Origin of the sequence: Xylophilus sp. (assembly GCA_009914555.1) — a bacterium.
Lineage (GTDB): Bacteria > Pseudomonadota > Gammaproteobacteria > Burkholderiales > Burkholderiaceae_C > WNDY01.
Genome location: WNDY01000027.1, coordinates 1 through 54,364, shown reverse-complemented (window position 1 = coordinate 54,364; position 54,364 = coordinate 1). Strand labels below are relative to the sequence as shown.

Genomic DNA, 54,364 nt, shown 5'->3' with positions numbered 1-54,364 from the left:
CCCGCTCGCGGCGGCGTTGCTGCTGCTACCGATGAGTCTGTTCCAGGCAGTGTCTCCGGTCATCGACGGCATCAGCGCCGCGCTTGTCGTGCTGGCAGTGGCGCTGTTTCTGCGCGGTTCGGACCGTGCACAGGCGCCACCGCCGCGCTGGCATCTCTGGACACTGGCAGCAACACTGCTGCTGCTGTGCACCAGCCGCAACCAGCTTCTGCCCATGCTGGGGCTGCCGCTGTTCCTTGCATGGCGGCGGCGCTCTTGGCGCGCAGCGGGCCTCGGTCTGGTCGTGATCCTGCTGGTCGCCGCATGGACGGTGTATGCGCTAAAGACGACGGTAGACACCCGTGTGCCACGCGACCAAGGCACCGGAGAGCTTTTGCAGCACTACGCGGCCCATCCGCTGGAGTTCCTGCGCATCACCGAAGCGACCGTCAGCAACCCTGCGGTCTGGAAGAGCTATACTGACACGTTCATCGGCGTACTAGGCTGGCTGGACACTGCGCTGTCGCCCGAGTGGTACGTCTGGCTCACCTATGGCCTCGGTGCCTGCGCCATGGCGTCGCTTTCCTGGAAGACATTGCGCAGGGATGCGCCCGAGCGACTCTGGCTGCTGCTGACCGCAGCCGGCTCCATTCTGCTCGTATTCCTGGCGATGCTCGTGACTTGGACGCCGCATCCGACTGACCACGTGGCTGGCGTGCAGGGCCGCTACTTCGTTGCACCGCTGCTTGTCGCCGCGGCCGCGCTCAGCGGCACACATGACAATTGGCGGCCCTGGTGGCGTGCCGCTCCCCTCGTCCTGCTGTTCGCCGCAGCCTCGCTCTCCGCCTTGCTGCCTGCGCTGAACGCCCGCTATCATTGATTTCCCTGCCGGGACGCACTGGCAGCCTCGTCCCGAGACCAACCTTACTTCTCATCGCGCCGCAGCCGGAAAGTGACGCGACGCGCGGCGCCGCACGCCAGAAGTCGCAAGATGCACCGTGCCGCTCGGCAGGCGAGCCGGGCTTACCATCCCGATCTCAGAAGGTGTGAACGAATCCGGCGTCGTCCGATGGCCCGCCAGAACGCGGGCGATCAAACACAAAGCGCAGATGTGGCCCAGGCCACGGCGGGTATTTGCAACGCAGAGCGCACGTGTCATGGCGAGACCGGCGGGCATGACGGGCTCGTTCACACCTTCTCAGTCCTCGACCACTTCGCTCAGCGACTTACCCAGTTCACCATGAGTACATCTGCCTCGACCTACCTCCGAAAGGCCCGCACGGCTTGGCGCCTGTGGCGCACGGAAGGCTGGTACAGCGTCGCCCGCGTGATCCGCCTCAAGACGAACACCACGCGCTCCGCGGCCAGCAACGACCGCGATTACACCGCTTGGATCGCCCGCTACGACAGCCTTGACGTGAAACGTTTGCGGACGCTGACTTCCCGTGCATACGGCCTCGCCTGGCGACCGCGCTTCTCGGTCCTCGTGCCCGTCTACAACCCGCCGCTGGCCCTGCTGGACGAGGCCGTTTCCTCCGTGCGCATGCAGGTCTATCCGGACTGGCAGCTCATCCTGGTGGACGATGCTTCCACCGATCCACAGGTATGGCCTCGCCTGCAGACGCTGGCTACCGGCGACAGCCGTATCCGCGTGGGCCGCAACGCTGTCAACGGCCACATCTCGGCCACGTCGAACGCGGCGCTCGCGCTGGCCGACGGCGACTTCGTCGCCCTGCTGGACCAGGACGACTTGCTCACTCCGGATGCGCTGCTGCGCGTGGCCGAAGCGCTGCAGACGCATCCCGACGCACAGATCCTCTACAGCGACGAGGACAAACTCGATGCGAAGGGCCGCCGTTTCGACCCGTATTTCAAGAGCGATTGGAACCTGGAGCTGTTCTTGTCGCAGAACTTCGTCAGCCACCTCGGCGTGTATCGGCGCGAACTCGTGCAACAGGTCGGGGGCTTCCGCCTGGGCTATGAGGGCTCACAAGACTATGACCTTGCGCTGCGGTGCATAGCGTGCATCGGCGCGCAGCAGATCGTGCATATCCCGTATGTGCTCTACCACTGGCGCGTCCTGCCCGGCAGCACGGCCCTGGCCCCCGGCGAGAAGCCTTACGCACAGATCGCCGGCCAACGGGCGCTGTCCGACTTCGTGGCCTCGCAAGGCTGGGCCGGTACCGTGGAGGCACTGTCCAACGGCTATTACCGGTTCCATGCGCATCTGCCTTCGGACCCGCCGCTTGTGAGCCTGGTCATTCCGACACGCAATCAAGCCCAGTTCGTCACTCAGTGCATCGACAGCATTCTCGGCAAGACGACCTACCGCAACTTCGAGATTCTGCTCGTCGATAACGGCTCCGATGAGCCCGAGGCACTGGCGAAGTTCGCCGAGTACGCACGGCACCCACAGATCCGCGTACTACGCGATGATCGGCCGTTCAATTACTCTGCGCTCAACAACGCCGCCGTGCGGCAAGCGAACGGCGAATTGGTAGGCCTGATCAACAACGACATCGAAGTGATCGAGCCCGGCTGGCTCGGCGAACTGGTGTCGCTGGCGCTGCGCGAAGGTGTCGGCGCCGTAGGCGCCAAACTGCTTTATCCCGACGGGCTGGTGCAGCATGCCGGCGTCGTCACCGGCCTCGGCGGCGTAGCCGGGCATCTGCACTGGAAGCGCGAGCGGGACGCGCCGGGTTACTTCGGCCGTGCGGTGCTTACGCAGGCGCTGTCAGCAGTCACCGCCGCCTGCCTCGTGGTGCGCAAGGCAATCTATGAGGAAGTTGGTGGTCTCGACGAGGAGCACCTGACCGTGGCCTTCAACGACGTGGACTTCTGCCTTCGCGTGCGCGAGGCCGGCTACCGCAATGTCTGGACGCCCTGGGCCTTGCTCTACCACCACGAATCGGCTTCACGGGGCGCCGACACCAGCGGCCCGAAGGCCGAACGTTTCGCCCGCGAAGTGGCCTACATGCACCGTGCCTGGGGCAGGAAGCTGGCACACGATCCGTTCTACAACCCCAACCTCTGCCTGGAACACGAGACCTCTTGGCTCGCCTGGCCTCCGCGGCTGCCCGAACATGCACCGGCGGTGCAAGGCTGACCCCGTGATCTCCGAAGCGGCATCTCTGGGCGCTCCTCGGCGCGCCTCTTACAGGGTACCTGCCCGGCCGCGCAGTCCATGCCATAACCCGCGCAGCATTATGCTGAAATGCTGGCGCCGCGGCGGCGTGATGAGCGAATAGAAGCCGAACTTCAGCAGCAGCCGCCAGCCATCGACGAGCTTCCAGTTCAGCGGCACCCAGGGCTCGCGGTAGATCAGAACCGCGTTGCGCACGTGGTAGTAGTGCCGCAGCGGCGAGTGCACCGGGATTGCACGGCCCGCGAAGCGCAGCGGCGCCTCGCCGAGGGTATGGGCCATCGCGGCCTCGCAGGCACCGTAGCTTTGCAGACCGGCAGCCTTGGCGCGCAGCCCCCATTCGATGTCCACATAGTCGATGAACAGGTCTTCGCGCATGGTGCCGGCTGCGTCGAGCACGGCCATCGGGATCAGGCAGCCTGAGGCGATCAGGTAGTCGACCGGCACCACGGGCCGGCCCGGCACGCAGGCGTGGCGGTGCAGGCGCAGACCTTCGACGCGAATGAAGGGCGGCGGATTGTCCTGGCGACTGTCGAGGTAACGCGGCCCGACAGCCGCCGCGTCGGGCCGCGACGCGGCTGTGGCCAGCAGCACGGCGACCATACCGGGGGCCGGAACGCTGTCCTGGTCCATGAGCAGCACATGGCTCGCACCATGCGTACGGGCCCAGGCGATGCCGGCGTTCTGTGCAGCGGCGATGCCGCGGTTGGCGCCCAGCGGCAGCACCGCATGCCGTGCACCCACGGCAGACGGTTGCTGAGCAAGCCAGCCGGCCACATCCTCGCGCGACCCGTTATCGACGATGGCGACGGCCGCGACCTGTGGGACCAGTGCCTCGAACTGGCGACGCAGCGCCTCCAGATCGGGCTCATAGGTAACGACGATGGCTACCACCATCTGCACGTCCGTGGCCTGGCTGCTTGGATGCATCACAGCTTCCCCGCCAGGCAGGCCAGCCAGAGCGCCGCGGTCTGCAGGGCGCGCTGGCGATAAACGCCGCTGCGCGCCAGCGCCGCGAGGCGCTGCCAGGGCCAGCGTGCCGAGCGGGCCCGCACGAAAGCATCGAACCGGCCGGCATTTTCCGGCGTCAGGACGCTGCGGATCGACTGCAGCGTGGCGATGTTACGGCCGTTCCACTCCCGATAATCTCCAGCGGCCAGGCTGCGCAGCCGCAACGCCTTGGCACGCCAGCCGCGGTTGGAGCCGACCGCGTTGTCGCCGTGCTGACGGTAGCGCAGGCAGGGTTCCGGGTCATAGACGAAGCGCCCGCCTGCGCCGGTGATGAGTTGGTAGGCGAGCCAATCGTGCGCGATGACGCCGCTGTCGGCAAACCCGCCGCGCGCGAGCAGCGCGGCCGCTGCCGCGTTGAAGACCAGCGTGTTGCCGCCCATAAAACACTGCACCAGTGCGTTCGCAAAGCCGGTCGGCCGCTGCGCGAGGAACGACGGGCCCAGCGGCCGGTCTCCGGCGTCGACCGCGAGCGTGCGCGCGCCATAGGCCGCAGGCAATTCCGACGGCAGGCCGCGCAGCGCAGCCACGGCCCGGGCGAGTTTGTCCGCATGCCAGATGTCGTCCTGGTCGCAGAGCGACAGCCATTCGTCGGGTCCCATGGCTGGCGCCACCTGGCATATGAGGTTCAGAAAGTTTGCGCTCGCGCCGCCGCGAGGATGGCGCGCATGCCAGACTACCGGCCAGGCATCGAATGCGCGCACGATGGCGACGGAGGCGTCGCTGGAGCCGTCGTCGGCCACGTGCAGTCGCACGCGAACGCCGGTCTGCGCCGCCAGCGAGGCGAGCTGGGCGGGCAGATGCCGTTCGCCGTTGTAGACGGCGAGCAGCACGTGCACCAGCGGAAGATCTGCCTGCACTGGGTCATTCATGGTCCGAACGTGCGCTGCCACCAAGCGTGCAGCCGCCCCGCGAATGATCGACGGAATGCTGCTACGGCCGCCTGCGCCTGGAAAAGCTCCTCCCTCGTCCGGGCCAACGCTTCCTGGGCCTGCGCCCGCTGCGCCTCCAGCGCCCGCTGCTGCTGTTGCAGCGGCAGCCACGCTTCTTCGGGTGCCTGCGGCAGATTGGACCAAGGGTTGTCCTCCTGGCTCGGCGCGACAAGTGCCGAGCCTTCCAGCGCATGGTGCCCCTGTGCGACGGACTCTTGCTGGCCACGGACGATGCGCGGCCCGAGCACGTTGTCGACTGCCGCAGTCTTGCGCACGACGCAGATCGAGTTGACGAACTCCACCGAATGGATGGAAGCCAGCACCTCCTCATCGATCGCCACACCGTATGCCTGCAGCAAGCCCTCCAGCACGGCGGACTTCTCACGAGCCACTCCCCAGTGCTCGTGGTTGATCACATCGACCAGGCGCTTGAAGAACGCGATGGCCGAATGCGGGTCGTACAGGCCGCCCTCGTAGTCCTGCCAATAGGAGCAATGCAGATCCTCCGCCACGAAAACGCCACCCTCGGCCAGCCGGGGGAAATAGCGGCAGAACGACTCCACGATGTCCGAAGACCGGTGCGAACCGTCGTCGATCACAATGTCGAACACCGGCGACAGCGCCAGGATGCGGGACTGCGCCTCGTCGGTATTGACGTCGGCGACCACCAGTTGCACACGTGGCGAGTCGAAGGTCAGCGCAGCGCAGCCCGGCTCGATATCGGAACCCACGAGGATCTGCGCCTGGGCGAAGTAGCGGCTCCAAATTTCCAAGGATCCGCCGTTCTGCACTCCGATCTCGAGCAGCCGTACAGGCCGGTCACGGTACGGCGCGAAGAGGCGGTCGTATTCACATACGTACCGGGTCCAGCGGTCGGATACCTTGCCGATATGGTCTGCGTGCAATTCGACAAGCGAGGTCATTCGGCCACCTCCAGAGAGACTTCGCGACACTGCACACCCACCAGGCCCCAGCGAACCGTGCTGGAGTTGACGTGGAGAAGCACCGCATCATGCAGCCAGTGGTGCTGGACGTTGTTGTAGAGATCGCCGTCGGCCAGTGACGTCATGACCGAATAGGTACCGTTGGGGAGCATAGGAAGTCGGAATACGAATTGGGCCGCAAGCAATTGCCCCGCTTCCGCGGAACATGGCCTGCGAGCCGACGCCGGCAGGGTGTTCTCGCCGAACAGGTCCTGCCCGAGACGGTCGCGCACGAGGAAGCCGATGATGGGGTTGGCCATGGGCTGGTGCAGCCGGGCCTGCACCGTCATGCGCACGGTCTCGCCGCCCTGCAGCACGGAGGGTACCTGCCCATCTGCATCGGAGAGGGTCACCGAGACGATCTCGCCGCCGCCGGTGCGCCAGCCGTTGGCTTCGGCCAGATGGTCCTGCACGGACACCTGGCTGTGGTAATCGATAGCGGCGGCCGAAGCAGGGCCGGGTGCGGCCGGCAGGTCCGTCGGCGCAGATGTGTCGGCCTCCAGTTCCTCCAGCCGCGCGCTGTCACCATAGACCTCCTGCAGCGTGTACTGGAGATACTTCTCGGCCACGGACTTCGACGGCCCGATGTCGCGCACCTGACCTTGGTGCAGCCACACGGCGCGCTCGCAGAGCGCGAGCACCGAGCCCATGTCGTGGCTGACGAAGATCAGTGTGCCGCGCTTCTTGAACTCGCGCAGGAACCGCATGCACTTCTGCGTAAAGACCGCGTCGCCGACCGCCAGGGCCTCGTCGATGATGAGGATGTCAGCATCCACGTGCGCGATGACGGCGAAGGCCAGGCGCACGTACATGCCGCTGGAATAGGTCTTGACCGGCTGGTCCAGGAAGTCGCCAATGTCGGCGAACGCGGCGATGGCATCGAAGCGGGCCTCGACCTCCTGGGTCGCAAGCCCCAGGATCGCCGCATTCATGAGGATGTTCTCGCGTCCGGTGAACTCGGGGTTGAAGCCCGATCCCAGCTCCAGCAGCGCTGCGATGCGCCCGCGCGTCTCGACCTCTCCTTCCGTGGCATGCAAGGTGCCGCAGATCGTTTGCAGCAGGGTCGACTTGCCGCTGCCGTTGCGGCCGATGATAGCCACCGTCTCGCCACGCTGTACGCTGAAGCTGACGTCCTGCAATGCCCAGAATTCCGTGAAATAGTGACGCACCGGCAGGCCCAACAGGCGCTGTATCCTCGGAAAGACGAACTGCTGCAGGCGGTGTCGCGGGGTCTCGTAGATCTCGTAGCGTTTCCTGAGACCGCGCACCGCGACGCTGGTATCAGAGGACATCAGCAAACCCCTTGCGCGTCCGCTGGAACCAGAAGAAGCCGGCCAGCGCGCAGACGATCGACAGCGCGAGCGTTCTGACATACAGCCAGGCATCAGGCAGCCGCCCCCAGTACAGCACGTCCCGCGCCTGCTCGATGATCGGCGTCAGCGGGCTCAGGTAGATCACGTCGCGGAACTCCTGAGGCAGCGCGCTGACCGGGTAGAAGATGGGCGACAAAAAGGTGAGCACGGTGATGAGCAGGCCGATGAACTGTCCCACGTCGCGCAGGTACACGCCGAGCGAAGCCAAAAACCAGCTCACGCCCATCACGAACAGCACCAGCGGCAGCAGCACGAGCGGGAACCAGAAAACGGTGAGATGCGGCGGCCCGATCAGGACGGCGTAGGCCAGCAGCCAGACCACCACGCTGATGAGCATGTGGAACAGCGCCGCGCCCATGTTGACCCATGGAAGGATCTCGATCGGGAACACCACCTTCTTCACATAGTTGGCATTTCCGATGACCAGGGTGGGGGCTCGGGCCACGCATTCCGAAAACACGTTGAAGACGATCAGCCCGGCAAAGAGCACCAATGCGAATTCGGTGCGCGAATCGCTGCCTGCGCTCCAGCGCGCCTTGAACACCGTGCTGAAGACGAAGGTGTAGACGCTGAGCATCAGCAGCGGGTTGAAGAACGACCACAGCAGCCCCAGCACCGAGCCGCGGTAGCGGCCGAGAATCTCCCGCCGGATGGACGCCCGCAGCAGGGCACGGTTGCGCCACAGGCTGCCCGCGATGGCTGCAGGCCCTCCCAGGAAGCGCTGGGTCATGCGAACACGTCGGCCTCGCCGAGTGCCTGGCCCAGCTGGTCCTTGCCCGAGAGCACCGGAGGCACGCCCGCGTCGGGCCAGCGGACCGCGAGCGTCGGGTCGTTCCAGGCAATGCTGCGCTCGAACTGCGGCGCATAGTAATCGGTCGTCTTGTAGAGGAAATCCGCACTGTCCGAGAGCACGAGAAAACCATGCGCGAACCCCGGCGGTACCCAGAGCTGGCGCTGGTTGTCCTCGCTGAGCTCCACGCCGACCCATCGGCCGAACGTCGGCGAACTCCTGCGGATGTCGACGGCCACGTCGAACACCGCGCCGCGGGCCACGCGCACGAGCTTGCCCTGCGGCTGCTGGATCTGGTAGTGCAGGCCGCGCAGCACGCCACGCGCGGAGCGGCTGTGGTTGTCCTGCACGAACTGGTAGGACGTGCCGGTGGCCTCGTCGAACGCCTTCTGGTTGAAGCTCTCGAAGAAGAAGCCGCGAGCGTCGCCGAAGACCTTGGGCTCGACGATGACGACTTCGGGGATCGCGGTGGGAACGATCTTCATGGGTGGGGGATTCCGTCGGTCAGCAGTCGCGTGAGGTACTTGCCGTAGCCGCTCTTGGCCAGCGGCGCGGCCAGCGTTTCGAGCTGGGCGTCGGTAATGAAGCCGCCGCGCCAAGCGATCTCCTCGGGGCAGGCGATCTTCAGGCCCTGGCGGTGCTCCAGCGTCGCGATGAACTGGCCGGCTTCGAGCAGGCTCTCGTGCGTGCCGGTGTCGAGCCAGGCATAGCCGCGCTTGAGGATCTGCACGTTGAGGCCGCCCTGGTCGAGATACGCCTGGTTGACCGCGGTGATCTCCAGCTCGCCGCGCGCGCTCGGCTTGACGGCCCTGGCGATTCCCACAACCTGGTGGTCGTAGAAATACAGGCCGGTAACGGCGTAGCTGCTCTTCGGATCCCTGGGCTTCTCCTCGATGCTGCTGGCGCGGCCGTTGGCATCGCAGGCCACTACGCCGTAGCGCTCGGGGTCGTGCACGTGGTAAGCGAACACAGTCGCACCGCTGCTCTGGCGGTCGGCGGCCTGGAGCATGTGCTGGAGGTCATGGCCGTAGAAGATGTTGTCGCCGAGCACGAGCGCGCTCGGCGCGCCGGCGAGGAACTGCTCGCCGATCAGGAAGGCCTGGGCCAGCCCGTCGGGGCGGGGCTGCACGGCGTACTGCAGGTTCAGGCCCCACTGGCTGCCGTCGCCCAGCAGTTGCTGGAAGCGCGGCGTATCCTGCGGCGTGCTGATGATGAGGACGTCGCGGATGCCGGCCAGCATGAGCGTGCACAGCGGGTAGTAGATCATCGGCTTGTCGTAGACCGGCAGCAGCTGCTTGCTGATCGCGAGCGTGGCCGGGTGCAGGCGCGTGCCCGATCCGCCGGCCAGGATGATGCCTTTGCGCTGCGTGGCGCAGGGCTGGATGGTCGTCATAGGATTTCCGTGAGCATGCGGGCCACGCCGTGCTGCCAGGGCGGCGGCACGAGGCCGAAGGCGGCCTGGAGCTTGGCGGTGTCGAGCCGCGAGTTGTGCGGCCGCTTCGCGGGCGTGGGGAAGGCGCTGGTGGGCACGGGCTCCACGGCTGCGTCGTCGGACACCGCGAGTGCGACGCCTGCCGCGCGCGCCTGGGCCAGGACGAAGCGGGCATAGCCGTTCCACGTGGTGTGGCCGCCGGCGACCAGGTGGTAGAGGCCGGCCAGGTTCGGATGGGACTGGACTGCGCGGATCGCGTGCGCGGTCACGTCGGCCAGCAGGTCGGCGCCAGTGGGCGCGCCGACCTGGTCGTCGATGACGGTGAGCTTGTCGCGCTCCCTGGCCAGGCGCAGCATCGTTTTGGCGAAGTTGCCGCCCCGCGCCGCATAGACCCAGCTGGTGCGGAAGATCAGGTGCCGCGCGCCGCTGGCCTGCACCAGCTGCTCGCCTTCGAGCTTGGTGGCGCCGTAGACCGACAGCGGCGCGGGCGTGTCGGCCTCGGTCCACGGACGGTCGCCGCTGCCGTCGAAGACATAGTCGGTGGAGTAGTGCACCAGCAGCGCGCCGAGCGCCGCGGCCTCGCGCGCCAGCACGCCGGGCGCCGTCGCGTTGAGCGTGCGGGCGAAGTCGGGCTCGCCCTCGGCCTTGTCCACCGCGGTGTGGGCGGCGGCATTGACGATCACGTCGGGCCGTACGGCCTGGACCGTTTCGGCCAAGCGCTCGGGCTCGGCGAAGTTGCCGTGGTGGTCGGCGGAATCGTGGTCCAGCGCCACCAGCGTGCCCAGGGCGCTGAGGCTGCGCTGCAGCTCCCAGCCGACCTGGCCGCCCTTGCCAAACAGCAGGATGGTCGGATGCTTGTGCGTCACGGTCATGCGGCGGCGTACTGCTTGGCGACCCAGTCGCGGTAGGAGCCGCTCTGCACGCGAGCGACCCATTCGGGATGGGCCAGGTACCACTGCACGGTCTTGCGGATGCCGGTGTCGAAGGTCTCGGCGGGCTTCCAGCCGAGTTCGCGCTCGATCTTGCGGGCGTCGATCGCGTAGCGGCGGTCGTGGCCCGGGCGGTCCTTCACGTAGGTGATCTGCGTGGTGTAGCTGCGGCCGTCGGCGCGCGGGCGCAGTTCGTCGAGCAGGGCGCAGACGGTCTGCACGATCTCGATGTTGGGCTTCTCGTTCCATCCACCGACGTTGTAGGTCTCGCCGGGCGTGCCGGCTTCGAGCACGCGGCGGATGGCGCTGGTGTGGTCCTTCACGTAGAGCCAATCGCGCACCTGCTGCCCGTCGCCGTAGACCGGCAGCGGCTTGCCGGCGAGGGCGTTGACGATCATCAGCGGGATCAGCTTCTCGGGGAAATGGTAGGGGCCGTAGTTGTTGGAGCAGTTGGTGGTCAGCACCGGCAGGCCGTAGGTGTGGTGCCAGGCGCGCACGAGGTGGTCGCTGGCGGCCTTGCTGGCCGAGTACGGGCTGTTGGGCTCGTACTTGTTCTGCTCGGTGAAGGCCGGGGCGGTGGAGCTGAGCGTGCCGTAGACCTCGTCGGTGGAGACGTGCAGGAAGCGGAAGGCAGCCTTCTCGCCTGCGGGCAGCGCGTTCCAGTGGTGGCGCACGGCTTCGAGCAGCCGCAGCGTGCCGACCACGTTGGTCTGGATGAAGTCCTCGGGGCCGTGGATGGAGCGGTCGACATGGCTCTCGGCGGCGAAGTTGACGACTGCGCGCGGGCGGTGCTCGGCCAGCAGGCGCTCGACCAGGGCGGTGTCGCCGATGTCGCCGTGCACGAAGACGTGGCGGGCGTCGCCGGCGAGCGATGCCAGGTTCTCGGCATTGCCGGCGTAGGTGAGCTTGTCGAGGTTGACTGCCGGCTCCTGGGACTGCGCCAGCCAGTCCAGGACGAAGTTCGCGCCGATGAAGCCGGCGCCGCCTGTTACGAGGATCATGGGTATGCCGGGGGTGCGTGTGTGTGTTTGTGTTTGTGTAGCAGTGGATTATGACACCCGGGTTTTGGAGGATCGAGGAGACTGGCGCGGCCGTGGTTACAGCCGGTATCGCCGCTGCGGGTCGTTGCGCGCGTAATCTGCAGGACAGCAACGGCGACCCGCCGATCGAGGAGGAAACAGCATGTCCAGCGCCGACAACCGCGCCGGCGGCGATACCGGCGGCCACAACGACGAACGCACCGGCCGCGCCGGCGGTCCCCGCGGCTTCGGGGACGCGGCCCAGCAAATCTGGCTGGCCGGCCTGGGTGCCCTGGCCAAGGCGCAGCAGGAAGGCGGCAAGCTGTTCGAGGCGCTGGTGCGCCAGGGCCTCGAAAGCCAGCGCCGCACGCAGGACGCCGCCGGGCAGGCCCAGGCCGGCGCCGACGAGGCTGCGGCCCGCTTTGCCGGCTTCGCCAGCGAGTTCGGCAGCCGCGCGGCCGGCCAGTGGGACAAGGTCGAGGAACTCTTCGACGCGCGGCTCCAGCGCTCGCTCGACCGGCTGCGCGTGCCCACAGCCCAGGACTTGGCGGCGCTGGAGGAGCGCATCGTGGCCCTGGAAGAGCAGTTGCTCGCGCGCCACCGCCCCGGCATCGACTGATCCCCGCAGCCCGCGCTCGGGGCGATCCCCGATGCGGCGCGGCGCAGCGGCCGCTAGAGTGACCCGCATGGTCCCGCCCAGGGACGTGGAGTGGCACCGCCGATGTCGTCCAAGAAGGCGCCGCGCCGCACGGCGCAACGCATCCAGGAAGCCGCGCTGGAGCTGTTCAACCGCTTCGGCGAGCCGGGTGTGTCCACGACGCTGCTGGCCTCCGAACTGCGCATCAGCCCCGGCAATCTCTATTACCACTACCCGGCCAAGGACGCACTGATCAACGCGCTGTTCGACCGCCACGCAGCCGCGCTGGCGCCGCTGCTGGCCGGTGCGGCCGCGGTCCGCTGCGCCGACGACGCCTGGGCGCACCTGCAGGGCATCGCGCGCGCGATCTGGGCCTGCCGCTTCCTCTACCGCAACCTCGGCGACCTCGTGGCCCGCAACCGCTACCTGGAAACCGGCATCCAGGCGCTGCTGGCCCGCCAGGACCAGTCGGCGCAGGCCCTGGTCGCGGCGCTGGCGCAGGCCGGTGCGCTGCGCATCGATCCAGCCGCGGCCCGCGCCGTGGCGGCCAACCTGGTGGTGCTGCAGACCTCCTGGCTCTGCCTGGCCTACGTGCGCGATCCGCGCCACGCGCTCGAACCCGAGGCCGGCCCGGCCGCCGTCCACGACGGCGCCCTCCGGGCGCTGGCGCTGCTGGCGCCGTGGTTCGCCGCGGCCGAACAGCCGCGGCTGGGGGCGCTGCTGGCGTCGCCGGACCGCGACGGAGTGGGACACCGCCCCGAATATCCCCGGAGTATAGCTCTGCCGCGCGCGTATTCTGCGCACTGAGAGCATATCCTGCCTGGGGTATCAGGCCACCGCGGCGCGGCGCGGCGCGATCTCCAGCAGTCCGTCGAAGATCAGGTTTTCCACGAGTTCGAACGGCCGCGTCATCGACGGCGCCATCTTCCAGCCGGCCCCGCCAGTCATGATGCAGGCGGGCTCTTCGCCGCTGTCCTCTGCCAGGTGCCGGGCCAGCCGCTCGACCGCGCCGGCGATGGCATAGGTGCCGCCGCTGGTCAGCGCGTCGCTGGTGTTGGTCGGAAAGCGCCGCACCTCGCCCGTGGGCACGTGCAGCCCGGCGGTGCCCGATTCGAGCGCGCGCAGCATGATGCCGTGGCCCGGCAGGATCAGCCCGCCGAGGAAGCGGCCGCCGGCGTCGATCGCCTCCACCGTCACCGCGGTGCCGACCATGACGACGATGACCGGCCGCGCCGGCCCGCGCGCCAGCACCCGCGCGCGCGCGCCGATCATCGCGACCCAGCGGTCGGTGCCCAGGCGCCCCGGATGGTCGTAGCCGTTGACGAGGCCGGCCTCCGCCGGCGACGAGGCGACCCAGCTCGGCGCCACGTCCCACAGCTCCATCTGCTCCTCCACGCGCTTCCTCACCGCGTCGCCGGCCACGGCGCAGCCCAGCATGCGCGCAGGCGGCGGCAGCGCGGCCCAGGGCCCCTCGGCCAGGCGGTCGATGTTCTCCAGGAATTCCGCGCCCTGCGCCAGCAGCCGCGCGCCGGGGCGGCCCCCGTCGTACTGGGCCCACTTGAGGCGGGTGTTGCCGATGTCGATGGCCAGGAAGGTCATGGGGGCGGATTATCGGTGCCCGGCCCTGCCGCGTCGGGCACGACCTGTCACCGGCGCGGCCGCGCGCTGCGCGCTGCGCTACAGTGTCCCGGCCTTCTTTTCTTCCACCTTCGACAGGAGTGTCATTCATGGGTCTCATCAGCTTCATCAAGGACGCCGGCGAAAAGCTCTTCGGCACCAAGGAGGTCGAGCACGCCGCCACCCAGGCCGCCAGCGATCCGGCCGCCCACAAGGCATCCCTCGACGAACTCAACGCCAAGGCCAGCGAGGCGATCCGCACGTATGTCGAGGCGCAGAAGCTCGGCCTGACGGGCCTCGCCGTCGCCTTCGACGGCGCCAGCGGCAAGGTCACGCTGCGCGGCCAGGCGCCGACGCAGGAGGCGTTCGAGAAGGCCGCGCTCGCGGCCGGCAACGTCAGCCGCGTCAAGGAGGTGAAAAACCTGCTGACCGTGGCCGCGCCGGCCGACGCGTCGCAGTACCACGACGTGCAGTCCGGCGACACGCTGTCGGCCATCGCCAAGAAGTACTACGGCGACGCCAACAAGTACAACGTGATCTTCGAAGCCAACAAGCCGCTGCTGTCGAGCCCGGACAAGATCTACCCGGGCCAGAAGCTGCGCATCCCCAAGCTCTGAGCCCCGCCGCTCAGCCGGCCGCGCCCTGCGCATCGGCGCCACCGGCGAACTGCGCGGCATAGAGCGCCGCATAGGCCCCGCCGGCGGCGAGCAGTTCCGCGTGCCGGCCCTGTTCCACGATCGCGCCCGACTCCATCACGAGAATGCGGTCGGCGTCGCGGATCGTGGACAGGCGGTGGGCGATGATGAAGCTGGTGCGGTCGGCACGCAGCGCGGCCATCGCCTTTTGCAGCAGCAGCTCGGTGCGCGTGTCCACCGAGCTCGTGGCTTTGTCGAGGATCAGCACGCTCGGCCGCGTGAGGAAGGCCCGTGCGATCGTGATCAGCTGGCGCTGGCCGGCCGACAGGCCCGACGCCTCGTCGTCGAGCACCGTGCGGTAGCCGTCGGGCAGGCGGCGCACGAAGGCATCGACATATGTGGCCTGCGCGGCCGCCACGACCTCCTCGTCGGTCGCGTCGGGGCGGCCGTAGGCGATGTTGTCGCGGATCGTGCCGGCGAACAGCCAGGTGTCCTGCAGCACCATCGCCGTGCGCCGGCGCAGCTGGTCGCGGCGCATGGCGCGGATGTCCACGCCGTCGAGCGTGATCGCGCCGCCGTCGATCTCGTAGAAGCGCAGGATCAGGTTGACCAGCGTGGTCTTGCCCGAGCCGCTGGGCCCGACGATGGCGACCGACTGGCCGGGCTCGACCGTGAGCGACAGGTGCTCGATCAGCGGCTTGTCGCTGCGGTAGCGGAACGAGACGTCGTCGAACACCAGCCTCCCGCGCGCCTCGGCCGGCAGCTGCGGCTGCGCTGGCTCGCTCGCCTGCTCGGCCGCGTCGAGCAGCTCGAACACCCGCTCGGCGCTGGCCACGCCCGACTGCACGAGGTTGGCCAGCGAGCCGAGCTGGCCGAGCGGCTGGGTGAACTGGCGCGAATACTGGATGAACGCCTGCACGCCGCCCAGCGTGACCGTGCCCGCGGCCATCATCAGCCCGCCGGCCACGGCGATCGCCACATAGACCAGGTTGCCGACGAACATCATCGCCGGCATGACGATGCCGCTCCAGAACTGCGCGCCGAAGCTCGCCTCGTAGAGCGCGCGGTTCTCCTGCGCGAAGCGTTCGGCCGCCTCGCGCCGCCGCCCGAACACGCGCACCAGCGCATGGCCGCTGTAGCCCTCCTCGACCTCGGCGTTGAGGCTGCCGGTGCGCGCCCACTGCGCGGTGAACAGCTGCCGCGAGCGCCGCGCCACGAGCGCGGTCGCCGCGTAGGTCAGCGGGATCGCCAGCAGCGTGAGCAGCGCCAGCGGCGGCGAGACGACGAACATCATCGCGCCCACGCCGAGCAGCGTGAGCGCCGCGTTGAGCAGCTGGTGGAAGCTCTGCTGCAGCGTCTGCGCGACGTTGTCGATGTCGTTGGTCACGCGGCTGAGCAGCTCGCCGCGCGGCAGCGTGTCGAAATAGGCCAGCGGCAGCCGGTGCAGCTTGTCCTCCACGCGCGCGCGCAGCTGCCGGACGGTGCGCTGGATGACGCGGCTGACCAGCCAGGCCTGCGCCCAGCCGAACAGCGCCGACAGCAGGTAGAGCGCCACGGCGCCGCCCAGCACGCGCCAGCCGCGCAAACACGATGCCGTTGCCGGCGGCGCCGGCACCGGCGACCACGAGGTCGGTGGCCTGGCCGAGGATCAGCGGCCCGAGCGCCGACAGCGCGACGCCTGCGGCCGCCAGCGCCACCGCGACCGCAAGGGCGGTCCACTGCGGCCGCAGCAGGCCGGCCAGGCGCCGCAGCGAGGCGCCGAAGTCGCGCGAACGCTCGACCGGCACGGCCGCATGCATGCCCGGGCCGGGCATCGGCCGGCCGGCGCGGGGGGTGGCGCTCACGGCGGAGCCTCCGGCTGCATCTGGCTGCGCGCGATCTCCGCATAGGCCGGCGAGGACGCAAGCAGCTGCGCATGGGTGCCGCGCGCGGTGATGCGGCCGTCCTCCAGCAGCAGGATCTGGTCGGCTTCGGCGATCGAGCCGATCCGCTGCGCCACCACGATGCGCGCCGCGCCGCCGGCCTGCGCGGCCAGCGCGGCGCGCAGGCGCGCGTCGGTCGCGGTGTCGAGCGCCGAGAACGCATCGTCGAACAGGTAGATGCGCGGGCGCTTGACCACGGCGCGCGCGATCGACAGGCGCTGGCGCTGGCCGCCCGAGACGTTGGTACCGCCCTGCGCAATCGGCGCGGCCAGCCCCTCGGGCAGCCGCTCGACGAAGTCGCGCGCCTGGGCGACGTCGAGCGCCCGCCAGAGCGCCGCGTCGTCCGCGCCGGGATCGCCGTAGCGCAGGTTCGATGCGACCGTGCCCGAGAACAGGTAGGGCCGCTGCGGCACCAGCGCGACCTCGGCGTAGAGCGTGTCCTCGGCCAGGTCGCGTACGTCCACGCCGCCCACGCGCACGCTGCCCGCGGTCGCGTCGAACAGGCGCGCGGCCAGGTGTACCAGCGTCGTCTTGCCGGCGCCGGTGGCGCCGACGACCGCGGTCACGGTGCCGGGCGCGGCGGTGAAGCTGATGCCCTGGAGCACCGGCTTTTCTGCGCCGGGGTAGGAGAAATCGACGTCGCGGAACTCCAGCGTGCCCGGCGCCGGCAGCACGGCCACCGGCGCGGCCGCGGGCGGCACGCTCGGCCGGGTTGCGAGCACCGCGCCGATGCGCCCGGCCGACACCGCCGCGCGCGGCGCGACAAAGGCCAGCATGGTCGCGATCAGGATCGACATCAGCAGCTGCGCGAGGTAGCTCAGAAAGGCGACCAGCGCGCCGACCTCCATGCCGGCCTGCACCCGCGAGGCGCCGAACCAGACCACGGCCACGCTCGTGAGGTTGAGGATCAGCATCGACACCGGGAACATCAGCGCGAACAGCCGGCCGACGCCGAGCGCGGTGGCGGTGATGGCGTCGTTGGCGCGGCCGAAGCGCGCGGCCTCGGCCTGCTCAGTGACGAAGGCGCGGATCACCCGGATGCCGGCGAGCTGCTCGCGCAGCACGCGGTTGAGGTCGTCGGTCTGCACCTGCATGCGCGCAAACAGCGGCAGCATGCGCGAGATGACGAGGCCGAGCACCGCCAGCAGCACCGGCACGGCCACCAGCATGGCCCACGACAGCGCGACGTCCAGGTGCAGCGCCATGCCCACGCCGCCGACCGCGAGGAACAGCGAGGTGAACAGCAGCGAGCAGGTCATGAGCACCAGCATCTGCCCCTGCTGCACGTCGTTGGTGGTGCGGGTCACGAGGCTCGGCGCGCCGAACTGCTGCACCTCCTGCTCCGAGAAGGCGCTCACCTGCGCGAACACCGCCGCGCGCAGGTCGCGGCCCAGGCGCATCGCCACGCGGGCGCCGAACCAGACCGCCGCGATCGCCGCACCAATCTGCAGCAGCGACATGCCGAGCATCACCGCGCCGAGCGAGAGGATGCGGCCGCTGTCGCCGGCCAGCACGCCGTGGTCGATGATGTCCGCGTTGAGCCGCGGCAGGTACAGCGAGGCCAGCGACTGCGCCAGCTGCAGCGCCGCCACCGCGGCGAGCAGGTGCCGGTAGGGCCGCAGGAACCGCCTCAGCAGCGGGATCAGCATCCCGCGCCCGGCAGCACGACGGCCGCCGCCGCTACTTCTGCTGCCACGGCAGGCCGCGCCAGCGCCAGCCGCCCCGGGTGTTGCGGTGGGCCTGCGCGTCGGCGTCGCCCTCGAAGCCTTCGAGGATGTTGTAGGCCTCCACGCCGAGTTCGGCGGCGCGCCGCGCGGCGGCCACCGAGCGCACGCCGCTTCGGCACAGCAGCACGGCCTTGGTGCCGGCCGGCACGGCGGCGGCGATGCCGGCGTCGAAGTCCGGATTGAGGTCCATCGCCGGATACCGCTTCCAGGCCAGCGGTACCGCACCGGGCACGAAGCCGACCCAGTCGCGCTCGGCGTCGGTGCGCACGTCCACCAGCACCGCGGCGCCGGACTGCACCCACTGCCAGGCGGTCTCGGGCGTCACGTCGCCCGCATAGCCTTCTGCGGGGCGGACGTCGGCAGGGCTGTTCGGTGTTTCACTCATGGCGTGTCTCCGGGAGGGCGTCGCCGTCAATGGTACGCGGCCGGGCCAGCAGCCCGGCGGAGCCGGCTTTGCCGGGCCGCTGGAGGTGCCCTCTTCCTAGAGCGCGAAGCGCGGGTCGCCCCCTATGCAAACTTGGCCAGCAGCGCGGCGACCTGCTCGGGCGTGAGCTCGCCCTGCTCGATCGCGTCGCCCACCAGCGAGAAGAAGGCACGGTCCAGCGCCTTGCGGGCGGCGGCCAGCTGCTGGGACACGCGTTCGTAGTCCGCATCCTCGCGCACGAGCTTGAGCACACCGCGGACCTGGCCTTCGGCACGCGAAAGGCGGGCCTGCAGCGCTTTCTTCTTGGTGGCGTCGGTCAAAGCTGCCATAGGGTACTCCTGCACAGTGGCTGTATGGTGGCGACTGCGCGACTATACATGCATGGGTATACGTCGTGCAACGCTGCGGTACGCCGTTGTTTCATCGCCACGCCGGCAGGGCTTCGTCGCGCAGGCGGCTGCGCAGCGCCGCGTGGTCCGGGCAGACGGTGGCCACCGTGTCCCAGAAGCGCGGGCTGTGGTCCATGACGCGCAGGTGCGCCAGTTCGTGTGCGACGACGTAGTCGATCACCGGCAGGCCGAAGTGCATGAGCCGCCAGTTGAGGCGGATCGAGCCGTCGCTGCGCGCGCTGCCCCAGCGGGTCTGCGCGCTGCTGAGCGCCAGCCGCTTCCACTGCACGCCGAGCTGCGGCGCGAAGTGGTCGAGCCGCTGCACGAAGAGCGCGCGGGCCTCGCGCATGATCCAGGCCTGCACCGCGTCGCGCACCTGCTGGGCCGTGGCGGCGGCCGGCAGCGCCAGGCGCAGCTGCCGCTCGCCGTCGGGCGCGGTGCACAGCAGCGCGCGGCCGCCGCGCTGGGCGCCGTCGAGCACCACGCGCAGCGGCGCGCCCAGGTAGGGCAGCAGCGCGCCGTCGCCCCAGGCGATGGCGGCCTGCGCCACGCGAGCCTGGCGGTCGCGGAACTCGGCGAGCTTGCGCACGACCCAGGCGGCCTTGGCCCGCAGGGCCGCGTCGATCTCGCCCTGGCCCACCCAGGTGGGCGCGGCCACGGCCAGGCCGTCCGGCCCCACGGTGAAGCCGATGGTGCGCCGCCGCGCACGCCGCAGCGCATAGGCCACGACCGCATCGCCCAGGTGGATGCGCCGGTTGGCCTGCGGATGGCTGTAGGCGCCCGGGTGCAGCACGTCGCGGATCGGCACGGCCGGCGGCGCGGGCGCGGCCGGCGGTGCCGGCGGCGGCGCCGCGTCGAACAGGTCCAGCGTCAACTGCAGCAGGCGGCGCATCGGCGGGCGCTCAGCGATAGGCTTCCGGATCCAGCCGGCGCATCTCCGTTTCGATCCACTGCTGCACCTCGCGCATCAGCTCCTCCGGCGCGCGGCCCGCGCTCGGGATCGCCGGGCCGATGGAGATGTCGACGATGCCCGGGCGCTTGACGAAAGCCTTGCGCGGCCAGCAGCGCGCCGAGGTCACGGCGATCGGGATCACCGGCACGCCGGTCTCCACCGCGAGCCGCGTGCCGCCCGACTTGTACGGTCCGGCCTGGCCGCGCGCGGTGCGCGTGCCTTCGGGGAACATGATGACCCCGGTGCCCTGCGCCAGCAGCCGGCGGCCCTGCCTGACCACCTTGGCGAACGCCTGGGCGCGGCGGCCGCGGTCGATGTGGATCATGTCGAGCCGGCCCATGGCCCAGCCGAAGAACGGCACGAACAGCAGCTCGCGCTTGAACACGTAGGCCAGCGGGTGCGGCATCAGCGTGGGCAGCGCGAAGGTCTCCCAGGTGGACTGGTGCTTGACCAGCAGGATGGCCGGGTCGCGCGCGCCCTGCGGCAGGTTCTCCCGGCCGGTCACCCGGTTGCGGATGCCGAGGATGACGCGCCCGCCGGCCACGGCCATGCGCAGCCAGCCGACGCACAGCCAATAGAGCCGCGTGGAGCTGACGAACAGCGAGGCCACAAGCACGAACAGCGCCCAGGGCACGACCGTGGCGGCCATCCAGAGCTGGTGCAGGATCGATCGGAGCAGGTTCATGGGGCAGGGAAAGGCGGTGCGCTGCTTCGGCGCGCCATCGGAGTGGTCTGGGGTATAGCCTCAGTGCGCTTGTCTTCTGCCCACCACGGCCACATTACCCCGGGGGTATATGGTCAGACAGCCAGTGCGATCGACTGGGCGTCGCGCGCGATGATCGCGTCGGCGAAGGCGCGCAGGTCGGCATGCACTTGCGTGCCCGCGGGAAAGCCCGACGGCGCCGCGCCGTCGGGGCAGACCTGGGCGCCGCGGCCGGTCTGCACCAGGTGCGGCTCGCAGCCCGCGGCGGCGGCGGCCTGCAGGTCGCGCAACTCGTCGCCGGCCACGGGCACGCCGGCCAGCGGGATGCCGTAGCGCTCGCCGATCTGCAGGACCAGGCCCGGCTTGGGTTTGTGGCAGTCGCAGCCTTCGTCCGGCGTGTGCGGGCAGAAGAAGATCGCGTCGATGCGCCCGCCCGCGGCGGCCAGCAGCTTGTGCATGCGGGAATGCATGGCGTTGAGCGCGCCGGCGTCGAACAGCCCGCGGCCCAGGCCGGGCTGGTTGGACGCGACGACGACGGTGTAGCCGGCCTGGTTGAGCCGCGCGATCGCCTCCAGCGCGCCCGGCAGCGGCTGCCATTCGTCCACCGAGGTGACGAAGGCGCCGCTGGTTTCGTTGATCGTGCCGTCGCGGCCGAGGATGACGAGTTTCATGGTTCAGACCTCCTGCTGGCGGCGCCGCGCCCACGCGGCAATCGCATCCACCGGCGCCACGGCTGCGTCCAGCTGCCGGATGCGGGCGACAAGCATCTCGATGTCCACCTACCCTTGCTGCTGCAGCACGCGTACGAAGTCCCATCCTTGTCGCGGCCAGCCACGCACTTGGACACGGCCAGGTCGTGGATCTCCGGGCAGACCGCAGCCTCCTCGCCGACATAGTGGAGCTGCGCCCTGTCCTGCCAGTCCGCCGACATGATGGCCGTTTCCCGCCCGACGCCATCGGCGTGGTAGCCGGAGGTTTCGTGGAAGCTCGACATGGCGCCGGCGCCGTCGATCAGATCGGCCTTCTCGGGATGCAGCGCCGGATACAGGTCGAGCTCGCGCGAAACGAGCAGTTCGTCGGGAGCATGGGGATGGCTCAGCAACACGGCCTGGCTGCCGACCACCACGAACGACTGCTCCTGGGCAATCGCCGCCGCCGCGCGCAGGGCATGCTCGGCTTCAGAGCGTTTCATGCTTTCTCGCGCGCCTCGCGCAGCAGCGACCGGCGCTCGTGCTGGGAGAGCAGCACCGACAGCGGCGAGACGCTGCGCAGCAGCGCCTGCCATTCGTCCCAGTAGGCGTCCGAGCGGATGGCGCTGGCCTGTGCGCGCCATTGCCTCAGCAGCCGGGACGCATCGGCGAGCCGGCCAAGTTCGGCCCGCAGCCGCGCCAACGCGAGCCGGTGGGCCGCGAAGAGGAAGCGGTCGATCTGCTGCTGCCGGTTCATGGCCGGATTATCGGCACTCAGGCCGCCAGGCGCGACAGGTCGGCCACGCGGTTCATCGCCCGGTGCAGCTCGGCCAGCAGGCCCTGGCGGTTCAGGCGCACGTCCTCCTCGTCGGCATTGACCAGCACACCGTCGAAGAACGCATCGACCGGCGCGCGCAGCGCGGCCAGCGTCTGGAGCGAGGCGGTGTAGTCGCCGGCGCCGAACTGCGCCTCGGCGCGCGGCAGCACGTCGAGGAGGGCGGCGTAGAGCGCCTTTTCGGCCGGCTCGCGCAGCAGCAGCTCGCTCACATGGGCATCGACGTCGAGGGCGGCGGCCTTCTTCAGGATGTTGCCGATGCGCTTGTTGGCCGCCGCCAGCGCCGCGGCTTCGGGCAGCGCGGCGAAGGCGCGCACCGCCTCCAGGCGGCGTCCCACGTCAGCCAGGCGCTGCGGGCGCTGGCCGACGACGGCATCGACCTCCTGCGCGCTGTAGCCCTGCTCGCGCAGGCTGCCGGCCAGCCGGTCGTAGACGAAGTCGGCTAGCGCGGCGCGCGCGTCCTGCTGCACGATGGCGAGATGGCCGAAAGCGGCGAAGGCGGCGTCGAGCAGCGCATCGAGCGCCAGCGGCGCGCCGGTCTCCGACAGGATGCGGATCACGCCGAGCGCATGGCGGCGCAGCGCGAACGGGTCGCGGTCGCCGGTCGGCAGGTTGCCGATACCGAACATGCCGGCCAGCGTCTCCAGCTTGTCGGCCAGCGCCACGACGGCGCCGGTGCGGCCGCGCGGCAGCACGTCGCCGGCGAAGCGGGGCTTGTAGTGGTCCTCGATCGCGTCGGCCACTTCGGGCGCCAGACCGTCGTTGCGCGCGTAGTAGCGGCCCATCGTGCCCTGCAGCTCGGGAAACTCGCCGACCATGTCGGTCACGAGATCCGTCTTGGCCAGCAGCGCGGCGGCGTCGGCCTGCTGCGCCAGGGTGGCGTCACCGCCCCATTGCGCCACGATGGCGCGGGCGATGGCGCGCACACGCTCCACGCGCTCGCCCTGGGTGCCGAGCTTGTTGTGGTAGACGACCTTGCCGAGCGATTCGACGCGGTCCTCCAGGCGCTTCCTGCGGTCCTGGTCGAAAAAGAACTTGGCGTCGGCCAGGCGCGGGCGCACCACGCGCTCGTTGCCGCCGACCACCGCGCTGGCATCGTCGGGGGTGATGTTGCTGACGACCAGGAAGCGGTGGGTCAGCCGGCCTTCGGCATCGAGCAGCGGGAAGTACTTCTGATTGGCCTTCATCGTGAGGATCAGGCACTCCTGCGGCACGTCGAGGAATTCGGGCTCGAATTCGCAGACCAGCACGTTGGGCCGCTCGACCAGCGCGGTCACTTCGTCGAGCAGCGCCGCATCGTCGATCGGCCGCAGGCCGCCGCCGATGCGTTCGGCCGCGGCCTGCAGCTGGCGCGCGATCTCGGCGCGGCGCTCGGCGAAGCCCGCGATCACCGCGCCCTCGTCGCGCAGCTGCTGCGCATAGCTGTCGGCATCGCGCAGCACGACCGGGTCGGCCTTCGCCTCGAAGCGGTGACCGTGGGTGGCGTTGCCGGCCGCGAGGCCCAGCGCCGTGACCGGCACCACGTCGCTGCCGTGCAGCGCGACCAGACCATGCGCCGGGCGCACGAACTGCACGCTGTCCCAGCCCGGCAGCGCTGTGCCGGATTCGAGCTGGTAGGTCATGACCTTGGGGATCGGCAGCCTGGCAATCGCTTCGCCCAGCGCCTTCTGCAGGCCCTCGGCCAGCGTGGCGCCGGCGGCGGTGCTTTCGAAGAACAGCACGTCGGCCTTGCCGTCGTTCTGGCGCTTCAAGCCTGGCACGGCCGACGCATCGGCGCCGAGCGCGGCCAGCTTCTTGAGCAGCGCCGGCGTGGCGTTGCCGGCGGCGTCCAGGCCGACGGTGGCCGGCATCAGCTTCTGCGAGACGGCGCGGTCGGCCGCGCGCGCGGCCACGCCGGTGACGTGGACCGCGAGGCGGCGCGGCGAGGCATAGGCGGTCAGCATGGAGCCGGCCGCGGCCAGGCCCTGGGCCTGGAGCTGGTCGAACAGCTCGCCCGCGAAGGCGTTGCCGAGCCTGTCGAGCGCCTTGGGCGGGAGTTCTTCGACGAAGAGTTCGACGAGGAGGTTCTGGATGGTGGTGGTCATGTCGTTCAGGCCGCGGCTTTTTCTTTCTTCGGCGGGATCTGCGCGACCCACTCGCGCGGCGCCATCGGGAAGCCCAGGCGCTCGCGGCTGTCGTAGTAGCTCTGCGCCACCGACCGAGCGAGGTTGCGGATGCGGCCGATGTAGGCGGCGCGCTCGGTCACGCTGATGGCGCCGCGGGCGTCGAGCAGGTTGAAGCTGTGCGCGGCCTTGAGCACCTGCTCGTAGGCCGGCAGCGCCAGCTGCGCGCCGATCAGGTGCAGGGCCTGCTTCTCGTGCGCCGCGAAGGCGGTGAAGAGGAAGCCGGCGTCCGAATGCTCGAAGTTGTAGGTGGACTGCTCCACCTCGTTTTGCTTGTAGACGTCGCCGTAGCTGATGGCGTCGGTCCACTTGAGGTCGTAGACGTTGTCCACGCCCTGCAGGTACATGGCGAGGCGCTCCAGGCCGTAGGTGATCTCGCCGGTGGCGGGCCGGCAGTCGATGCCGCCGACCTGTTGGAAGTAGGTGAACTGCGTGACTTCCATGCCGTTGAGCCACACCTCCCAGCCCAGGCCCCAAGCGCCGAGCGTGGGGTTCTCCCAGTCGTCCTCGACGAAGCGGATGTCGTTCTTCTTCAGGTCGAAGCCCAGCGCTTCGAGCGAGCCCAGGTACAGCTCCAGGATGTCGGCCGGCGCGGGCTTGAGCACGACCTGGAACTGGTAGTAGTGCTGCAGGCGGTTGGGGTTTTCGCCGTAGCGGCCGTCCTTGGGGCGGCGGCTGGGCTGCACGTAGGCGGCCTTCCAGGGCTCGGGGCCGATGGCCCGCAGGAAGGTGGCGGTGTGCGAGGTGCCGGCGCCCACCTCCATGTCGTAGGGCTGCAGGAGGGCGCAGCCCTGGGCGTCCCAGTAGGACTGGAGCTTCAGGATGATTTGCTGGAAGGTCAACATGCGTGTGCGGGCGCGGCCCATGGGCCGCGCCGGAAAGGCGGTGGTAGGCGGCGCCCGCAGGCGCGCGCGAACCGGCGATTCTACGAGGCCGGCCCGCGCGCATCCGCCGGGCGGCGCTTGGCCTCGGTACAGTGGGAGCCCCGCAAACTTTCCCTGGCACCATGAGCCCGTCGACCCGAACCAGCATCGAACATTTGCAGGAGCCATACCGCACGGCCCTGGAACAGGCGCTCGCCTGGCTGCCGTCCGTGGCCGAGCCTGTCGGCATCGTCGTGTCGGGCAGCATCGTCCGGGGCAACCCGGGGCCGTCCAGCGACCTCGACATCGTCGTGCTGCACGACGGCGCCTGGCGCCGGCGCGTCCAGCGGCGATTCAACGGGATACCCGCCGAACTGTTCTTCAACTCCCCGGCCTGGCTGGAACATTCCGTTCGCGACGAGGCGGCCCGGGGCCGCCCGGTCATGGCGCACATGCTGGCCACCGGCAGCCTAGTGAAGGACACCGGAGAACGCATGGCCTCGGCCATCGCCGCGGCCCGCGACGTGCTGGCACGCGGCCCCGCGCTCGACGCGGACGCGCTGCGGCGCGACCGGTATGCGGCCGCCTGCCAGGTGAAGGACGCGCTGGACTTCGGCGATGCCGACACGGCCGATGCCCGGCAGGCGCTGGCCTGGGCCGTGAATGCCGTCGTCCGGCACGCGTACCTCAAGGCCAACTGGCACCTGCCGCGGCCCAAGGAGCGCCTGGCCCTGCTCGCCGCCGTGGACCCCGACGCGGCAGGGCTGCTGTCGGCCGCCCTCGGCGAAGCGCCGGCCCGCGCGCGCGACGCCTTGCGCCAAGCGGCCGATAGCGTGCTGGGAACCCGGGGCTTCTTCGAGTGGGATTCCGGACCGGACCATTCCACGCCCGAAGCGGACCGCTGACCGCGGCGGCGGCGTCAGTCCCGGATGCCGCCCAGACAGACGTACTTGACGACCAGGTAGTTGTCGATGCCGTAGTGCGAGCCTTCACGGCCCAGGCCCGACTGCTTGACGCCGCCGAATGGCGCCACCTCGTTGGAGATCAGCCCGGTGTTGACGCCCACCATGCCGTACTCCAGCCGCTCCGATACCCGGCAGACGCGGCGCAGGTTCTCGCTGTAGAGGTAACTGGCCAGGCCGAACTCGGTGTCGTTGGCCAGGGCGAGCACCTCGTCCTCGGTCTCGAACCGGAACAGCGGCGCGAACGGGCCGAAGGTCTCCTCGCGCGCCACGCGCATGGCCTGCGTGGCGCCGACCAGCACGGTCGGCTCGAAGAAAGTACCGCCCAGCGCATGCGGCCGCCCGCCGGTGACGACCCTGCCACCGAGCGCCTGCGCGTCCGCGATGTGGGACTGGATCTTGGCGACGGCCTCGGCATCGCTCAGCGGGCCTTGCTCCACGCCGGGCTCGGTTCCGTGGCCGACCTTGAGCTTGCGCACCGCGGCGACCAGCTTCTCGGCGAAGGCATCGTAGACGCCGGCCTGCACGTAGAGGCGATTGGCGCAGACGCAGGTCTGGCCGGCGTTGCGGAACTTGGAGGCGATGGCTCCCTCGACCGCCGCGTCCAGGTCGGCATCGTCGAACACGATGAACGGCGCGTTGCCACCGAGTTCGAGCGAAAGCTTCTTGACCGTGTCCGCGCTCTGGCGGAACAGCAGGCGGCCGACCTCGGTCGAGCCGGTGAAGCTGAGCTTGCGCACCACGGGGCTGGCCGTCAGCTCGCCGCCGATGGCGCGCGGCTCGCCGGTCAGCACGCTGAACACCCCGGGTGGCACGCCCGCGCGCTCGGCCAGCACTGCCAGCGCCAGGGCCGACAGCGGTGTGGACTCGGCCGGCTTGAGCACCATCGGACAGCCGGCGGCCAGCGCCGGGCCGGCCTTGCGGGTGATCATGGCGGCCGGGAAGTTCCATGGCGTGATCGCGGCACAGACGCCGATCGGCTCCTTGGCACGGCGATGCGCTTGTCGGCTGCCGGGGTGGCCAGGGTGTCGCCGTGCACGCGCTTGCCCTCCTCTGCGAACCATTCGATGAAGCTCGCAGCGTAGCCGATCTCGCCCCGGGGCCTCGACCTGCGTTCGCTACGCTCGCGCAGGCCATCGGCGAACCGTGAACCGGCCGCAGGCCAGCACGATGCCGCCATCCATCAGCAGCAACTGGCCGGTGATGAAGTCTGCGTTGGGCGGGGCCAGGAAGCGCGCGGCCGGCCAGGTCGTTTGCCTCGGAGGCCCGGCCCGGCCCGCCAGGGCGCTGGAGAGGATGTTGTCGAAGGCATCTTTCTCGTCGTGGGTGAGCCCTCGTCCCCTCGTCGCGGAAGCCCTGGTCAATGGTCTTCCGCATCGGCGTAGCGACCACGCTGGGTTAGATGGCGTTGACGCGGATGCCCTGCTTGCCCGCAACGGAGGCAGTGTCGACGATGCGCCCGCCGCCCCTGGGCGATGAAATGGCGCACGGCCCTCCTGGGTGCCGATCCGCATCGACAGCGCGCTGACTTCCATCACGCGGTGCCAGCCCTCTTCGGTGATGGAAGGAAGGACTTGGTCTGCGCGATGTCGGCGTTGTTGAACAGCGTGTCAAGCCGGCCATAGGCCGCGACGGGTGCCGCCGAACGACACCTTGAGGCTCGTCCCGGGCACGAACACCGGCGTTTCTCGAGCAATATACTCCCGACCTATCAGGCCAATATTCACCGTACCATGACCATCTGGGTCATATACCCCCGACCCTTTTGGATGTGTGCGCGTCGTGCACCTATCGATGCGCAGTTTGGTCGTTTGCCAGGGCGCATCCCCCGGCCGATGATCGGCGCCCTTTTCTTCTGCCGTTCCCGATGAGCCCTCCTGCCGCAGCCGCGCCCTCGCCCGCCGACCTCCCCTTCGCTGCCGCCGACCGCCAGGCGCGCCGCGCCGCCACCGTGCTGGGCCTGTGCCTGCCGACCGACGTGGTGCTCTACCTGCTGCTGCCGCTCTATGCCGCCCGGTTCGGGCTGACGCTGTCCGAGGTCGGCGTGCTGCTGGCGGCCAACCGGCTGGTGCGCATCGCCGGCTACGGCCAGGTCAGCCGCCTGCATGCGCGGCACGGCCCGCGTGCGCTGTGCACGGCGGCCGCGCTGGCCACAGCCGGGTGCGCGCTGGGGCTGACGGTGCTCAGCGGCTTCTGGGCGCTGCTGCCGCTGCGGCTGCTGTGGGGCCTGTCGTACGGCGCCCTCAACCTCGGCGTGCAGGCGCTGGCCACCGGGCAGGCGCGCGGCGCGGCCCGGCGCGCCGGCCGCGCCCAGGCCGTCGTCGCGGCCGGGCCGATGTTCGCGCTGCCGTTGGCGGCGGCGCTGGCCATGGCCTCGGGTCCGCGCGCCATCTTCTGGCTGCTGGCGGCGGCCGCGCTGCTGGCCGTGCCGCTGGCGCGCCAGCTCCCGGCCGGGCCGGCTGCAGCCGCGGCACCCACCGCACCGCGGCGGCTGCGCCTGCCGGGCGCGCTGGACCGCTGGTCGTTCATCGAGGGTCTGGTGCTCGACGGCCTGTTCATCCTGGGCCTGACCTACCTGGGCCGGCGGGCCTTGCCCGAGAGCGCCGCGCTCGCCGCCGGCGTGCTGATGGGTTCGCGCTACCTCTCGGAGATGCTGCTCGGCCCGGCCGGCGGCCGCATGGCCGAGCGGTGGGGCGCGCTGAACCTGCTGGTCGTGCTGTCGCTGGTGACCGGTGTGGCCGTCGCCGGCTTCGGCGCGGCCAGCGCCACGCATGCAGTCTGGGTCTTGGCGGCCACCGTGATCGTGCTGCGCGCGCTGCAGCTGCCGCTGGTCGCCCCCATCGTGGCCCAGCGCCATCCCGGGCCGGAGCGCGTGCCGATGCTGGCCAACCGGCTGGTCTGGCGCGACCTGGGCGCCGGCATCGGCCCGATCCTGGCGGGCCTGCTGCTGCCGGCGGCGCCGGCGTGGCTGCTGTATGCGGGCGCGGGGGTGCTGCTGGGGTGGGCGGCGCTGGCGTGCCGGGAACGACCCACTTAGGATACCGTTTCCGGCATCGTTTTCGATACCACATCAGCCATGAACACGCTCACCATCGCCGACATCAAGCGCAGCGGCATGCATGCCATCGATGCGGCGCTGCGGCACGGGCCGGCGCATCTGATGAAGCGCAACCGCCGTGCTGCGGTGCTGCTGTCCGAGGCGCAGTATGCCGCGCTGCTGGCAGCCGCAGCCCCCGCTGCGCAAGCCGAAGGACAGGATGCCGCGCTGACCCTGCTGCTGTCGGACCTGCCGGCTGGCGCCCTCGGAGGCGCAGCGCTCGCGGAGCGCGCGGCCGCAGCCCGCGGCGAGTGGGAATGAGCGCACCGACGCTTTCCTCGACACGAATGCGCTGATCTACCGGTTCGAAGGCGCGGCGGCCGTGCAGGCGGCCGTCGCATCCCAGCTGGCGGCACTGGTGCAGGAGACGTCGGCGCGCACGGTCGCCGTCTCCCGGCTCAGTTGGCTCGCATGCCGCGTGAAGCCGCTGCGCGATGGCCAGGCCGAGCTTCTGGCGCGCTATGACGCCTGGTTCGCAGCGGTGACGCGCACCGTCGAGATGGATGCCGCCGTGGTGGAGCAGGCCACCGTGCTGCGCGCCTTCCACGGCCTGAAGACGCCGGACGCGCTGATCGCGGCAAGCGCACTGTCGCTGGACGATGCGATCCTGGTCACGGGCGACGCAGCTTTCGCCCGCGTGCCCGGCCTGCGAACCTCCGTCATCGCGCTGCCCGCCGCCTGACCACGGCAACAGCCAGCACCACGATCCCCAGCCCCCACAGCGGCGCCAGCCCGAAGCGCGAAGCCCAGGCGGCGAACGGCGTGGTGCCCGTGCGGCCCTCGACCGTGCCTTCGAGCACCGCGCGCGTGGCCCGCGGCAGGCTGTGGACCACCGCCCCGTGGTGGTCGATCACCGCGGTGGCGCCGGTGTTGGTGGCGCGGATCATCGGCCGGGCGAACTCCAGCGCGCGCATGCGTGAGATGTGCAGGTGCTGGTCGATCGCCACGCCGGTGCCGAACCAGCCGATGTTGCTCACGTTGACGAAGGCGGTCGGCGCGCCGTGCGCATCGGCGAAGCGCGCGGCCAGTTCCTCGCCGAACAGATCCTCGTAGCAGATGTTGGGCGCGAGCCGCTGGCGGCCCCAGGCGAACGAGGCCGCGCCGACCGGGCCGCGGTTGAAGTCGCCCAGCGGGATGTTCATCATCTCGGTGAACCAGCGGAAGCCCGGCGGGATGAACTCGCCGAACGGCACGAGGTGGTGCTTGTCGTAGCGGTAGACGGCATCCGCCTGCGGCTTCAGGCCGACGACGGAATTCGTATACCCTAGGGAGGAACTGCCCAGTGGCAGGCCGATGATGGCCGCTTGCAGGCCATACCCGGACACATCCGCCGTGTAGCGGCGCAGCAGGCCGTCCCAGTAGCCGGCCGGCAGCTGCTGCGGCAGCAGGGGGATGGCGGTCTCGGGCGCGACGACGAGGCTGGCCTTCGCATCGCGCAGCCGCTCGCCGTACCACTGCAGGGCGACCGGCACGCCGGTGCCCGGCTGGAACTTCTCGTCCTGCGGGATGTTGCCCTGCAGCAGCGCGACGCTGAATTCGCCGCTGCTGCCGGCATCGCGCGTGGCCAGCGCCGGCAGGTGGCCCCAGGCGCCGGCGGCCAGCACGATGCCGGCCACCGGCAAGGCCGCGAAGCGCCCGCGCACCAGCTGGGCCAGCGCCGAGGCGGCGAACGCGGCGAGGAAGCCGATGCCGTAGACGCCGAGCCACGGCGCATAGCCCGCCAGCGGCCCGTCGACATGCGCATAGCCGCCCGCGCCCCAGGGGAAGCCGGTGTACAGCGTGCCGCGCAGCAGTTCGGCCAGCAGCCAGCAAGCGGCGAACAGCAGCGCGCGGCCGATGCCGTTCCTTGGCGCGAAGCGGCGCCAGGCCGCGCCCAGCAGCGCGTAGTCCAGCCCGAGGAAGGCCGCGAGCCCCAGCACCGCCAGCACGGCCAGCGGCGCCGACAGGCCGCCATAGGTGTGCATGGAGATGAAGAGCCACCAGAAGGTGGCGGCCAGCCAGGCGGTGGCGAAGACGATCGCCCGGCCCGCGGCGGAGGCGGCACCGGCGCTGCGGTCGAGCAGGCCGTACAGCACGGCCAGCGACAGGATCTGCAGCCACCAGAGCGCCGCGCCGCTGCCGGGCACGGCCAGCGAGGCGGCCTGCGCGAGCCCGGCGGCAAGCGCCAGGAACAGCGCCGGAAGCGGCGCAGAACGATGGCGGCTCATCCAGCCGTGGCGCTGTCGTCGGCCGCCGGCGCCGCCGGCCGGACCTTGAACCAGCGCACCGCGCCGCCCTTGGTGTGCAGCACGACGAAGCGCAGGCCGGCCAGCACGATCTCCTCGCCGCGCGAGGGCACGTGGCCGATCTCGTGGGCGATCAGGCCGCCGATGGTGTCGAACTCCTCGTTCGGGTCGGAGCTGGCCAGCGCCACGCCGAACGCCTCGGCCACGCGGTCGACCGGCGTATCGCCGCTGACGCGGTAGCTGCGGTCGGCCAGGCCGAAGATGTCGCCTTCGTCCTCGGCGATGTCGAACTCGTCCTCGATCTCGCCGACGATCTGCTCCAGCACGTCCTCGATGGTGATGAGCCCGGCCACGCGGCCGAACTCGTCGATCACGACGGCCAGGTGGCTGCGGGTGGAGCGGAACTCGCGCAGCAGGTCGTTGAGGTTCTTGCTCTCCGGCACGAACACCGCCGGGCGCAGCAGCGCGCGGATGTTCAGCTCGGGCGCGCGCTGGAGCTTGAGCAGATCCTTGGCCAGCAGGATGCCGATGATGTTCTCGCGCTCGCCGCTGTAGACCGGAAAGCGCGAATGCGCCGTGTCGATGACGAGATGCAGCAGTTCGTCGTAGGGGGCGTCGATGTCGACCAGGTCCATGCGCGGCGCGGCGACCATCGTGTCGCCGGCGGTCAGGTCGGCCAGGCGCAGCACGCCTTCGAGCATCACCCGCGATTCGGCGCCGATGACCTCGTTGTCCTCGGCCTCGGCCAGCACCTCGATCAGCTCGTCCTTCGAGTCCGGGCCCGGGTGGATGAACTCGGCGACTTTCTGGAGGAAGGTGCGCTTGTCCCCGCGCTCGGGGAGGTGGCGGGAGGACGCGGGGTGCGGGTCTGACACGGACGGGCGTGGGAGTCGAACAAGGATCCTAGGATAGCGGATCGCCCCCTCCGCCGGCCCGCCGCGGGCTTTTGCTTACCTATTGGGCCGACTTGGAACGGCCTTCGCGCACGCCCTTGCGCACTTCCTGGATGCTCGAGAGCATGCTCCAGAACTGCCTGGCCTGGACCTTCAGGCGGTAGTCCAGCTCGGCCAGGTGGCGCTCGACCAGGTGGGCCATGCGGGTGTCGAAGTCGGCCGGCGGCAGCTTGAGGTAGGCCTCGCTCTCCGAGCCGTCGCGCTCGACCGTCGCGCCGGCGCGGCGCGCGATCTTGAGCATGGCGGTGTTCTCGCTCAGCGCGTGGATGAACATCATGTGCACGCCCTTGGCACGCGCGCTGATGACGGCGCGGGCGAACAGGCGCCCGCCCAGGCCGCGGCCGCGGGCCCGCTTGAGCACCGACACGCCGAACTCGGCGCAGCTGTCGAAGCGCACGTCCTCGGCATAGGCCACATGGGCCAGGGCGATCAGCGTGAGGCCGCGGTTGAACACGCCATAGATCTCGTCGCGGTCGAAGTCCAGCGCATCGACATAGCGGTCGATCTGCTCGTCGCTGGCCATGTAGCCGAAGCGCAGGTAGCGGTCGCTGCCGTCGAGCGACAGCAGATGGGCGCGGATGCGCTCGCGGTGGCGGGCGCTGAGCGTGCGGATCGGCACGACCGAGGCCGGCACGCGGGCAGGCGGGTGGGCATCGGTCGTCTTGGGCACGGCGAACAGGTCCATCGGAAACAGCAGGAAGCGGCTGGCGTTCAGCCAGGGATGGAGCCAGGTGTGCGCGGTGAACATGGAGCGAATATAAGGGTTTTCCCTAGACTCGCCCACCCTCTTGCGTCAAACCCTTATCCCGGGACGGACGGTATAGGGCCAAAACCGGCGCGGCGCAAGCCCGGGGCGCCGCCGAGGCCGCGAGGTCGAACATATACACCCCGGTGAACCATCACCTATCGCCCAACGGACGGCCATCTCAAGCATATACCCGCTCAATCCAGCGCCAGCAGCGCCATGCAGGCCCGGACCACCGGCGGATGGAAGACCATCTGCACATGGGCCACATCCGCCACGAACCGGTTGTCGGCGCCCGGCAGCGTCGCGGTCGAGGCCGGGAAGACGATGTTGTCGCAGTTCGAATACCAGCAGGTGAAGCGCGCCGTGCGTTCCGGCGGCTCGGCCGCGGCGAGCCGCCGCAGCCAGTCGCCGTCCGGCCGCATCTGCGACCCGCTGGGCGCGTGGCCGAAGCGCGCCAGCCAGGTGCCGCGGTGCGGCGTGCCGAGCGTGACGACGTGGTGCACCCGCGCACCGGCGCCCGGCACGGCGTGCAGCCAGGCCCGCGCCACCAGTCCGCCCATGCTGTGGCAGACCAGGACGGGCGGCAGGCCGGTGGCGGCCTCGACCTGGCGCACGGCGGCATCGAGCGTGGGGACGAAGTCGTCGATCGCGGCGAACGGCGGCTCCAGGGACGGCGCGACGACCACCTGGCCGCGCGCGCGCAGCGCCCGCAGCCACGGGTTCCAGAACGCGCGGTTGCAGACGAACCCGTGCACCAGCACCACGCCGCGCGCCGGTGCGCCGTCGCCGCGCACCAGCAGATCGGGCACGGCATGCTCGGCGAACGGCTGGCGTCCGCAGAACACGCGCGGCGCGAGCCGCACCTCGGCCCACCAAGCCGCGGCCACCGCGCGGGCCGATGCGCGCGGCGCCGGGTCGGCGCGGTTGACGCGGTGCATCAGCAGCGACTCGAGCGCCAGCACGATCGCCGGCACGCCCAGCAGCAGCGCCGCGCCGGCGGCAGCCAGCGCCGGCGAGCGCGGCCCGGCCCAGGCGAGCCAGCCGGCCAGCAGCAGCGCGGCGGCCAGCAGCAGGCAGCGTTGCAGGCGCGCGAGCATGGCGGCTTTCTTCCTCCCTTCAGCCTCTGCGCCCGAGGGCCAACCCGGTGGCGGCGGAACGGCCGCCCTTGCAGAATCGATCAGCCACCGCAGGTGAGGACAAGACCATGGATGAGACAACGACAAGAAGACGCCATCGGGCGATTCTGGCGCAGGTGGAACCGGTGGCCGCGCATGCCGCCGCGCTGCCCGCCGGCATGGCGGTCGTCGAGCGCGGCTGGCTGTCGGCCAACGCGGTACTGTTCGACGGCGCCGCGGGCACGGCCATCGTGGACACCGGCTACGGCACCCATGCCGCGCAGACGGTCGCCCTGGTGCGCGACGCGCTCGACGCATCGGGCCCCGGCCGCACGCTCGACCGCATCGTCAACACCCATCTGCACAGCGACCACTGCGGCGGCAACGCCGCGCTGCAGGCGGCTTGGCCGCAGGCCCGCACCGCGATTCCGCCGGGCCAGGCGGCGCAGGTGGCCGCCTGGGACGAGCAGGCGCTGGGCTATGCACCCACCGGCCAGCAGTGCCCGCGCTTTCACGTCGACGAACTCCTCGTGCCCGGCGGCACCGTCGCGCTCGGCGACCAGCAGTGGCAGGTGCATGCGGCGCCGGGGCACGATCCACATGCGGTCGTGCTGTTCGAGCCGGCCTCGCGCACGCTGCTGTCGGGCGACGCGCTCTGGCGCACCGGCTTCGGCGTGGTCTTTCCCGAAATCGAGGGCGGCGACGCATTTGGCGCCGTGGCCGCGACGCTGGACCTGATCGAGTCGCTGGCGCCGGCCGCCGTCGTGCCTGGCCACGGCCCGGCCTTCACCGACGTGGCCGACGCGCTGAGCCGGGCGCGCCGCCGGCTCGACGGCTTCGTGCGCACGCCCGAGCGCCATGCGCACTACGCCGCCAAGGTGCTGCTGAAGTTCAAGCTGCTGGAGCTGCAGCGCGCACCGCTGGCGGCGCTGGTGCAGTGGGCGCTCGCCACCGAATACTTCGGCCTGCTGGCAGGCCGCTACTTTCCCGACCGCGACCGCGCGGCCTGGATCGGTGGGCTCGTGGCCGACCTGCAGGCCGCCGGGGCGGCGCGGCTCGAAGGCGGCGCCGTGGTCAACATGTAGGTAGCCGGCGGCGCCTTCTCAGCAGGCCGCCCGGCCCACGAACTCCGCGACCCGCAGCAGCTGCTCGTCGTCGCCGTAGGCGCCGATCACCTGCACCCCCATCGGCAGGCCGGCGATCGCCTGCCGGCCAAGGGCCGCCTGCTGGCGCATGTGCAGATAGTCCTGCGGCGTGATGCCTGCGCCGCCCTGCAGCCGCGCCTACAGCGGCGGGCTGAGTTGCGCGCCATGGTGCAGCCGCTCGTGGGCCAGCGACTGGCGGGCCGCGAAAGCGAACAGCCGCCCCTGCAGGGCGATCAGCGATTCAAGCTGCAGCGTCAGCCGGATGCGCCGCACCTGCGCGCCCATGCGCTCGGCCAGGTCGTCGATGGCCTGCGCCATCTCGGGCCGCATCTGCTACGAGACGCAGGGCACGCTACTTCCAGGAGCCGGTGGACAGCGTGCTGGGCGCGGCGCTGGCTCCCGCGCGCGACGGTGGTCAACCTGAGGGTTGCGCTGCCGACAGGACGCACCTGAACACCTACGCCGATTCGGCCGGTGCCACCGGGTCGAGATCGCCGTCGGAATCCGCGATATCGAAGCGGGCGATGCGGTGGCTGCGCTGCACCTCGCGCTCGGCCGCCTGCAGGGCGGCGCGGGCCGGCTCGGCCAGGCGCTCCAGCGGCTCGCTCCAGACGATGCGCCAGGTGGCCATGTGGGCCGGCGCCTGCGCCGGGCCGATGCCCAGGTGCGGGAACAGCGCCGCCAGCTGGCCGACGGCACGGCCGTCGCGGGTGAGTGCCAGGAACAGGGCCTGCCGAATCGTGTCCGAAGAATGGGAAGTGGAAGACATCTGTTGCTCCAGAGGCTGGTGCTACGCCGTACAGGGTGCCGTTGCAAGGGCGGCGATGCAACAGAAGATTGCGCAACGCCTTCGCCAGTGAACGGCATGGCTGCGAAAGGAATGTGCCCATGCTGCGCGCAGCGGGCCGGCCCCGCCGGGCTTGCCCCTGCGAAGGCTGGGCGAAATCATGCCGCAGCCGAAGAGCGGGGCCGGGGGTATGATCTTCTACCACGCCATTCATGCGCGCTCACCGATTGTATCCTACGGGGTATATGGTCAGACGCCATGCGGCTCGCCGAGGTTGAGTATCAGCCGGTTGGCCCAAGCGAACAGGGCTGCCGCGTGCAGCGCGTCGAGCGCTTCGAGGTCGCCCAGGCCGGCGTGGCGCAGCGCGTGGATCGCGTCGGCGCCGAACGCGCTAGGCGCGCGGGTCAGCGCGGCGGCGGCCTGGACGATGGCGCGCTCGCGGGCGTCGGTGCCGGCCGTGTCCACGTCGTCGAACAGCTGCGCGATGACGGCGTTGCGGCCGGTGAGCTGCTCATAGCGCTGGGCGTGGACCGCGGCGCAGAAAACGCAGCGGTTGACCACCGACACCGCCGTGCCGACCAGCGCGCGCTCGGCGCGCGGCAGGCCGCCCGGCGCATACATGATTGCGTTGAAGGCCTGCGAGCGCTGGGCCAGCACGGCCGGCTGGTGCGCCAGCAGCAGGTAGAAGTCGGACGTGCGGGCCTTCGGATGGCTGGCGTCGAGCACGGCGAGCTGCTCGGGCGTGGCCGTGGCCGGATCGACCACCGGCAGCCAGGCGGTCCAGCCCAGCGTGGCATTGGTGAAGCCGTTGCGCTCCAGCACCTGGCCCGGCGGCGGCAGGTGGGCCGGGTGCACGAACGGCGCCTCGGGCTCGGCCGCGGCCGGCGCGGCCCGGCCGGGGCCGGCGGCGCCGAGCGCCTGCCATGCCGCCGCCGTGCGCAGCTGGCAGGCCAGGTAGCCGATCAGCTGGGCCAGCAGCACCGCGTCGGGCACGGTGAGGCCGGCGGCGTCCTGCAGGGGCGCGAGCGCGCTGCGGTCGGCGCGGGCCGGCGCGTCGGCCAGGGCGCGCGCGAAACCGAGGATGGCACTGCGGCGCGGGCCTTCGGCCACCGGCTCCTGCGCGGCATAGAGCGCGAGGTTGTGGGCCGCGGCGCGCGGCAGGCCGAGGCGCTCGGCGCTGTCGCTGGCGACCAGCAGCCGCTCGGCCGGCGTCGGGCCGCTGCCGGCCGCCGCGCCGGGGCCGAAGAACAGCTGCTGGCAGGCTTCGGTCGCCGCGGCGACCTTGGCGCGCTGGTGGCGCGCCGCGTGGGCCGGGCTGCCGGCCGCGAGGCCGGCGAGCTGGTCGAGGGTGTCGAGGGCGGGCGTCGCGCCGTCGGCGGCGCCGGAGGGGATGGACGATGCTGCGGTCATGCGCGGATTCTCGCGCCGCGCGAGCGCGGGCGGGCCGACCGGCGCAGCGGGTGGATAGCAGCCGCCGTGCGGGGGGCGCCGCCGGGCTCCCGGGCATGGACCCGAAATCGTTCAGGCTTGGTGTCGGCTGCCGCTCAGGGCAGGTCGCGATTCGGCTCCGGCCGGGCCGCGTCGCGCGGCCCCACCGTGCCGAGCCGCGCGCGCAGCGACTGCGGCTGCCCGCTGATCAGCGCGGCGTAGTTCACCGTGTTGGACAACACCTTCTTGACATAGTCGCGCGTCTCGGCGAACGGCACGTTCTCGGCCCAGATCGCGGCGTCGAGCACCGGGCCGTTGCGCCAGACGCGCGGGAGGCCCGGGCCGGCGTTGTAGGCCGCGGCGGCCAGCGCCATCGAGCCGTCGAAGTCGTCGAGCGCGAGCTTCAGGTAGGCGGCGCCGATGACGATGTTGGTGTCGCGGTCGGTGATCTGCTCGGGCGAGAAGCCGGCCAGGCCGATCCTCCTGGCCGTCCAGCGCGCGGTAGCCGGCATGACCTGCATGAGCCCCGAGGCGCCGACGCCCGAGCGCGCGTCCATGACGAAACGGCTCTCCTGCCGGATCAGGCCGTAGACATAGGCCGGGTCGATGCCGATGTCGCCCGCGCGGCGCAGCACCGCGTCGTGGAACGGCATCGGAAAGCGCTGCTCCACGTCGACGATGTCGCGGGTGCGGTCGCTGGTGTTGATGCAGCGGTCCCACACCTGCTGGCGGCAGGCCAGCTCGGCCGCGGCCAGCAGCTCCCGGTCGGCCATGCCGCCCTTGTCGTGCAGGTTGGTCGTGTAGTTCCACTCGCGCACGCCTTCGCTGCGCAGGCCGATGCGGATGGCGTAGAGCGCGCGCTGCAGGCCGGGGTTGCGCCGGGCGGCCTCCAGCTCGGCGGCGGTGGCCGGCTCGGGCCGCGGCGGCAGGGTGATGCGCTGGCCCAGATCCTCCAGCGCGAGCTGCTCGTAGAAACCGCGGAAGCCGGCGATGCCGGCCAGCAGCTGGCCCGCCTCGGCGCGCGCCGACTCCGTGGGTCGGCCGGCCAGCAGTGCGCGCGCCTGCCAGTAGGTCCAGGCCGGATCCTGGCGGGCCTCGGCACTCATGGCCCGGGTGGCCGAGAGCACGCTCTTCCAGTCGCCGGCGCGCAGGGCGGCGCGCGTCTTCCAGGCGAGCATGTCGTCGGTCAGGTCGGCGTCGCGCGTCACGCGGGCAAAGTAGCCCGCGGCCTCGGGCGAGAGCTTCTGGGCCGACTGCCGGCCGATGGCGCCCCAGAGCCAGTTGCGCTCCTCGCGGGTGAGCTGCGGCGCCCACTTGCTGTCGAGCAGGCTGGCGGCGGTGTCGGGATCGTTCGCGGCCATGCGGCCCAGCGCCAGCACGACCAGTTCCTTGCGCAGCTTGCCGAGCGCCGTGGCCCGGCTGGCCAGGAACTTCGCCGGGCTGTCGGCCAGCGCGGCGAACTGCGGCAGCGCATCGGGCGCGACGATCTCGACCGCGCGGCGGGCGGCGCCCGGGCGGTTGGCGTCCATCGCCAGGCGGGCCTTGCGCCAGATGTCGTCGGGCTCCAGCCGGCCGGCCGTGTAGAACTGGCCGGCGGCATAGCTGCAGCCGTCGTCGGCGTCGCGCAGCGCATACCAGTTGCGCAGCAGCTCGGCCGGGGCGTCCTGGGTGGAGGTGCCTTCGATCTGGGCGATGGTCAGCGCGTGGCAGCGCACCTCGCGGTCGTCGTTCATGCGGAACTGCGGATGCAGCGCGGCGAACGACGCCCAGTCGCGCCGCGCGCCCAGCAGCAGCAGCCAGTCGTTGCGCAGGCGGTCCTCCTGGTAGGTGCCGGCGTAGCGGGCGAGGAAGTCGGCCACTTCCTGCGGCTGGGCCTCGTTGAGGCGGGCGCGCAGCTCCCAGTAGGCGGCCCAGGGTTCCAGCACGTGGCCGCGCACGGCCGGCAGCAGGGCGGACAGCCGCCGCTTGTCGCCCTTGCGGAAAGCCTGCTGCATGTCGAGCAGCACGTCGTCGCCCACACCCTGCGCCAGCGCCGCGGGCGTAGCGCCCACGAGCATGGCCGAGGCCACCAGCGGTGTCAGAATCTTCAAGAGATATCGCAGCATGGGGAAATTATGGACAAAAGGGCGCTCCGGCAGGCACTCATTCAGCAACGGCTCGACCTGCCCGACCGGCTGCAGCGCGCCGAACAGCTCCAGCGCGTGATGCGCATCTGGCTCGTCGGCCGGCCCGACGTGGTGATCGGCGCCTACTGGCCGATCAAGGGAGAGTTCGACCCGCTGCCCGCGCTGCACCGCTGGAAGGAGGACGGCGAGCTGCTCGACCAGCCCCAGCGCCGCCGCATCGGTCTGCCGGTGATCGACAAGGTCACCAGGACGCTGACCTTCCACGCCTGGTACCCCGGCTGCCCGATGGAGGAGGACGCCTACGGCATCCCCAAGCCCAAGGACACCGAACTGGTGGTGCCGACGCTGCTGTTCGTGCCCTGCGTGGGCTACGGCCCCGGCGGCTGGCGGCTGGGCTACGGCGGCGGCTTCTACGACCGCACGCTGGCGGCGCTGGAGCCGAAGCCGACCTCGGTCGGGCTGGGCTACACGGTGGGCTTTTTGCCGGACCTGGAGCCGGAGGCGCACGACATTCCGCTCGACGCGATCCTCAACGACAACGGCGTCGTCTGGCCGCTGAAGTAAAAAACCCGCCCGGGCGGCATCGGCCGTCCCGGGCGGGGCTTTTTCCATCGCGGGTTGCGTCAGCCCAGGAAGCCGATCGACACCCAGGGCACGGCGATCATGACCAGCAGCGCGACGAACAGCGCCGCCAAGTGCGGCCAGACCCGGCCGATGGCCACGTCGGGCGAGACGCGGCCGATGGCACAGGCGGCATAGAAGCCCACGCCGAAGGGCGGCGCGAACAGGCCCAGGCCCATCGAGAACACGACGACGATGGCATAGTGCACCTCGTGCACGCCGACCATGCGCGCGATCGGGAACAGCAGCGGGCCGAACAGCACGATCGCCGGAATGCCTTCGAGCAGGCTGCCCAGCACGATGAAGGCCAGCGCCGAGAGCACGAGGAAGCCGACCTTGCCGCCCGGCACGTGCGTCAGCAGCTGCACCAGGTCCTGCGAGAAGCCGCTCTGGGTGAGCGCCCAGGCCATGGCGGTGGCGCAGCCCACGATCAGCAGGATGGCGCCCGACAGCGAGGCCGTGTCCAGCAGCATCGGGTACAGCGCCTTCCAGTTGAAGCGGCGGTAGATGAAGAGCCCGGCCAGTACCGTGTAGAAGATGCCGATGGTCGACACCTCGGTCGCCGTGGCCACACCCTCGACGACGGCGGTGCGAATGATGAAGGGCAGCGCCAGCGCGGGCAATGCGATCAGGAACAGCTTGCCGACTTCCTTCTTGCTGGCGCGGCGCGCGCCGCTCATGTCCTCGCCGCGGGTCTGCCACCAGACCACGACGGCCATGGCCAGCATGCCGATGACGGCCGGCATCAACCCGCCGATGAAGAGCGCAGTGATCGACACGCCGGTGACCGAGCCGATGGTGATCAGCACGATTGAGGGCGGAATGGTTTCGGACATCGCCCCCGAGGCCGACAGCAACCCGATCAGGTCGCCATCCTTGGTGCCGCGCTGGCGCATCTCGGGAAACAGTGCGGGCGCCACCGCGGCCATGTCGGCCGCCTTGGCGCCGGAGATGCCGGACACCAGGTACATCGCGCCCAGCAGCACGTACTGCAGGCCGCCGCGGACGTGGCCGATCAGGCTCACGAGGAAGTCGATCATGGCCTTGGCCAGGCCGGTCATCTCGATCAGCGCGCCGAGGAAGACGAACAGCGGCACCGCCAGCAGGATCAGGTGCGACATGCCTTCCTGCATGCGGTTGGGCACGATCAGCAACGGCGTGCTGGTGGTGAAGGCGATGTACGACAGCGTGGCCAAGCCGAAGGCGAAGGCGATCGGCACACCGATGCAGATGCAGCCCATCAGCAGCACGACGAAGAACACGACCAGGTTGGCATGGCCCATGGCGGCCAGCGGCGCGCCCGAGAACCACAGGCCCAGGCCGACGGCGGCGACCAGCGCGCCGGTCTGCAGGATCTGCGCCGGCGTGGCGCGCTGCAGCAGGCGGCAGACCACCGACACCAGCATCAGCACCGTGCCGACCAGCACCGACGCGTTGCGCCAGCCCTCGCTGATCTCCAGCATCGGCATCTGCACTTCGAGGTCGTCGGCGAAGCGCTCCCACGACGGATGCACGAGCAGCGCCAGGAAGCTCAGCACCAGGAACATGCCCAGCGCGTCGAGCCAGGCCCGGCGCTGCGGCGAGAGGTTCTTGACGAAGGTGGTCAGCGCCATGTGGCTGCCGCGGCGCAGCGCGATCACCGCGCCCAGCATGGCCAGCCAGACGAACAGCAGGCTCGCCAGCTCGTCGGACCACGGCAGCGGCGCATGCAGCGCGTAGCGCGACAGCGCCCCGCCGCCGAGGATGAGCACCTCGGCCAGCACCAGCGCGGCGGCCGGCGCCTCGCTGAGCCAACCGACCAGGCCGTCGATGCGGCCCAGCCAGCCGCGGCCTGCGCCGTCGGCCGACGGCGTGGTGGTGGGATGCATGCGCGTCGCGTCCATCGTCTTCCCTCGCCTGCCGCTCAGGCCAGGCGGCCGGCGTATTTCTCGAGCTTGGCCCAGGCCTCGTCGCCGAACTTGCCCTTCCACTCGGTGTAGAAGCCGGCCGAGCGCAGCAGCTCGCGAAAAGGCGCCGTGTCCGGGCGGTTGAAGACCACGCCGGCCTTGGCCAGCGTGCTCTCGGCGTCGCGGTTCAGGCGAGCGATGTCCTCGCGCTGCTTGAGCGCGGCGGCCTGGAGATGGGTGGCGAGCAGGTCCTGCACTTCCTTGGGCAGGGCGCGCAGCTTCTTGGCATTGCCGAAGATGAAGTGACCGTCCCAGGTGTGGGCGGTCAGCGAGCAGTACTTCTGCACTTCGTAGAGCTTGGCGCTCTGGATCAGCGCGAGCGGGTTCTCCTGGCCATCGACCACCTTGGTCTGCAGCGCGGTGTAGAGCTCGCCGAACGGAATGGACGTGGGCGCGGCGCCCAGGGCCTTGAACATCGACAGCCACATCGGGATGCCGGGCACACGGATCTTGAACCCCTTGAGGTCGGCCGGCGTGGCGATGGCCTTGCCGGCCGAGGTGATGTTGCGGTAACCGTTGTCCAGCACCTTGTCGTAGGCCTGCAGGCCGACCTTGGCCAGCGCGGCGCGCACATGGCCGCCAAGCTCGCCGTCCATGGCGGCCCAAACGGCCGCGTAGTCCTTGAAGGCGAAGGCCACGCCGTTGATGCCGGCCACCGGCACCAGGGTCTGCAGGTTGGTGCCCGCGGTGGACATCAGGTCCATCGCGCCGGCGCGCGTCTGCGACACCATGTCGGGCTCGCTGCCGAGCTGGCTGTTGGGGTAGACCTGCAGGTCGACCTTGCCGCCCGACTCCTTCTTGATCGCGTCGGCCGCTTCCTTGATGCGTACGGCGCCCGGATGGTCGGCCGGGAAGGCCGTGCCATACTTCAGCACGATCTGCGTGCCCTGTGCGCGGGCCGGCAGGACGCCCGTGGCGCCCAGGCCGAACGAGGCGGTGAGGCTGCCGAATTGTCTGCGGGTGAGGGCCATGGGGTCAGGTCTCCGTGGAATGGGCGCACTGCGCCAGGGGGGTGAGAAGGGGTTGGTCTCAGGCGGCCACCGATGCCAGCAGGCCGTCGGTACCCTGGGCGGCCAGGGTGTCGAGGTGCGCGGCCAGCCGGGCCGCGAGGCATGCCGGCCAGGGCGCGGTGCCGAACACCGGCGCATAGCCGAGTGCGGCATCGGCCGCGGCGCGGGTGCTGGCGGCCGCGCGCAGCAGCGCCACCAGCGGCGGCGCGCCCGGGTCGCCGAGCGCTAGCGGCTGGCCGGCATCGCCCTGGGCCTGGCGCAGCGTGTGCAGCCAGGCGGCGAGCGCGCGCTCCAGCCTCGGCGCCGGCCGGCCCTGGGCCAGCCGCTCGCGCAGTGCGGGCAACCAGCGCACGGCGACCTTCTGGGTACCGTCCATGGCGATCTGCGCGGTGCGGTGCGCCAGCGCGGGGTTGTCGAAGCGGTGAATCAGCTGCTCGCCATAGGCACGCACGTCGAAGCCGGCCGGCACCGCGACGGTGGGCAGCAGCTCGTCGAACAGGATGGCGCGTACCGCATGGCGGATGACGGGATCGGCCATGGCCCCGGCCACGGTCTCGCGGCCGCGCAGCTGGCCGAGGTAGGCGATGGCCGAGTGGCTGCCGTTGAGCAGGCGCAGCTTCATCTCCTGGAACGGCCGCACGTCGCTGGTGAACAGCGCGCCGGCCTGCTCCCAGGCCGGGCGCGGGCCGGCGAACGCGTTTTCGATCACCCACTGGGTGAAGGGCTCGCAGGCGATGGCCAGCTCGTCGCGCAGGCCCAGGCGGGCCTCGGCGGCGGCCAGCGATGCCTCGGTGGCCGCCGGCACGATGCGGTCGACCATGGTGCTCGGGAAGGCAATGCTGCCGTCGGACAACCGTGGCAGCAGCGCCGGGCAGGCGCGCTCGGCATAGGCGCCCAGCAACCGGCGCAGCGTGGGGCCGTTGGCCGCCATGTTGTCACAGCACACCACGGTGAGCGGTGCGCCCGGGTCGCGCCGCAGCAGGCCGGCGGCCAGCACGCCCAGCGTGCTGCGCGGTGCCTGCGGCTGCTGCAGGTCGTGAGCCAGGTCGGCGTCGGACAGGTCGAGCTCGCCGGTGGCCGGCAGCAGGCTGTAGCCCTTCTCGGTGACGGTGCTGGTCACGACGTGAACCTGCGGATCGGCGATGGCGCCAAGCACCTTCTCCAGGGCCTCCGGCGCGAACAGCGCGGCCTGGATGGCGCCGACCAGCCGGCTGTCGGACTGTTCCGCATGCTGCTCGGTAATGGTGTAGAGGTGGTCCTGCGCCGCCAGCGCATCAGCCAGGCGGCGGCCGCGCAGGTGCACGCCGACGATGCCCCAGCGCAGGTCGCCGCCGGCCAGCACCTGCTCGGTGTAGAGCGCCTGGTGGGCTCGGTGGAAGGCGCCCAGGCCCAGGTGCACGATGCCGGGCCGCACGGCGGCCCGGTCGTAGGCGGGGCGCCGCACGGACGCCGGGAGGCGGGCTGCGGAAGAATTCGTCAGTCGGGTCACATTGGTCTCTGCATCTACCATGGTACCATGGCAGTTTGCGGAGTCTAGGCGGCCTCTATGGGTTGAATGTTAAGTAGAAACCCGCGATTGCAGTCACAATCAAGTCAAACTACCATGGTAGTTAAGAGAGAGCTATGAGCAAGACCCCTGTCGCTCCCGATGCCGAACTGTTGAGCGCCCTGCAGGGCTTTCAGCTCGATCCGGAGCGCTCCTACACCCAGCAGGTGCACGGCTTCCTGCGGGACGCCATCGTGCGCGGCACGCTGGCGCCGCGCACCCAGCTGTCCGAGGCTGCCATCGCCACGACGCTCGACGTCAGCCGCACGCCGGTGCGCGAGGCCCTGGTGCAGTTGGCCGACGAGCAGATGGTCATCATCCAGCGCAAGGTCGGCACGCTGGTCGCGCCGATCTCGCTGTCGCTGCTCGACGAGGGCCGCTTCGCCCGCAGCACGCTCGAATGCGCGAGCCATGTGCAGCTGGCCCAGACCATCACGCCCGAGCAGCTGGACGAGTTCAGCGACATCGTGGCGCAGCAGCGTCAGGCGGTGGCCGCGGGCGACGTCGGCGAGTTCTTCCGGCTCGACGAATGGATGCACCGCCGGCTCTTCGAATTTGCCGGCCGGGCCCATGTGTGGGCCATGCTGCAGCCGATGAAGCTGCAGTTCGACCGGGTGCGCTGGCTGCTGCTCGACGGCGTGGCCGACCATGCCCAGCGTGCCCTGGTGGAGCACGAACAGATCCTCGCCCTGATGGCCGCGCGCGACGTCGGCCGCCTGGGCGCCGCCGTGGCCGGACACATCGATCGTGTCGGCCGCCACCTGCCGGAGGTGCGGCAGCGCGCCCCGGAACATTTCGTCGACTAGATCGACCCCACAGCCTTGAAGATCGAACGCCTCCAGACCATCGTCGCCTGCCCGGGCCGCAACTTCGTCACGGTGAAGATCACCACCGACGAAGGCGTCTACGGCCTCGGCGACGCCACCCTCAACGGACGCGAGCTGTCCGTGCGCAGCTACCTCGAAGACCATGTCTTCCCCTGCCTGGTCGGCAAGGACCCGCGCAACATCGAGGACATCTGGCAATACCTCTACCGCGGCGCCTACTGGCGGCGCGGGCCGGTGACGATGACCGCCATCGCGGCGATCGACATGGCGCTGTGGGACGTCCTCGGCAAGCTGGCCAACATGCCGGTCTACCGCCTGCTGGGCGGCAAGAGCCGCGCCGGCGTGATGGTCTACGGCCATGCCAACGGCCGCGACCAGGAAGAGGCCGTCGATGCCGTGCGCCAGCACGTGGAGGAAGGCTACAAGGCCATCCGCGTGCAGTCGGGCGTGCCCGGCATGGACAAGGTCTACGGTGTGGGCCAGGCCAAGGGCTTCTACGAGCCGGCCCAGAAGGGCCTGCCGCCCGAGGAGAGCTGGGAGACGCCGCTCTACCTGCGCCACACGCCCGAGCTGTTCCGCAAGGTGCGCGACGCCGTGGGCCACGACGTGCATTTGCTGCACGACGCGCACCACCGCCTCACGCCGATCGAGGCCGCCCGCCTCTGCCAGGACCTGGAGCCGCACCGCCTGTTCTGGGTGGAAGACCCGACGCCGGCCGACAACCAAGAGAGCTTCCGCCTCATCCGCGAGAAGACCACGACCCCGCTGGCCGTGGGCGAGATCTTCAACTCGATCTGGGACTGCAAGGACCTGATCCGCGAGCAGCTGATCGACTACATCCGCTCGACCATCGTGCATGCCGGCGGCATCACCCACCTGCGCCGCATCGCCGACTTCGCCGCGCTCTACAACGTGCGCACCGGCTTCCACGGCGCCACCGACCTGTCGCCCGTGACCATGGCGGCCGCCGTCAACTTCGGCCTGTGGGTGCCCAACTTCGGCGTGCAGGAGCTGATGCCGCACAACGGCCTGACCAACGAGGTCTTCCCGCACAACTACCGCTACGAAGACGGCTACCTGGTGATGGACGAGGTGCCGGGCCTGGGCGTGGACATCGACGAGGAACTCGCCGCCAAGTACCCCTACGAACGCGCCTACCTGCCCGTCGCCCGACTGCGCGACGGCGCCATGTGGAACTGGTGATCCGCCCCCTTCCCCCGCCCCCCTCGAAAGAACCGACCCATGCTGAGTATCGTCGTCGACGAACCGAACAGCCTCGCCGTACGCGAGCTTCCCATGCCCGAACCCGCCGCTGGCGAGGTGCGTGTGCGGGTGCGCTTTGCCGGCATCTGCGGCTCCGACCTGCACATCTACCACGGCCAGAACCCCTTCGTCTCCTACCCGCGCGTGATCGGCCACGAGTTCTTTGGCCGCATTGACGCGGTCGGCGAAGGCGTGCCGGCCAGCCGCATCGGCGAGCGCGTCAGCGTCGACCCGGTGGTCAGCTGCGGCCAGTGCCACGCCTGCCGCATCGGCCGGCGCAACGTCTGCAGCAACCTGAGCGTGCTCGGCGTGCACCGCCAGGGCGGCTTCAGCCAGTACGTCTGCGCCCCGGCCGAGAATGCCTACCGCATCCCGGACAACGTCAGCGCCACCTGCGCCTCGATCATCGAGCCCTTCGCCGTGGCGGCCAACGTGACGCACCGCACCGGCGTGCTCAAGGAAGACATCGCGCTGATCTACGGCGCCGGCCCGGTCGGACTGAACCTGCTGCAGGTGCTCAAGAAGGTTTACGGCATCAAGGCCTACATCACCGACCGGCTGGAGGAACGCCTGGCCCTGGCCCGCACCTGCGGCGCCGAGGAGGACGAGGTCATCAACACGACCGACATTTCCATCGAGGACGCGCTCAAGGCGCGCGGCGTGACCGGCGGCCCGACGCTGATCTACGACGCCGTCTGCCACCCGAGCATCCTGGAAGAGGCCGTGCGCATCGCCGCGCCGGCCGGCCGCATCGGCATTCTGGGCTTCTCGCCCACGCCGTCGGCCATTCCGCAGCAGGAGCTGACCAAGAAGGAGCTGTCGCTGCATGCCTCGCGCCTGAACTGCGCCATGTTTCCGACCGTGATCGACTGGATCAGCCGCGGCCTGGTGCAGCCCCAGCACATCATCACGCACCAGGTCGACTTCCGGAACGTGAACGAAGCCTTCGAGCTGGCCGAGCGCAATCCGCGCTACAGCTGCAAGGTGCTGCTGGACTTCGGCTTCGACCAGGCCGTCGATGCCTGAGACCGGCGCGCCCGATGTGCTGACCGTCGGCGAGGCCATGGCCTTGCTGATCGCGCAGCAGCCCGGCCCGCTGGAGGCCGTGCCCGCGTTCGCCCGCGCCACCGCCGGCGCCGAGCTGAACGTGGCCGTGGGCCTGGCGCGGCTCGGCCTGAAGGCGGCCTACCTCAGCCGCCTCGGCGACGACAGCTTCGGCCGGCACCTGCGCGCCTGCATGGAGGCCGAGGGCATCGACACGCGCCACGTGCGCACCGATGGCCAGCATCCCACCGGCTTCATGCTCAAGTCGCTGACCACCGACGGCAGCGACCCGGCGATCGAGTACTACCGCAAGGGCTCGGCCGCCAGCCACCTGGGGCTGGCCGACCTGCCGGCCGGTGCCTGTGCCAATGCACGGCACCTGCACCTGACCGGCATCAGCCCCGGCGTGTCGGCATCGCTGCGCGAGCTGGTCTTCACTATGGCCCGCGCCGCGCGCCAGGCCGGCCGCACCGTGTCGTTCGACCCCAACCTGCGGCCGCGCCTGTGGCCGGACGAACGGACGATGCGCGACACGCTCCACGCCCTGGCCGCCGAAAGCGACTGGGTGCTGCCGGGCCTGGCCGAGGGCCGGCTGCTGACCGGCGCCCCCAGCGCCGAAGGCATCGCCGGCTTCTACCTAGAGCGCGGCGCCAGGCTGGTCGTCGTCAAGCTCGGGCCGCAGGGCGCCTACTACGCCACGGCTGCGGGTGCATCCGGCACCGTGGCCGGCGTGCCGGTGGCCCGCGTGGTCGACACGGTGGGTGCGGGCGACGGCTTTGCCGTCGGCGTCATCAGCGCCCTGCTCGAAGGCCTGGACCCCGCCGAAGCCGCCGCGCGCGGCAACCGGATTGGCGCCCGGGTGGTGCAGTTCCCCGGCGACTGCGACGGCCTGCCGACCCGCGCGCAGCTGCTGGCAGAACAGCCGGCCTGACGGCGACCGGCCGCGGCGCCGGCCGGAAGATATATAACCACCGCCTCCCGGCCCGCTGCGCCTTCGTGCCGCGTGGCTGCCTTACCGTCGTCACCTCACAAGGAATACACCCATGGGCGCCCAATGGAAAGCCAAAGGCAAGGCCGCGGCGGCAGACGCGCGCGGCAAGCTGTTCGGCAAGCTCGCCAAGGAAATCATGGTCGCCGCGCGCAGCGGCGCCGACCCGGCCTCCAACGCCCGGCTGCGCCTGGTGCTGGAGCAGGCCCGCAAGGTCTCGATGCCCAAGGACACGCTGGAGCGCGCCATCAAGAAGGGGGCGGGGCTGACCGGCGAGGCGGTTCACTTCGAGCGCGTGGTGTACGAAGGCTACGGCCCGCACCAGGTGCCGGTGATGGTCGAGTGCCTGACCGACAACCTCAACCGCACCGCGCCCGAGATGCGCGTGCTGTTCCGCAAGGGCCAGCTGAGCACCTCGGGCTCGGTCGCCTGGGACCCAATCCCAAAAAATTGGTCATCCAGCATGAGGGCAGCCTCTTGAAAAATTGATAGCTAGCCGAGGGAACAATCTGGGGAAAGCCTCTCGGAAAGCTATTTTAGAGGCTGGAGTTGGGGCGCGTCTTGTACGCGGAATTGCGACAGGATACGCGCTGCACGCATCACGGTCTACCGCAACGTGCCGACGAAAAAGCGCAGCGCACGCGGCTTGGGAATTCCCTTCATCGCCGCTAGTGATAGTCCTGCTCCAACTGATGCCTGACGGCCAGCACTACGACCTTTGCGGGACCGGCGATCTCATAGAGAAGGACGTAGGCGCTGGCACCGAATGGAACGACCAGTTCACGACGCAGCCCATCGTTATGCGCTGCCTTGCGATAGATGAATGGCGTCCTGGACAGGTGCACCTGAGCGGCGATCTCGGTGGCCGCAATCGCCCGCTCCGCCACATCCAGATCCTCGACCGTTTCGGCGCAGTCGAGCAGGTACTGAAAGAGCCTGAGGTCCGCTTTTGCTCGCGGGGCAAAAGCTCATCGCGCCTTCGCTGGCGGAATACCCAACTGCTGGCGCTTGATCTTGAGACGCTCGCGCATCTCACCGATGACCTGATCAGCAGAATGAGCCACGCCCGTGCGCGAGTACTCTTGCCATGCAGCCTCGCCCCGGGCATAGAACTCGGCTTGTGTGCGCCGGTACTCCACAGCGCTGCGCACCGTGTCTTCGATGAACTCAGACAACGTCTCGCCTTTGCGGAGCATGGACTCCAGGTTCGCACGCAGTTCAGGGTCGACGCGCACTTGAGGAAGGATGGCTGGCTTCATGGGCAAGTCCTGACGACACTGATGACATGAATGCCGCGCTGCGCGCGATGGGCTTCCCCGCTGACGAAGTAACGGGGCACGCACGGATTCCGGGCCACGGCGCGAACGATGCTGGCGGAGCGTCTCAACATCCTGGAAACCGTCATCGAGGCACAACTCGCACATACCGTGAAGGACAGCCTGGGCCGGGCTTACAACCGCACGGAGTTCATTTCCGAACGGCGCGTGATGATGCAGACATGAGCCGACTATATTGACGAGTTCAGAGAGAAGAAAGTCCAGCAAGAGGCGGGAGTGGTGTGGCGCTCTGATCGGATGAAACCGTGGCGGGTTGCATCGCCCCTTGCTGCTCGTCGGTCATCATCTGCATAGCCAGATTGAATCCGGCAATCTGCCGTACAATCGCCTCTCCATCTGAGAGGAGCACCGCCTTGACATCCCCCGCCACTGCCCGCCTGGAAGCCCGCATCAGCACTGACCTGCATGCGATGCTCAAGCGCGCGTCCGAACTGCAGGGACGCACCATGACCGACTTCGTGGTTGCTGCGGTGCAGGATGCCGCGCAGAACGCCATCGCCCAAGCCGAAATGATCCGACTGTCGCTGGCAGACCAGGAATGCTTCGCCCAGGCGCTGCTTTCTCCTCCCAAGGCCTCGCCGGCCCTCAAGCGTGCATTTACCCACCGTCGCAAGCTGCTGCGCTCTGAATGAGCAAGGCAGTTCCGTTTCATGTGGCATTGCTGGATGCATCACATGACCGCGCCAGCTTCGATAGCGATTCTGCGGAACTGAACCGCTACCTCCAGCAGCAGGCTACCCAGGACATCCGCCGCCGCGTCACCGCGTGCTTCGTGGCGGTGACCAGCGACGATGCACAGCGGATCGCGGGCTACTACACCTTGGCATCGTCCAGCGTACTGCTCCATGACCTGCCGGCGGCCACCGGAAAGAAACTGCCGCGCTATCCATCCGTGCCTGTCGTTCGGATGGGAAGGCTGGCTGTCGCAAAGACGTTCAAGGGCGCGGGCCTGGGCGCAGCCCTGCTGGCCGACGCGTTGGGCCGGGCAGCCCGCGCGGAGATCGCTGCCTATGCCCTTGTCGTGGATGCGAAGGATGATGCCGCAGCATCCTTCTATCGGCACCATGGATTCATTGCCATGCCAAGCGCCCAAAGAACACTTTTCCTCCCGCTGGCACCAGTCAAGGATCTGGCATAGGCGCGAGCCGGCAGTCGCCAACGATCCCTCGGGGTAGCGGTATCGCCCTCCAGCCCCGCGTCGGCGAGACGCCCGAGCAGCATGCCTTGGGCGCGGCTGACCTCGGTCAGGGGCTTGGTCAGCGCACGCAAGTCGTAGCGCCAAGCCGGCCAGTCATCCTCTAGCCCGATTCTCGGGCAGCACAAAGCTGTCGCTAGCGGCCTCGAGCAGATGACCGCCCACGCGCCAATCTCGTAGGCGGGTTTCTTATTGATACACAATGGACGGTGTCACGAACGGAGTCTGTTGTATGCGGCTTTCAGAATGGAACGAGGCTTTGGTAAAGGCCATATTCCTAGAGCCTGAGAGGGCAGGTACGAGTGTGTGCCGTATGGATGCAACAGGGCAGCTGCTGGAGAAGATCTCCGGCGTGGCCGGACTAGAAGCGGCAAAACGGCAGTTCATCGCAGCCTTTGGCCGAGATGCCTCAGATATCCGCCAGCTCTACCGCCGGACATCAATATCGTTGACCCAAGCCACAGCGATTTCCCACAGTTTCGCTGCGCTCTACCTAACTCTCCTGGCTGCCAGCGGAGACGACAGCACTAGCGGGGAGGGGCTGTTGCGCCGCCGTTTTGCAGCGATGCTCGGGATGGAGGAGCTCGCCTCTTTCGACTTTGTCGAACTGCCCAGGATGTGGCAGGAGTTCGCGCGCTGGTGTGAGCGGCGCGGCAAAGCACTAGGGGATTGCCGAAAGCTCATCCTTCCGGATCCCCGCAATGAAAGCCGCATCGGATATTCCAAGCGCCTTGCCTTCCCCACTTTCGCCGATGAAAAGCGCCTGCGGCAGCTTGTGGCGGAGACCGGCATCAGCAGCGCCTCTGCATTTCGGGCCGCAGAGCACGCCATATTTGCGAGCCTGAACGATTTCAGCCAACCGTTCCGCGAAGAAGCTTTGCTATTCCATGAGCTTGTCGCGAATGGGCAGAATGAAGATGCTTTCAATAGCCCCCTGTGGGGAGCGCTGCGCGACATTGGTATTGCATTGGAGAAGAAGGCCAGCGATTCAAGCGGCCGTTTCTGCTTAGAGTTGGACATTGCCGACCCCTTGGCCCCGGAGCTTGCCGTTCTGGCAGATTCCCGGGGAGCGCGCACAGCGGCTTTGTCGGGCGCTATCCCTCTCCAACACCCGCGGGGCCCCTATACATACATTTGGCGCACGAACGGCTTCGATGCATCAATAAGCCCACTGATTTCGCTAGGAGCAAGAGACAACCACTTTTCCCGGCTGCAGATGTCGCGTGCCCTAAGCGCAGGCTGCCTACCGCTGTTCTCCGATAGGTTTGGCCGCTTGAGCTCCGATGGAGACTATCACGATGATGGGCCAGTTGCGCTGATTGCGCTGCGCTCCCGGATGGGGCCTATCGAGGCTATCGCACACCACCTGGGACTCGTTGTGCGGGCGCCAGATACGGGTTCCGGCAGATGGAGCGCGTTGTTCATTCCAAGGATTAGCCGGGCTAGCCTTGAGCGTCTCGCATTTGAGCTTCTTCCTTCCGCCCAGGCTTTTCTGATGCCGGGGTGGCAGCCGGACAGGCTGCGCATAGCTGAAGCCGCGCGGTATGGTGATGCGATCCTGCTAAACCCAGCTGCTAGCCCGGAAGTACGGCTGCGAGGTGCTACCGGGGGGTCATATGAGCTTGTGGGCGCAAACGGGCGAACAATAGCGGGAGGCGAACTAGAGGCGCATGGGGAAGGCTTCCGGATTCCACCGGCTGATCTGTCGACGTTGGCGGTGACCGCGTCATGCGACTACCGCTTGGCCGGAGCGCCCGGTTCTGCCGGTGCTATGGTCAAAATTTCCGTGCTTCCAGCCGCACCTGCTGCTCCCCCGAAATTGCTGCCCGATCCACAGGCCTGGCTCTGCGATGCCCATGGCGCTGTGCTCGGCGGCCTGGAGTCCTCGCGTCCCGAAGCCTACCGCGCACGCTTTTCGCCCGAAGAGCTTGTGAGCCGCAGCTGTGAGCTGGACTTTTTACCACCTTCGATGGCAGGCATAGAGGAGCAGGGACGGCAAGTATTCAGATGGCTCAGCGAGGCGCTCCTTACTCGCTTCCAGCAGCGGGCCACCTTGCCATTTGAGGAAATTAAAGAACGCGTCGGATCTGCTGCCCGGGCAGCCGGCCTGCCGGCCTGGATGGTCCAGAGAGTTCTCTTCGCCTCGGGGTGGCTGGTGCGCATCCCACGGCGCACCGCACCTTTCCAAGAAATCGCCCTCGGGGAGCGCTTGCTTGTAGCGGGAAACTCGGCGGATGGCATGCAAGCCAGGCTTTGCGGGATCTGATCTTGCCCCCGTTTCACGGACACCCCTATAAGCGATTAACTATCGCAATAGGAGGTGGACGATGACCAAGAGCAAGGCAAGCAGAAAGGGGCAGGAGTTCAGCCTGGAGTTCAGGCAGCAGGCACTGTTGCGAGCGGCCACAGAAGGGGTAACCACGGTGGCTCGTGATCTGGGGTTGCAGCCTGCCCAGCTGTACAGTTGGCGCGCCCAGGCGCGGCGGCACGACCAGGACGATCAGGCACAACGCTTGGAGTTGGCCGAACATGCACGGCTCAAACGTGAAGTGGCGCGGCTGGAGGAGGAGAACGCTTTCCTAAAAAAAGCGGCGGCGTACTTCGCCAAACAGCCCAAGTGAAGTACGCAACGATGAAAGCGCACGAAGGCACATTCAGGGTGCGTCTGATGTGCCGAGTGCTGTCGGTGTCTCCAAGCGGCTACTATGCTTGGCGCAAGCGTATGCCGTCCCAACGGACCCAGGCTCGGACGGCGCTGGATGTGCAAGTGGAACAGACCTTCACTCTGCGCAAGGGCCGCGAAGGATCGCCGCGACTAGCACGCAGGCTGGGCGTAAGCCGTCGTCAGGTGGCCGAAAG

Annotated in this window: 56 protein-coding genes and 4 pseudogenes (1 of these 60 cut by a window edge); 22 read left to right on the top strand and 38 right to left on the bottom strand. The window is 69.6% G+C overall.

The window, feature by feature from the left end; all coding sequences use genetic code 11:
* Positions 1–859, top strand: partial view of a DUF2142 domain-containing protein gene (locus tag GAK38_RS13285; RefSeq protein ID WP_325344846.1) — the 3' portion only. 518 nt of this gene lie to the left of the window's left edge; the window shows 859 of its 1,377 coding nt (coding positions 519–1,377); its start codon lies beyond the left edge, outside the window; its stop codon occupies positions 857–859.
* A 189-nt stretch (positions 860–1,048) separates the two neighbouring features.
* The gene (locus GAK38_RS13280) at positions 1,049–3,085 is read left to right on the top strand and encodes a glycosyltransferase family 2 protein (RefSeq protein ID WP_325344844.1); all 2,037 of its coding nucleotides are present in this window, start codon (positions 1,049–1,051) and stop codon (positions 3,083–3,085) included.
* A gap of 48 nt (positions 3,086–3,133) precedes the next feature.
* Here GAK38_RS13280 and GAK38_RS13275 read toward each other — a convergent pair whose 3' ends face one another.
* The 9 genes from GAK38_RS13275 to rfbB are packed head-to-tail and all read right to left on the bottom strand — an operon-like array spanning position 3,134 to position 11,569.
* Positions 3,134–4,018, bottom strand: coding sequence for a glycosyltransferase family 2 protein (locus tag GAK38_RS13275; protein WP_325344842.1), 885 nt, complete (start codon positions 4,016–4,018; stop codon positions 3,134–3,136).
* 32 nt (positions 4,019–4,050) lie between these two features.
* A complete protein-coding gene (locus tag GAK38_RS13270; protein WP_325344840.1) occupies positions 4,051–4,962 on the bottom strand; it encodes a glycosyltransferase in 912 nt (303 codons plus the stop codon).
* Between the two features lie 35 nt (positions 4,963–4,997).
* Positions 4,998–5,984 (bottom strand): class I SAM-dependent methyltransferase, encoded by a 987-nt coding sequence (locus tag GAK38_RS13265; RefSeq protein ID WP_325344839.1) that lies wholly within the window; start codon positions 5,982–5,984, stop codon positions 4,998–5,000.
* Positions 5,981–7,336: an ABC transporter ATP-binding protein gene (locus GAK38_RS13260; protein ID WP_325344837.1), complete on the bottom strand. Its 1,356-nt coding sequence runs from the start codon at positions 7,334–7,336 to the stop codon at positions 5,981–5,983. The genes GAK38_RS13265 and GAK38_RS13260 overlap by 4 nt, the downstream gene beginning before the upstream one ends.
* Positions 7,326–8,147 (bottom strand): ABC transporter permease, encoded by an 822-nt coding sequence (locus tag GAK38_RS13255; RefSeq protein WP_325344835.1) that lies wholly within the window; start codon positions 8,145–8,147, stop codon positions 7,326–7,328. Before GAK38_RS13255 ends, GAK38_RS13260 begins: the two co-directional genes overlap by 11 nt.
* Entirely contained in the window at positions 8,144–8,692 is a 549-nt protein-coding gene (rfbC, locus tag GAK38_RS13250; RefSeq protein WP_325344833.1) for a dTDP-4-dehydrorhamnose 3,5-epimerase, read from the bottom strand. Before rfbC ends, GAK38_RS13255 begins: the two co-directional genes overlap by 4 nt.
* A complete protein-coding gene (rfbA, locus tag GAK38_RS13245) occupies positions 8,689–9,600 on the bottom strand; it encodes a glucose-1-phosphate thymidylyltransferase RfbA (protein WP_325344831.1) in 912 nt (303 codons plus the stop codon). The genes rfbC and rfbA overlap by 4 nt, the downstream gene beginning before the upstream one ends.
* The gene (rfbD, locus tag GAK38_RS13240; protein ID WP_325344829.1) at positions 9,597–10,511 is read right to left on the bottom strand and encodes a dTDP-4-dehydrorhamnose reductase; all 915 of its coding nucleotides are present in this window, start codon (positions 10,509–10,511) and stop codon (positions 9,597–9,599) included. Before rfbD ends, rfbA begins: the two co-directional genes overlap by 4 nt.
* Complete coding sequence (rfbB, locus tag GAK38_RS13235) at positions 10,508–11,569, bottom strand: dTDP-glucose 4,6-dehydratase (RefSeq protein WP_325344827.1); 1,062 nt, start codon at positions 11,567–11,569, stop codon at positions 10,508–10,510. The genes rfbD and rfbB overlap by 4 nt, the downstream gene beginning before the upstream one ends.
* A gap of 181 nt (positions 11,570–11,750) precedes the next feature.
* On the opposite strand from rfbB, the gene GAK38_RS13230 reads away from it, so the two are divergent.
* Positions 11,751–12,206, top strand: a complete 456-nt coding sequence (locus tag GAK38_RS13230; protein WP_325344825.1) for a phasin family protein — start codon at positions 11,751–11,753, stop codon at positions 12,204–12,206.
* 102 nt (positions 12,207–12,308) lie between these two features.
* The gene (locus GAK38_RS13225) at positions 12,309–13,031 is read left to right on the top strand and encodes a TetR/AcrR family transcriptional regulator (RefSeq protein ID WP_325344823.1); all 723 of its coding nucleotides are present in this window, start codon (positions 12,309–12,311) and stop codon (positions 13,029–13,031) included.
* 21 nt (positions 13,032–13,052) lie between these two features.
* Here the strand turns inward: GAK38_RS13225 and GAK38_RS13220 are convergent, their stop codons facing one another.
* Positions 13,053–13,823, bottom strand: a complete 771-nt coding sequence (locus GAK38_RS13220) for a type III pantothenate kinase (protein WP_325344821.1) — start codon at positions 13,821–13,823, stop codon at positions 13,053–13,055.
* A gap of 128 nt (positions 13,824–13,951) precedes the next feature.
* On the opposite strand from GAK38_RS13220, the gene lysM reads away from it, so the two are divergent.
* On the top strand, positions 13,952–14,458 hold the full coding sequence (gene lysM, locus GAK38_RS13215) for a peptidoglycan-binding protein LysM (protein WP_325344819.1): 507 nt from the start codon (positions 13,952–13,954) through the stop codon (positions 14,456–14,458).
* A 10-nt stretch (positions 14,459–14,468) separates the two neighbouring features.
* On the opposite strand, the gene GAK38_RS13210 is transcribed toward lysM, so the two are convergent.
* From GAK38_RS13210 to glyQ, 11 genes are all read right to left on the bottom strand, one after another.
* Positions 14,469–16,061, bottom strand: coding sequence for an ABC transporter ATP-binding protein (locus tag GAK38_RS13210; protein WP_325344817.1), 1,593 nt, complete (start codon positions 16,059–16,061; stop codon positions 14,469–14,471).
* A 255-nt stretch (positions 16,062–16,316) separates the two neighbouring features.
* Positions 16,317–18,047, bottom strand: a complete 1,731-nt coding sequence (locus tag GAK38_RS13205) for an ABC transporter ATP-binding protein (RefSeq protein ID WP_325344815.1) — start codon at positions 18,045–18,047, stop codon at positions 16,317–16,319.
* A 31-nt stretch (positions 18,048–18,078) separates the two neighbouring features.
* Positions 18,079–18,510 (bottom strand): rhodanese-like domain-containing protein, encoded by a 432-nt coding sequence (locus tag GAK38_RS13200; protein ID WP_325344813.1) that lies wholly within the window; start codon positions 18,508–18,510, stop codon positions 18,079–18,081.
* Positions 18,511–18,632: 122 nt separating this feature from the next.
* A complete protein-coding gene (locus GAK38_RS13195) occupies positions 18,633–18,878 on the bottom strand; it encodes a metal-sensitive transcriptional regulator (protein WP_325344811.1) in 246 nt (81 codons plus the stop codon).
* A gap of 91 nt (positions 18,879–18,969) precedes the next feature.
* The gene (locus tag GAK38_RS13190; RefSeq protein ID WP_325344809.1) at positions 18,970–19,830 is read right to left on the bottom strand and encodes a M48 family metallopeptidase; all 861 of its coding nucleotides are present in this window, start codon (positions 19,828–19,830) and stop codon (positions 18,970–18,972) included.
* 10 nt (positions 19,831–19,840) lie between these two features.
* On the bottom strand, positions 19,841–20,575 hold the full coding sequence (locus GAK38_RS13185; protein WP_325344807.1) for a lysophospholipid acyltransferase family protein: 735 nt from the start codon (positions 20,573–20,575) through the stop codon (positions 19,841–19,843).
* A gap of 113 nt (positions 20,576–20,688) precedes the next feature.
* Entirely contained in the window at positions 20,689–21,264 is a 576-nt protein-coding gene (gmhB, locus tag GAK38_RS13180; protein WP_325344805.1) for a D-glycero-beta-D-manno-heptose 1,7-bisphosphate 7-phosphatase, read from the bottom strand.
* On the bottom strand, positions 21,261–21,785 hold the full coding sequence (locus GAK38_RS13175; protein ID WP_325344803.1) for a hypothetical protein: 525 nt from the start codon (positions 21,783–21,785) through the stop codon (positions 21,261–21,263). The genes gmhB and GAK38_RS13175 overlap by 4 nt, the downstream gene beginning before the upstream one ends.
* On the bottom strand, positions 21,782–22,039 hold the full coding sequence (locus GAK38_RS13170; protein WP_325344802.1) for a hypothetical protein: 258 nt from the start codon (positions 22,037–22,039) through the stop codon (positions 21,782–21,784). The genes GAK38_RS13175 and GAK38_RS13170 overlap by 4 nt, the downstream gene beginning before the upstream one ends.
* A gap of 17 nt (positions 22,040–22,056) precedes the next feature.
* The gene (gene glyS / locus GAK38_RS13165) at positions 22,057–24,201 is read right to left on the bottom strand and encodes a glycine--tRNA ligase subunit beta (RefSeq protein WP_325344801.1); all 2,145 of its coding nucleotides are present in this window, start codon (positions 24,199–24,201) and stop codon (positions 22,057–22,059) included.
* Positions 24,202–24,206: 5 nt separating this feature from the next.
* Complete coding sequence (gene glyQ, locus GAK38_RS13160; protein WP_325344799.1) at positions 24,207–25,124, bottom strand: glycine--tRNA ligase subunit alpha; 918 nt, start codon at positions 25,122–25,124, stop codon at positions 24,207–24,209.
* 161 nt (positions 25,125–25,285) lie between these two features.
* Between glyQ and GAK38_RS13155 the strand changes: the two genes are divergently transcribed.
* Entirely contained in the window at positions 25,286–26,047 is a 762-nt protein-coding gene (locus GAK38_RS13155) for a nucleotidyltransferase domain-containing protein (RefSeq protein WP_325344797.1), read from the top strand.
* Positions 26,048–26,061: 14 nt separating this feature from the next.
* On the opposite strand, the pseudogene GAK38_RS13150 reads toward GAK38_RS13155, so the two are convergent.
* Together GAK38_RS13150 and GAK38_RS13145 are read right to left on the bottom strand one after the other, a co-directional pair.
* Positions 26,062–27,203 (bottom strand): annotated as a pseudogene (locus GAK38_RS13150) (NAD-dependent succinate-semialdehyde dehydrogenase); the annotation flags it as partial.
* A gap of 19 nt (positions 27,204–27,222) precedes the next feature.
* Entirely contained in the window at positions 27,223–27,468 is a 246-nt protein-coding gene (locus GAK38_RS13145) for a hypothetical protein (protein ID WP_325344858.1), read from the bottom strand.
* A 503-nt stretch (positions 27,469–27,971) separates the two neighbouring features.
* On the opposite strand from GAK38_RS13145, the gene GAK38_RS13140 reads away from it, so the two are divergent.
* The 3 genes from GAK38_RS13140 to GAK38_RS13130 are packed head-to-tail and all read left to right on the top strand — an operon-like array spanning position 27,972 to position 29,883.
* Complete coding sequence (locus GAK38_RS13140) at positions 27,972–29,141, top strand: MFS transporter (protein ID WP_325344795.1); 1,170 nt, start codon at positions 27,972–27,974, stop codon at positions 29,139–29,141.
* A gap of 39 nt (positions 29,142–29,180) precedes the next feature.
* Positions 29,181–29,462 (top strand): hypothetical protein, encoded by a 282-nt coding sequence (locus GAK38_RS13135; RefSeq protein ID WP_325344793.1) that lies wholly within the window; start codon positions 29,181–29,183, stop codon positions 29,460–29,462.
* The gene (locus tag GAK38_RS13130) at positions 29,398–29,883 is read left to right on the top strand and encodes a type II toxin-antitoxin system VapC family toxin (protein WP_325344856.1); all 486 of its coding nucleotides are present in this window, start codon (positions 29,398–29,400) and stop codon (positions 29,881–29,883) included. The genes GAK38_RS13135 and GAK38_RS13130 overlap by 65 nt, the downstream gene beginning before the upstream one ends.
* Here the strand turns inward: GAK38_RS13130 and lnt are convergent.
* From lnt to GAK38_RS13110, 4 genes are all read right to left on the bottom strand, one after another.
* Complete coding sequence (gene lnt / locus GAK38_RS13125; RefSeq protein ID WP_325344791.1) at positions 29,861–31,408, bottom strand: apolipoprotein N-acyltransferase; 1,548 nt, start codon at positions 31,406–31,408, stop codon at positions 29,861–29,863. The two genes, GAK38_RS13130 and lnt, sit on opposite strands and share 23 nt — an antisense overlap.
* Entirely contained in the window at positions 31,405–32,301 is an 897-nt protein-coding gene (locus GAK38_RS13120; protein ID WP_325344789.1) for an HlyC/CorC family transporter, read from the bottom strand. Before GAK38_RS13120 ends, lnt begins: the two co-directional genes overlap by 4 nt.
* A gap of 79 nt (positions 32,302–32,380) precedes the next feature.
* Positions 32,381–33,127 carry a GNAT family N-acetyltransferase gene (locus GAK38_RS13115; RefSeq protein WP_443089214.1) on the bottom strand — a complete coding sequence of 249 codons (747 nt, stop codon included), beginning with the start codon at positions 33,125–33,127 and terminating at the stop codon, positions 32,381–32,383.
* A 194-nt stretch (positions 33,128–33,321) separates the two neighbouring features.
* Positions 33,322–34,224, bottom strand: coding sequence for an esterase/lipase family protein (locus GAK38_RS13110; RefSeq protein ID WP_325344787.1), 903 nt, complete (start codon positions 34,222–34,224; stop codon positions 33,322–33,324).
* A 197-nt stretch (positions 34,225–34,421) separates the two neighbouring features.
* Here GAK38_RS13110 and GAK38_RS13105 point away from each other — a divergent pair, with 197 nt between their 5' ends.
* Positions 34,422–35,327 carry an MBL fold metallo-hydrolase gene (locus tag GAK38_RS13105; RefSeq protein ID WP_325344852.1) on the top strand — a complete coding sequence of 302 codons (906 nt, stop codon included), beginning with the start codon at positions 34,422–34,424 and terminating at the stop codon, positions 35,325–35,327.
* Positions 35,328–35,345: 18 nt separating this feature from the next.
* Here GAK38_RS13105 and GAK38_RS13100 read toward each other — a convergent pair whose 3' ends face one another.
* From GAK38_RS13100 to GAK38_RS13080, 5 genes are all read right to left on the bottom strand, one after another.
* Complete coding sequence (locus GAK38_RS13100) at positions 35,346–35,477, bottom strand: hypothetical protein (protein WP_325344785.1); 132 nt, start codon at positions 35,475–35,477, stop codon at positions 35,346–35,348.
* A 48-nt stretch (positions 35,478–35,525) separates the two neighbouring features.
* A complete protein-coding gene (locus GAK38_RS13095) occupies positions 35,526–35,705 on the bottom strand; it encodes a hypothetical protein (protein WP_325344783.1) in 180 nt (59 codons plus the stop codon).
* 139 nt (positions 35,706–35,844) lie between these two features.
* Entirely contained in the window at positions 35,845–36,156 is a 312-nt protein-coding gene (locus tag GAK38_RS13090; RefSeq protein WP_325344782.1) for a hypothetical protein, read from the bottom strand.
* Positions 36,157–36,423: 267 nt separating this feature from the next.
* Positions 36,424–37,584: a peroxidase-related enzyme gene (locus GAK38_RS13085; RefSeq protein WP_325344780.1), complete on the bottom strand. Its 1,161-nt coding sequence runs from the start codon at positions 37,582–37,584 to the stop codon at positions 36,424–36,426.
* 134 nt (positions 37,585–37,718) lie between these two features.
* Positions 37,719–39,707, bottom strand: coding sequence for a lytic transglycosylase domain-containing protein (locus tag GAK38_RS13080; RefSeq protein ID WP_325344778.1), 1,989 nt, complete (start codon positions 39,705–39,707; stop codon positions 37,719–37,721).
* A 9-nt stretch (positions 39,708–39,716) separates the two neighbouring features.
* Between GAK38_RS13080 and GAK38_RS13075 the strand changes: the two genes are divergently transcribed.
* Positions 39,717–40,292 carry a 5-formyltetrahydrofolate cyclo-ligase gene (locus GAK38_RS13075; RefSeq protein WP_325344776.1) on the top strand — a complete coding sequence of 192 codons (576 nt, stop codon included), beginning with the start codon at positions 39,717–39,719 and terminating at the stop codon, positions 40,290–40,292.
* Between the two features lie 59 nt (positions 40,293–40,351).
* On the opposite strand, the gene GAK38_RS13070 is transcribed toward GAK38_RS13075, so the two are convergent.
* The 3 genes from GAK38_RS13070 to GAK38_RS13060 are packed head-to-tail and all read right to left on the bottom strand — an operon-like array spanning position 40,352 to position 44,794.
* Positions 40,352–42,217: a TRAP transporter large permease gene (locus tag GAK38_RS13070; RefSeq protein ID WP_325344774.1), complete on the bottom strand. Its 1,866-nt coding sequence runs from the start codon at positions 42,215–42,217 to the stop codon at positions 40,352–40,354.
* A gap of 35 nt (positions 42,218–42,252) precedes the next feature.
* On the bottom strand, positions 42,253–43,266 hold the full coding sequence (locus tag GAK38_RS13065) for a TRAP transporter substrate-binding protein (RefSeq protein ID WP_325344772.1): 1,014 nt from the start codon (positions 43,264–43,266) through the stop codon (positions 42,253–42,255).
* 58 nt (positions 43,267–43,324) lie between these two features.
* Positions 43,325–44,794, bottom strand: coding sequence for a mannitol dehydrogenase family protein (locus GAK38_RS13060; RefSeq protein WP_325344771.1), 1,470 nt, complete (start codon positions 44,792–44,794; stop codon positions 43,325–43,327).
* Positions 44,795–44,928: 134 nt separating this feature from the next.
* On the opposite strand from GAK38_RS13060, the gene GAK38_RS13055 reads away from it, so the two are divergent.
* From GAK38_RS13055 to GAK38_RS13035, 5 genes and pseudogenes are all read left to right on the top strand, one after another.
* A complete protein-coding gene (locus GAK38_RS13055) occupies positions 44,929–45,657 on the top strand; it encodes a GntR family transcriptional regulator (RefSeq protein ID WP_325344769.1) in 729 nt (242 codons plus the stop codon).
* Positions 45,658–45,672: 15 nt separating this feature from the next.
* A complete protein-coding gene (gene manD, locus GAK38_RS13050; protein WP_325344767.1) occupies positions 45,673–46,881 on the top strand; it encodes a D-mannonate dehydratase ManD in 1,209 nt (402 codons plus the stop codon).
* Between the two features lie 39 nt (positions 46,882–46,920).
* The gene (locus tag GAK38_RS13045; RefSeq protein WP_325344765.1) at positions 46,921–47,967 is read left to right on the top strand and encodes a Zn-dependent oxidoreductase; all 1,047 of its coding nucleotides are present in this window, start codon (positions 46,921–46,923) and stop codon (positions 47,965–47,967) included.
* The gene (locus tag GAK38_RS13040) at positions 47,960–48,916 is read left to right on the top strand and encodes a sugar kinase (RefSeq protein WP_325344763.1); all 957 of its coding nucleotides are present in this window, start codon (positions 47,960–47,962) and stop codon (positions 48,914–48,916) included. Before GAK38_RS13045 ends, GAK38_RS13040 begins: the two co-directional genes overlap by 8 nt.
* A 112-nt stretch (positions 48,917–49,028) precedes the next feature.
* Positions 49,029–49,409 (top strand): annotated as a pseudogene (locus GAK38_RS13035) (YebC/PmpR family DNA-binding transcriptional regulator); the annotation flags it as partial.
* A 232-nt stretch (positions 49,410–49,641) separates the two neighbouring features.
* Here GAK38_RS13035 and GAK38_RS13030 read toward each other — a convergent pair.
* On the bottom strand, positions 49,642–49,860 hold the full coding sequence (locus GAK38_RS13030; RefSeq protein ID WP_325344761.1) for a type II toxin-antitoxin system RelE/ParE family toxin: 219 nt from the start codon (positions 49,858–49,860) through the stop codon (positions 49,642–49,644).
* A gap of 81 nt (positions 49,861–49,941) precedes the next feature.
* Complete coding sequence (locus GAK38_RS13025; RefSeq protein ID WP_325344759.1) at positions 49,942–50,232, bottom strand: YlcI/YnfO family protein; 291 nt, start codon at positions 50,230–50,232, stop codon at positions 49,942–49,944.
* Between the two features lie 108 nt (positions 50,233–50,340).
* Between GAK38_RS13025 and GAK38_RS23940 the strand changes: the two genes are divergently transcribed.
* The 3 genes from GAK38_RS23940 to GAK38_RS13010 all read left to right on the top strand — a co-directional run bounded on the left by GAK38_RS23940 (position 50,341) and on the right by GAK38_RS13010 (position 51,448).
* Complete coding sequence (locus GAK38_RS23940; RefSeq protein WP_443089213.1) at positions 50,341–50,475, top strand: hypothetical protein; 135 nt, start codon at positions 50,341–50,343, stop codon at positions 50,473–50,475.
* Positions 50,476–50,663: 188 nt separating this feature from the next.
* Positions 50,664–50,942: a type II toxin-antitoxin system TacA family antitoxin gene (locus tag GAK38_RS13015; protein WP_325344757.1), complete on the top strand. Its 279-nt coding sequence runs from the start codon at positions 50,664–50,666 to the stop codon at positions 50,940–50,942.
* A complete protein-coding gene (locus GAK38_RS13010; RefSeq protein ID WP_325344755.1) occupies positions 50,939–51,448 on the top strand; it encodes a GNAT family N-acetyltransferase in 510 nt (169 codons plus the stop codon). Before GAK38_RS13015 ends, GAK38_RS13010 begins: the two co-directional genes overlap by 4 nt.
* A 50-nt stretch (positions 51,449–51,498) precedes the next feature.
* On the opposite strand, the pseudogene GAK38_RS13005 reads toward GAK38_RS13010, so the two are convergent.
* Positions 51,499–51,633: pseudogene (locus GAK38_RS13005) on the bottom strand (DUF4172 domain-containing protein); the annotation flags it as partial.
* A gap of 185 nt (positions 51,634–51,818) precedes the next feature.
* Here GAK38_RS13005 and GAK38_RS13000 point away from each other — a divergent pair.
* The 3 genes and pseudogenes from GAK38_RS13000 to GAK38_RS12990 all read left to right on the top strand — a co-directional run.
* Positions 51,819–53,771: a hypothetical protein gene (locus GAK38_RS13000; protein WP_325344753.1), complete on the top strand. Its 1,953-nt coding sequence runs from the start codon at positions 51,819–51,821 to the stop codon at positions 53,769–53,771.
* 61 nt (positions 53,772–53,832) lie between these two features.
* On the top strand, positions 53,833–54,126 hold the full coding sequence (locus GAK38_RS12995; protein ID WP_325342377.1) for a transposase: 294 nt from the start codon (positions 53,833–53,835) through the stop codon (positions 54,124–54,126).
* Positions 54,127–54,137: 11 nt separating this feature from the next.
* Positions 54,138–54,364, top strand: a pseudogene (locus tag GAK38_RS12990) (IS3 family transposase); the annotation flags it as partial.

Bases quoted from the DNA above. Each gene is read 5' to 3' on its own strand.
- GAK38_RS13070 (WP_325344774.1), bottom strand. From the start codon at position 42,217: ATGCATCCCACCACCACGCCGTCGGCCGACGGCGCAGGCCGCGGCTGG.
- GAK38_RS13010 (WP_325344755.1), top strand. From the start codon at position 50,939: ATGAGCAAGGCAGTTCCGTTTCATGTGGCATTGCTGGATGCATCACAT.
- GAK38_RS13255 (WP_325344835.1), bottom strand. From the start codon at position 8,147: ATGACCCAGCGCTTCCTGGGAGGGCCTGCAGCCATCGCGGGCAGCCTG.
- GAK38_RS13065 (WP_325344772.1), bottom strand. From the start codon at position 43,266: ATGGCCCTCACCCGCAGACAATTCGGCAGCCTCACCGCCTCGTTCGGC.
- rfbA (WP_325344831.1), bottom strand. From the start codon at position 9,600: ATGACGACCATCCAGCCCTGCGCCACGCAGCGCAAAGGCATCATCCTG.
- GAK38_RS13040 (WP_325344763.1), top strand. From the start codon at position 47,960: ATGCCTGAGACCGGCGCGCCCGATGTGCTGACCGTCGGCGAGGCCATG.
- GAK38_RS13280 (WP_325344844.1), top strand. From the start codon at position 1,049: ATGGCCCGCCAGAACGCGGGCGATCAAACACAAAGCGCAGATGTGGCC.
- GAK38_RS13105 (WP_325344852.1), top strand. From the start codon at position 34,422: ATGGCGGTCGTCGAGCGCGGCTGGCTGTCGGCCAACGCGGTACTGTTC.
- GAK38_RS13265 (WP_325344839.1), bottom strand. From the start codon at position 5,984: ATGACCTCGCTTGTCGAATTGCACGCAGACCATATCGGCAAGGTATCC.
- GAK38_RS13095 (WP_325344783.1), bottom strand. From the start codon at position 35,705: ATGGCGCAGGCCATCGACGACCTGGCCGAGCGCATGGGCGCGCAGGTG.
- GAK38_RS13205 (WP_325344815.1), bottom strand. From the start codon at position 18,047: ATGCTGATCCCGCTGCTGAGGCGGTTCCTGCGGCCCTACCGGCACCTG.
- GAK38_RS13260 (WP_325344837.1), bottom strand. From the start codon at position 7,336: ATGTCCTCTGATACCAGCGTCGCGGTGCGCGGTCTCAGGAAACGCTAC.
- GAK38_RS13135 (WP_325344793.1), top strand. From the start codon at position 29,181: ATGAACACGCTCACCATCGCCGACATCAAGCGCAGCGGCATGCATGCC.
- GAK38_RS13085 (WP_325344780.1), bottom strand. From the start codon at position 37,584: ATGACCGCAGCATCGTCCATCCCCTCCGGCGCCGCCGACGGCGCGACG.
- GAK38_RS13220 (WP_325344821.1), bottom strand. From the start codon at position 13,823: ATGACCTTCCTGGCCATCGACATCGGCAACACCCGCCTCAAGTGGGCC.
- GAK38_RS13225 (WP_325344823.1), top strand. From the start codon at position 12,309: ATGTCGTCCAAGAAGGCGCCGCGCCGCACGGCGCAACGCATCCAGGAA.
- GAK38_RS13230 (WP_325344825.1), top strand. From the start codon at position 11,751: ATGTCCAGCGCCGACAACCGCGCCGGCGGCGATACCGGCGGCCACAAC.
- GAK38_RS13055 (WP_325344769.1), top strand. From the start codon at position 44,929: ATGAGCAAGACCCCTGTCGCTCCCGATGCCGAACTGTTGAGCGCCCTG.
- GAK38_RS13045 (WP_325344765.1), top strand. From the start codon at position 46,921: ATGCTGAGTATCGTCGTCGACGAACCGAACAGCCTCGCCGTACGCGAG.
- gmhB (WP_325344805.1), bottom strand. From the start codon at position 21,264: ATGAAACTCGTCATCCTCGGCCGCGACGGCACGATCAACGAAACCAGC.
- glyQ (WP_325344799.1), bottom strand. From the start codon at position 25,124: ATGTTGACCTTCCAGCAAATCATCCTGAAGCTCCAGTCCTACTGGGAC.
- glyS (WP_325344801.1), bottom strand. From the start codon at position 24,201: ATGACCACCACCATCCAGAACCTCCTCGTCGAACTCTTCGTCGAAGAA.
- GAK38_RS13075 (WP_325344776.1), top strand. From the start codon at position 39,717: ATGGACAAAAGGGCGCTCCGGCAGGCACTCATTCAGCAACGGCTCGAC.
- rfbB (WP_325344827.1), bottom strand. From the start codon at position 11,569: ATGATCCTCGTAACAGGCGGCGCCGGCTTCATCGGCGCGAACTTCGTC.
- GAK38_RS13100 (WP_325344785.1), bottom strand. From the start codon at position 35,477: ATGCGCCAGCAGGCGGCCCTTGGCCGGCAGGCGATCGCCGGCCTGCCG.
- GAK38_RS13185 (WP_325344807.1), bottom strand. From the start codon at position 20,575: ATGAACCTGCTCCGATCGATCCTGCACCAGCTCTGGATGGCCGCCACG.
- GAK38_RS13190 (WP_325344809.1), bottom strand. From the start codon at position 19,830: ATGCGCCGCCTGCTGCAGTTGACGCTGGACCTGTTCGACGCGGCGCCG.
- GAK38_RS13200 (WP_325344813.1), bottom strand. From the start codon at position 18,510: ATGAGTGAAACACCGAACAGCCCTGCCGACGTCCGCCCCGCAGAAGGC.
- GAK38_RS13000 (WP_325344753.1), top strand. From the start codon at position 51,819: ATGGATGCAACAGGGCAGCTGCTGGAGAAGATCTCCGGCGTGGCCGGA.
- lysM (WP_325344819.1), top strand. From the start codon at position 13,952: ATGGGTCTCATCAGCTTCATCAAGGACGCCGGCGAAAAGCTCTTCGGC.
- GAK38_RS13275 (WP_325344842.1), bottom strand. From the start codon at position 4,018: ATGGTGGTAGCCATCGTCGTTACCTATGAGCCCGATCTGGAGGCGCTG.
- GAK38_RS13090 (WP_325344782.1), bottom strand. From the start codon at position 36,156: ATGTCTTCCACTTCCCATTCTTCGGACACGATTCGGCAGGCCCTGTTC.
- GAK38_RS13155 (WP_325344797.1), top strand. From the start codon at position 25,286: ATGAGCCCGTCGACCCGAACCAGCATCGAACATTTGCAGGAGCCATAC.
- GAK38_RS13115 (WP_443089214.1), bottom strand. From the start codon at position 33,127: ATGTTCACCGCGCACACCTGGCTCCATCCCTGGCTGAACGCCAGCCGC.
- GAK38_RS12995 (WP_325342377.1), top strand. From the start codon at position 53,833: ATGACCAAGAGCAAGGCAAGCAGAAAGGGGCAGGAGTTCAGCCTGGAG.
- lnt (WP_325344791.1), bottom strand. From the start codon at position 31,408: ATGAGCCGCCATCGTTCTGCGCCGCTTCCGGCGCTGTTCCTGGCGCTT.
- rfbD (WP_325344829.1), bottom strand. From the start codon at position 10,511: ATGACCGTGACGCACAAGCATCCGACCATCCTGCTGTTTGGCAAGGGC.
- GAK38_RS13140 (WP_325344795.1), top strand. From the start codon at position 27,972: ATGAGCCCTCCTGCCGCAGCCGCGCCCTCGCCCGCCGACCTCCCCTTC.
- GAK38_RS13080 (WP_325344778.1), bottom strand. From the start codon at position 39,707: ATGCTGCGATATCTCTTGAAGATTCTGACACCGCTGGTGGCCTCGGCC.
- GAK38_RS13170 (WP_325344802.1), bottom strand. From the start codon at position 22,039: ATGAACCGGCAGCAGCAGATCGACCGCTTCCTCTTCGCGGCCCACCGG.
- GAK38_RS13025 (WP_325344759.1), bottom strand. From the start codon at position 50,232: ATGAAGCCAGCCATCCTTCCTCAAGTGCGCGTCGACCCTGAACTGCGT.
- rfbC (WP_325344833.1), bottom strand. From the start codon at position 8,692: ATGAAGATCGTTCCCACCGCGATCCCCGAAGTCGTCATCGTCGAGCCC.
- GAK38_RS23940 (WP_443089213.1), top strand. From the start codon at position 50,341: ATGCTGGCGGAGCGTCTCAACATCCTGGAAACCGTCATCGAGGCACAA.
- GAK38_RS13175 (WP_325344803.1), bottom strand. From the start codon at position 21,785: ATGAAACGCTCTGAAGCCGAGCATGCCCTGCGCGCGGCGGCGGCGATT.
- GAK38_RS13195 (WP_325344811.1), bottom strand. From the start codon at position 18,878: ATGGCAGCTTTGACCGACGCCACCAAGAAGAAAGCGCTGCAGGCCCGC.
- GAK38_RS13110 (WP_325344787.1), bottom strand. From the start codon at position 34,224: ATGCTCGCGCGCCTGCAACGCTGCCTGCTGCTGGCCGCCGCGCTGCTG.